The sequence below is a fragment of the Rufibacter sp. XAAS-G3-1 genome, assembly GCF_013623775.1.
In the GTDB taxonomy this organism is placed as follows: domain Bacteria; phylum Bacteroidota; class Bacteroidia; order Cytophagales; family Hymenobacteraceae; genus Nibribacter.
On sequence record NZ_JABFAM010000011.1, the window covers coordinates 1 to 57,671 of the forward strand.

The window sequence follows — 57,671 nt, forward strand, 5'->3', positions numbered from 1 at the left end:
CCCCAGAAGGGTTCCTGCTCAAGATAGTCCTGTTCCTTTTTGCCTACACAATCAACAAATGTATTTAATCGCAACTTGAGTTACTTAATCTATGGCAGTGGTATCACCTGAGAAGCCAGCGGTGTCAATGGGAGCAGCCGTGGTTTCAGCAATATCAGTGGCGGTAGTAGCATTTTCCATGGTTTCAGAAGAGGGAGTAGAAGTCTCCTGTGCTTGTTTTGATTCGCACGCAGTGAAAGTAAGCAAAACCGCCGCTGCTAATGATAGAACTATCCTCATAAAGGGTAAAAAGCTAAATAGGGTTTAGTAGGTAAGTCGCAGAAGAAAGAAATAAGCGTTGGCCGCTTACTTCTTTCTGAACACTAAGTTAATGGGCACGCCCGCAAAACCAAAATGCTCGCGCATACGGTTCTCCAGGAAGCGCGTGTATGATTCTTTGATGTACTGCGGCAGGTTGCAGAAAAACGCAAACGTAGGCGTGTTGGTAGGCAACTGCGTCACATACTTTATCTTCACAAACTTGCCTTTGATGGACGGCGGCGGATAGCGCTCAATCTCCTTCAGCATGGCATCGTTCAGTTTAGACGTCGGGATTTTCATACTCCGGTTCTCGTGCACCTGAATGGCCGTTTCAATGGCCTTGTGTACCCGTTGCTTGTTCAGCACCGAGATGAAAACGATAGGCGGATAGGCGATAGGCGCAATCTTCTCCAGAATGGCGTTCTCCATGTCACGCATGGTGTTGGTCTCTTTCTCCACCAAGTCCCACTTGTTCACCAAAATCACCAAACCTTTCCGGTTTTTGTCGGCCAGTCCGATGATGTTCATGTCCTGGGCTTCAATGCCACGGGTGGCGTCTAGCATGACAATCACAATATCGCTTTCCTCCAGCGCGCGCACCGACCGAAGTACCGAGTAAAACTCGATGTCTTCGTGTACTTTGCTTTTCTTCCGAAGCCCGGCCGTATCTACAATGATGAATTCTTTCCCGAACGCGTTGTAGTGCGAGTGGATAGAGTCACGGGTGGTACCGGCCACGTCCGTCACGATGTTACGCTCCTCGCCCAGCAGCAAATTCACGAACGAAGACTTGCCTACGTTGGGTCTGCCCACCACGGCAATGCGCGGAATACCGGCCTCGGGGTTTTCAATTCCTTCCTCGGGGAAGTGCTTGATTACCTCATCCAGCAGTTCGCCCGTTCCAGAGCCGTTCTGGCTGGAAACCGGGTAAATCTCGCCTTCAAACCCTAAAGCGTAAAACTCACCGGCCAAGTGACCGCGCGCGTGCGTATCGGCTTTGTTGGCCACAATGTACACGGGCTTGTCTGTGCGGCGCAGTACATCGGCAAACTCTTGGTCTAATCCCGTTAAACCCGCGTCCACGTCTACCATGAACAGAATCACATCGGCCTCTTTGATGGCCAGTTCTACCTGCTTTCTGATTTCCTCTTCAAAGATGTCATCTGACCCGCGCACGTAGCCGCCGGTGTCAATGACGGTGAAGTATTTGCCTGTCCAGTTTCCGTGGCCGTAGTGGCGGTCACGCGTCACGCCGCTCTCATTGTCCATGATGGCTTTGCGGTGCCCTACTAACCGGTTGAACAGGGTTGATTTGCCCACGTTGGGGCGTCCTACAATGGCGATTGTATTTTGTGCCATATCTACTTAAATGTGCGTTTTGAGGCTCCTTTTAAAGAATCACTCCCAAAACGCGGGTGAATCCCCGCGGTATCGCCTTCGTGGCGCCGCCTAGGGCACTATTTTTAGTTGTCAGTTATTAGTTATCAGTTGTTAGTGAAAAGTCAAAAGCAAAAGGGTGTACTTCTGACGGCTATTAACTTACAACTAATAACTGACAACTGACAACTACAAACTATTATACCCGAACCGATCCAGCAGGCGTTTATCGGCGCGCCAGTTTTCGTTCACGCGCACGTACAGGTCCAGGAACACTTTTTTGCCGAAGAACTCTTCCATGTCCAGGCGGGCCTGGGTGCCTACTTTCTTCAGGGCCGCGCCTTTGTCACCGATCACAATGCCTTTCTGGCTTTTGCGCTCCACACTAATTTCGGCGCGCATTCTGATGATGGTTTCGTCTTCCTTGAACTCTTCCACCACTACTTCGCAGCTGTAGGGAATCTCTTTTTTGTAGTTCAGGAAAATCTTCTCCCGTATCATCTCGGCCGCAAAGAAACGCTCAGGCTTGTCGGTTAGTTCATCTTTGGGATAATACGCCGGGTGCTCGGGGAGTAAGTCCAGAATCTTCTGGAAAACGCCGGGCGTGCCTTGGCTGTGCAACGCCGAGATGGCCAGGTATTCCTGCGCGGGTAATTGCTCTTTCCAGTACTCCACCTTGGCAACTACCTCTTCCTGCGTGGCCTGGTCAATCTTGTTGATGAGCAGCAGAATAGGGGCTTTGGCTTTGCGAAGGCGCTCCACCACTTCGCTTTCGTCGTGCTTTTCGTAGATATCGGTCACAAACAAAATGACATCGGCGTCTTCCAGCGAGGCGTGCACGAAACGCATCATGGACTCATGCAGCTCATACTGGGGCTGAATGATGCCGGGCGTGTCTGAGTACACAATCTGAAAATCCTCAGAGTTCAGGATTCCCATGATGCGGTGGCGGGTGGTTTGGGCTTTTGAGGTGATAATGGAGAGTTTCTCGCCTACCATCACGTTCATCAACGTGGACTTGCCTACGTTCGGCTTGCCGATGATGCTTACAAACCCTGCTTTGTGCGGCTTCTCTTCCATTTTTATCACCTCCATTTTGAAATAGTTTGCAAAGGTACGGCTTTTTAATGAGTTCTGACTCAGGAGTTCAGAGGCTACCCTTGTACTTACGAGGCCCTTGCTGTTACGTTTCTGGCCCATTTTCAAGAAAACAGCCTAAAACAGGAACATGAGCCCAACGCTGGCGCGAACTGAGGGGAACGGAATATTCTCTGATCTCCATAGATATTCAAAACAATTATAGGCCAATCCTGCTTACTTCTGTTTCAGGCTTATTTTAAAGAAAATAACCTTAAAACCGGAGTAGCCGTCTCTATAGCTCATTGAGACTATCTATTGGAAAATGATGCATATCACCCATCTGGCTCATGCCAACTGCTACTCAAATCCGTATCTTTGCCCCTCAATTGAAAGCGTATGAAAAGTGGAGCCCCTGGCAAAACAGGAGTATTATTAGTGAACCTCGGCACGCCGGACTCTCCCAGCGTACCGCACGTGCGCAAATACCTGCGCGAATTTTTGTTGGATAAACGGGTGCTGGACATCGCCGCGCCTTCCAGATACATGTTGGTCAACGGCGTGATTGCGCCGTTCCGGGCCCCAAAATCGGCGAAGATCTATGCGCAGCTATGGACGGAACGCGGCTCGCCGTTGCTGTTCCACGGACTGGATTTGCAGCGGCTGGTGCAGGAGAAACTAGGCAAGAATTACCACGTGGCCTTTGGTATGCGGTACCAGAGCCCAAGTATTGAGAACGCCTTGAAGGAACTGCAGGAGAAAGTGGTAGACCGTATTGTGGTGCTGCCGCTGTTTCCGCAGTATGCCTCGGCCAGCACGGGTTCTGTGCAGGAGAAAGTGATGGAGATTGTGAGCAGGTGGGAAATCATTCCAGACATCAAGTTCATCAGTACGTTCTGCAACCACCCCGGCTTTATTGGCACCTTCGCCGAGATCGCCCGTGCCCACATGGCCCAACGCGACTACGACCACTTTGTCTTCAGTTACCACGGCTTGCCCGAGCGCCAGATCCTGAAAGGCAGCACCAAGGGCTATTGCCAGTTGGGCGTCTGTTGCAACACGTACCACAGCCGCAACCGCTACTGCTACCGTGCGCAGTGCTTCGAGACCTCGCGGCAATTGGCCAAAGCCCTGAACATTCCGGAGGATAAGTACACCGTCTCGTTTCAGTCCAGATTAGGCAAAGACCCCTGGCTGAAACCGTACTCTGATTTTGTTCTGAAAGATTTGGCCGCCGCCGGCGTGAAAAGTGTCTTGGCTTTCAGCCCCGCGTTTGTCGCCGACTGCCTGGAAACCACCATTGAAGTAGGCAAGGAATTCAAAGAAGAATTTGAAGCCGCCGGGGGCGAACACTGGCAACTGGTGGAAAGCCTGAACACACATCCAAGTTGGGTAAATGCCGTGACGCAAATGGTGCAGGAAGCTTGAGTTAGTAGTTAGTGGCACGTATCATGTAGCAGGATTTGGATTCAAAAGGAGAAGCCCAGGCAAATGCCTGGGCTTCTCCTTTTGTGTGGGTATCTTGTTTTCAGCCTGTTTCTTGGCAAACGTGCCCCAAACGCTATCCGCCCCTCTTACTGGCGCGAGTATCCAGCCTCGCCGGGAACCGAGGGCGGAGAAGCTCTTAGCATAGACGCCCGCAGGTCTAAAAACGCTACGAGGTCTTTGGAGCAAGCGGTATTGCGACGGTGACCAGCAACTCCCCTCCTAACTTAGGAAAGGTGCCCGGAGGGCGGGGCGGTAAAAAAGTACTAGCCTGAGCTATAGGAGTTATTTATCTACTATCCCGCTTTCGCTGCTAACGCTAGAGGCTGGTCAGAGACTACCCGCTATAGTTAGACACGAGTTACAAACTCGCGCCAGCGTATTCTTTGTTGTCAGGAAACCAGAGCAACTATCTCTTCCTTAAATCCGCTTGAAGTCTACCCATTTCTCGGTGATGACCGGTGAGTGGTTTTGAAGCAGGTTTAGCAGTTCTTCTCCTTGGTTGGCAATGATCAAATTGTGGCGTTGCTCGGCTTTCAGGAACCCTTCGGTCACGGCTTGGTCTAGCATCTGCAGAAAAGGAGTGAAGTAGCCATTTACATTGTACAGAGCAGCTGGTTTCTGAATGATCTTGAGTTGGTTCCAGGTCACAATCTCGCAGAACTCGTCAAACGTCCCGAAGCCGCCGGGCATGGCCACAAAGGCATCTGACTCGGCGGCCATGAGGGCTTTGCGCTCGTGCATGGTTTGCACCACGTGCAGTTTGGTGAGGCCCGTATGCGCAACTTCCATGTCTAGCAGGCTCTGCGGAATCACACCTACCACTTCACCGCCTCCGGCCAGCACGGCATCGGCTACCACGCCCATCAACCCCACTTTTCCACCACCGTACACCAACCTGATCCCTTTTTGGGCGAACAGCGTTCCCAAGGCCTGGGCTGCCTCACGATAGACTGGATTGTGGCCGCTGCTGGCCCCGCAAAAAATAGCGATGCTTTTCATCTCTGTATTGTTTTATGGATGGAAAACAAAGGTAGCGATTCCCGCAGTTTCTGTTTTAGGCCTCTTTTCAGAAAAACAGGCTTAAACTAAACTCCCTTACCCATTCCGCAAGTTGAAAACCTGAAGCAGAAGGTGCGAGGCTACTTTAGGGCCGTTTTTCTAAAAACAGCCCTAAGAGCATGTTTAAATTTCATCTTTGCGCTACAAACGACCATAAAAAGAACCTGCGTTCACCTTTTTCTGGCCGTTTTCGCCAGCAAACCTCAAATTTAAACAAGCTCTAAAGCAGAAACGGGAGCCACTAACGCAGCTCCCGTTTTTATCTAACATCAGGAGACATTTTCAAATCTCCTCATTTCCACATCTTCAAATTAATACGCTCGCGCAAAGTACACGCGTCTGTTGGACGGTTTACCAGTCACCATGTCCACGCCTTCTTCCTCAGGAGTATCCAGGGCAATGCAGCGGATGGTGGCTTTGGTTTCTTCTTTGATGCGTTCCTCGGTTTCCGGGGTGCCGTCCCAGTGGGCCAGGATGAAGCCGGGCTTCTCGTCCAGCAGGCGCTTGAACTCTTCGTAGGAGTCCACCTTGGTAGTATTCGCTTCCCTGAAGTCTAAGGCTCTTTGGAAGATACTGGTTTGCATCTCGTCCAGCAACGCTGGAATCAGGTTCACCAGATCGTCAAACTGCTGCGAGCTTTTCTCTTTGGTGTCACGGCGGGCTACTTCGGCGGTGCCGTTCTCCAGGTCGCGGCCACCAATGGCGATGCGTACGGGTACACCCTTCAGCTCCCACTCGGCAAACTTGAAGCCGGGGCGCTCGGTGTCACGGTCGTCAAACTTCACAGAGATGCCTTTGGCCTCCAGTTGTTTTTTTAAGCCTAAAACCTTTTCAGAGATTTGCACCAGTTGCTCCTCCCCTTTGTAAATAGGCACAATCACTACCTGGATAGGCGCCAGTTTTGGAGGTAGCACTAGTCCTTCGTCATCTGAGTGGGCCATGACCAGAGCGCCCATCAGACGGGTACTTACGCCCCAGGAAGTTCCCCATACGTGCTCCAACCCGCCTTCTTTGGTCGCGAACTTCACGTCAAACGCTTGCGCGAAGTTCTGGCCCAGAAAGTGGGAGGTGCCGGCCTGCAGGGCTTTCCCGTCTTGCATCAAGCCTTCAATGCAGTAGGTATCCAAAGCTCCGGCGAAGCGTTCGTTGGGTGTTTTCTTACCTCGTACTACTGGCAAAGCCAGGAAGTTCTCGGCGAAATCGGCGTAGACGTGCAGCATGCGCTCGGTTTCTTCCACGGCTTCCTGGGCGGTGGCGTGGGCGGTGTGCCCTTCCTGCCACAGGAACTCGGCGGTCCGCAGGAACAGGCGCGTGCGCATTTCCCAGCGTACTACGTTGGCCCATTGGTTGATGAGCAGCGGCAGGTCGCGGTAGCTTTGGATCCAACCTTTGTAAGTGCTCCAGATAATGGCCTCTGAGGTAGGGCGCACAATGAGTTCTTCCTCCAGTTTGGCGTTGGGGTCTACGCGCAGTTTGCCGGGCTTGTCGGGATCGGTTTGCAGGCGGTAGTGCGTGACCACGGCACATTCTTTGGCGAAGCCTTCGGCGTTCTGTTCTTCGGCCTCAAACAAACTTTTGGGCACAAATAGGGGAAAATACGCGTTGGAATGTCCTGTTGCTTTAAACATGTCATCCAGCACGCGCTGCATCTTTTCCCAGATGGCGTACCCGTACGGTTTGATGACCATGCAGCCGCGTACGGCCGAATTCTCGGCCAGTCCGGCCCGTTTTACTAACTCATTATACCACAGCGAATAATCTTCACTGCGTTTAGGCAACCCTTTGCTCATTTTTTGTATCTTTGATAAAGAAGAAATATATAGCGAATCCTGAATAACCCGGCATAGAATTTGCTTCTTTTTTGAAGAATTCTATACCTTTTCGGTTCAAAAATACGTTAATAAATCTGAATAGAAACGTTGGCGAACCGGATACTCGTGTGACTAGGCTTCGTGAATTGATCTGCATCCATTACCAACTACTATACTCCCATGAAATATACTACAAATAAACTGCTGATACTTCCGCTCCTGGGTTTTCTGGCGGCTGGGTGTACCACGTCTTCTAACTTACAAACCAGTGAGGTAGATGATGTGTACTTTTCCTCCCAAGACAAGGTTACCTACGTGGAACCGGCCTTGGACATGACGGTAGAAGGGGCTTTCTCCTCTGAAACCAATGACGCCTCAGAGGGAGGGGACATAACAGAGCGCGTGAGCGACCCTGGGTCTTATGCCCAAACCAACCGCAGAAACAATACCCCTTACCAGTACTCTTACTATGATGCGCCGTTCGGGAATCCTTTTTATGCGTATGCCTCGCCTTTTTACTCGCCGGGCCGCTATTACTCCAGAGCGATCATGATGGATCCCTGGATGGATCCTTTTTATGATCCGTTCTACGGCCCAAGCATGGCCAGTATGGCTATGTATGATCCTTTCTGGCCGCGTCCGGGCTTGTCTATTGGCATAGGCCTTGGCTTTGGCCGGTATTACAATCCGTGGGGCTACGGCTACGGTTATGGCAATCCTTACAGATACGGTGGCTTGTATGGCGGTGGGTACTATGACAACTATTATGGTACTGGCGGAAGGGTAATTGCCAACAGAGTGTCTTATGGCCGCCGCGATGACAGAAGCTCTAATGTGGCAGGCCGCAATCCTAACATCTCGCGGGACAACCGCGGAAGTGTTGCCGCCCCGGCCACGAACAGGTCTGGCAACGCCCTTATCCAACCGGGCAGCAGAACCAGCAATGCCACCATTGAACCTGGCAGCAGCAGAACCCGTTCTTCTTCCAGAGCTGGGGTCACCAATGCAGACGGCACAGTACAGCCGCGCCGCAGACAGATCTCTACTCCGGCAGGAAGCCAGACCCAGGAAATAAATGCTCCGGCCCAAAGAAGGTCACGTGTCAGCACCGGCTCAGAAGTTAGCCAGCCTACCAGACGCCAGCGGACGGAGTACACGCCAGCTCCAAGGCCAACCGAGACCCGTACCCGCTCTTATGAACCAGCCCGTTCGTATGAGCCGTCCCGCTCCTCCTCCTATGAGCCATCGCGTTCATCGTCTTCCGGCACCAGCGGTGGCGGCGGAAGCAGCTCAGGTGGTGGTGGAAGCCGCAGAGGCAGAAATTAATCCTTTTCTCTCAAAAACTACATGAAACGATATAGCTTTCTTTTGGCCTGCCTGGCGTTGCTAGGCAGTGCCGGGAAGAGCTTTGCCCAGAATGAGGTAGATGCTCTCCGTTACTCCCGCACAGATATTGGCGGTACAGCCCGCACCATGGGCCTTGGCGGCGCCAACGTAGCCTTAGGTGGCGATGCCGGAAACCTTTCCAGCAACCCCGCCGGCCTAGGCCTTTTCAGACGCTCAGAGATCACGGTGTCTGCCGGTGTCAACGTAAACGAAGTGAACAGTGCGGTCTATGGTTCTGCCAGCACCAACAGCCGCAACAACCTTAACATCCCAGGTTTCTCAGCGGTGTTCTCTACCCGCAAAGCAGATGATGAGGAAGGTGACTGGCGTTCCAGCTCTTTTGGCTTAGGCTATACCCGGCTGAATAACTTCAACCAACGCTCCTTTTACCGGGCCACCGGCGGCGAAGAGAACCTGAAGTTTGGCGAATATGCCGCCCAACGGGCCAACGCTTTCGGCTTGCCGGTAAATTCAATCCAGGAACTGGCCTATGAGACCTATTTGATTGATGAAGACAATGAAGGTTTCTTTTCTCCGTATTGGGTAGAATCCAACGTGTTTCAGGAGAATATTGAGTCTACCGGTTCTCAGAACCAATGGGACTTTGCCTACGGAGCCAGCTTCCGCGACAAGTTTTTCATAGGCGCCTCTTTAGGCTTGACTACCGTGCGCTTTAAGCAAACCAGAATCTACTCTGAAGAAGGCCCCGCCTCTAATATCACCGACTTGACTCTTAGAGACGAGCTGACCACCGAAGGGAACGGGATAAGTTTACGGGTGGGTGCCATCTACAGACCAAGTGATGCCTTACGCCTTGGGTTCTCAGTACAGTCGCCTACCTGGTACAGGTTGATTGACCAATTCAATACGACTCTGGCAGTTAACTACAATCAAGCTCCAGAGGAAGGAGCCTCTTTGAACCAGTTCTTTCCTTCTGAGCTGGGCGAGTATGAGTACAAACTTTCAACCCCTTTCAAAGCTAATGCCGGGGCGGCCTTCTTCCTGGGTAAAAACGGCTTCATCACCGCCGATGTGGAATATGTAGATTACAGCAGCGCTCGCTTAGATGCTGATGATTCTTTCCAAACCGAGAACCAGAATATCCAGAACGTGTATGACAAAGCCTTGAACTTCCGCCTGGGCGCTGAAGCCCGGCTGAACATCTTTAGACTAAGAGCTGGTTATGCCCTGCACGGCGACCCTTTCAAAGACAGTGAGGTAAACCAGGCTAAGTCTTTCTACACCGCTGGTTTTGGGATCAGGCAAAACAATTTCTTCATTGACGGAGCCTTGGTGTACAGCAAGTATAACAGTGTGTACTCACCTTATGTCAACTATGAAGTGAACAACCAGAATTCTGAGTTCTACAACCTGTTGGTGCCAACTGTGACAAACAAGCATGCTAACACCAACTTTGTAGCCACCGTTGGCTGGAACTTCTGATCCGTTTCCAGGCTGATTTTCCTAGAACAGCCTGGAAACAAACTAAAAGCAGAGGGCTCTCCTGAAGTATTAGGAGAGCCCTCTGCTTTTATGGTAACACAGAGCTTTAAACGAGATTTGCTCTGTTCTAGGTAACGACCAAATAGGTCTCCTTTTTGAGGCTGTTTTCCTAAAACAGACCCTAAACGCTTTAAAACAGAGAGGCCACTCCTTTTCCGGAAGTGGCCTCTCTGTTGAAATATAAGGTATGCTTAAATATGAATGGCTCTGTTCTCTGTGGCAGCTAAACAGGCTTCTTTCATGGCCTCGGTATAGGTTGGGTGCGCGTGGCTCATGCGGGCAATGTCCTCGGCAGAAGCCCGGAACTCCATGGCTACTACTGCCTCGGCAATCATGTCTGCGGCGCGGGGCCCGATCATGTGCACGCCCAGGATTTCATCCGTCTTTGCATCGGCTAACACCTTCACGAAACCATCTGTGTCCATAGATGCTTTGGCACGGCCCGATGCTTTGAACGGGAAAGAACCGGCTTTAAACGCCACGCCTTGTGCTTTCAACTGCTCCTCGGTAAATCCTACGCCTGCTACCTCTGGCCAGGTGTACACCACGCCTGGGATCAGGTTGTAGTTGATGTGTGGTTTTTGACCGGCCATTATTTCGGCTACCAATACCCCTTCTTCCTCGGCTTTGTGGGCCAACATGGCTCCACGAACCACATCCCCAATGGCGTAGATGCCGGGTACATTGGTTTGTAGGTGATCGTCTACGGCAATCATGCCGCGTTCGCCCAGCTGCACGCCTGCGTTTTCCAGGCCTAAACCTTCGGTGTACGGCTTGCGGCCCACAGACACCAGGCAGTAGTCGCCGTCAAAGGTAACAGTTTCGCCTTTAGGGGTTTCTGCGGTTACTTTCACCGTCTCGCCTTCCACTTGTGCACCAGTTACTTTATGCCCGAAGAAGAATTGGAAGCCCAATGTTTTCTTCAGTACGCGCTGTAGTTCTTTTCCTAACGCCCTATCCATGGTAGGAATGATGGCATCGGTGTATTCCACCACGCTTACTTTCGCGCCTAAGCGGGCGTACACAGAACCTAGTTCTAAACCAATCACGCCGCCGCCAATCACAATCAGGTGCTTTGGTACCTCTTTCAAGGTCAACGCCTCAGTAGACGTGATGATGCGGTTTTTATCAACCGGCAGGAACGGCAAATTCACCGGCTTAGAGCCCGTGGCAATGATCGTCTTGTCGGTCTCAATCTGCTGCGCAGTACCGTCTTGGCCCGTAATTTTGATGGTGTTCTTGCTCAGGAAAGAACCAAGGCCGTTGTACACGTCTACCTTGTTCTTCTTCATGAGGTAGGCAATGCCGTCATTGTTTGACTTGATTACCTCTCCCTTGCGTTTAATCATCTGCTCTAGGTTCACCTGCAGGTTATCCAGCTCAATGCCGTGCGTCTTGAACGTGTGCGCCGCGTTATGGAAATGCTCAGATGAATCTAAAAGCGCTTTAGACGGAATACAGCCTACGTTCAGGCAGGTACCGCCCAAGACGGAGTATTTTTCAATAATGGCAGTTTTCAGGCCCAGCTGCGCACAACGAACCGCTGCTACGTAGCCCCCGGGGCCAGAACCGATTACCGTTACATCGTATTTCATGATCTTTCTTTTTATGTGAGAAAAGGCTCCGTACCCACTCTTACAAAGCAGCACGGAGCCTTTCGTTTTTAACTTATTTTCTAGAAAACACGCCTAAAACGCGTGTTAGATTCCGAGTAATAAACGCATTGGATCTTCCAGCAACTCTTTCACGCGCACCAGGAAGCTCACAGACTCACGACCGTCAATGATGCGGTGGTCATACGAAAGCGCCAGGTACATCATTGGGCGGATTTCCACTTGGTTGTTGATAGCCACCGGACGGTTCACAATGTTGTGCATACCCAGGATGGCCGATTGCGGCGCGTTGATGATGGGTGTTGACATCATGGAACCGAACACCCCACCGTTGGTGATGGTGAAGGTACCGCCCGTCATTTCGTCAATACCAAGTTTGTTTTCGCGGGCACGCTTGGCCAGGCGTACCACTTCTTTCTCAATACCGTCTAAGCTCAAACCTTCGGCGTTGCGGATTACCGGCACTACCAGACCTTTAGGGGCAGACACCGCGATAGAGATGTCGCAGAAATCATTGAAGACCATTTCGGCCCCGTCAATTTGGGCGTTCACGGCTGGCCACTCTTGCAAGGCAACCGTACACGCCTTCACGAAGAACGACATAAAGCCTAAGCCTACTTCGTGCTTCTCTTTGAACTTGTCTTTGTATTTGGCTCTAATGTCCATGATCGGCTTCATGTCTACCTCGTTGAAGGTGGTCAACATAGCCGTTTCATTTTTCACCGAAACTAAACGACGCGCTACGGTTTTACGCAAGCTGCTCATCTTCTCACGACGGCTGTTACGGACACCAGGAGCGGCCGGAGCAGCGGCAGATTCTTTTGCAGCTGGGGCAGCAGAAGCGGCGGCAGGCTGCGGAGCCGGAGCAGCCGGACGAGCCTGTGCGTTTTGGGCATCTTCTTTGGTGATGCGTCCGTCACGACCGGTACCATTCACGTCAGAAGCGCTAATGCCTTTCTCAGAAAGGATTTTACCTGCGGCCGGTGATGGCGTACCGCTCGCGTAGGTGGTAGAACCACCGTACCCAGAAGACGCCGCTTGCGCTGGTTGAGCAGCCGGAGCACTTAACTGCGGAGCAGGAGACGTAGAAACACCAGAACCAGCCCCTACCTCAATACGGCAGATAGTAGCACCAATCTCAACAGTATCACCTTCCTGGGCAACGATTCTCAGAACGCCCGCAGCTTCGGCCGGAAGTTCAAACGTAGCTTTGTCAGACTCCAGTTCGCACAACACTTCGTCCATGGCTACCTGGTCGCCATCGGCTTTCAGCCACTTAGAAATAGTCACTTCAGAGATGGACTCTCCTACCGTTGGGATTTTCACATCTAAGGTCTGACCAGTTCCGGCGCCGCCACCTTGCGGTTGGTTAGGAATACCTTGGCTTGGCGTGTTCTCAGCGGCCACTGTGCTCTGCGGATCCGTTACTGATTTAGATTCAGTAAGGCTGTGCTGAGAAGAGACAGTAGTAGGCTGCGGCGTAGAAGCACCTTGCCCGGCTCCCTCAATGCTACAGATTACTTCGCCAATGGCGATAGTGTCGCCTTCCTGGGCTTTTATTCTTAGAATACCGGCAGCCTCGGCGGGCAGCTCAAAGGTAGCTTTGTCTGATTCCAGTTCGCAGATTACCTCGTCCATGGCCACTTGGTCGCCATCTTGTTTGAGCCACTTGGCAATGGTTACCTCCGTGATGGATTCGCCAACTACCGGCACTTTTACGTCTAATGCCATAATCTCTTTTTAGATTAAGTTATGTTGTGGAAAATCCGCTTAGGGCCCGTTTTCACAAAAACAGGTCCTAAGCGGACGTATATTTTACTTAAATGCTGAATGCTTTTTCTACCACTGCACGCTGCTCTTTCTGGTGAATTTTGTTGTAACCAGTAGCAGGCGATGAGCTTGGCTTACGGGAAACCACGTCATCTATGCCTTTGCGCATCACGCTCAGAATATACGTCCAGGCACCCATGTTGTACGGTTCTTCCTGTACCCAGAAGATTTGTGCGTTCGGGTATTTGCTTAACTCACGGTCTAACTGAACCTGCGGGAACGGATGCAGCTGCTCCATACGAATGATGGCTACGTCTTTGCGGTTGGTTTTCTGTTGTTCATCCAGTAAGTCATAGTACACTTTACCGGTACACAGCAACACTTTGGTCACGGCTTTCGCCTCGGCGTACGTATCTCCAATCACTTCCTGGAAAGAACCTTGGGTAAAGTCCTCAACAGGAGACATCACGTTCTGGTGACGCAGCATGGACTTAGGTGACATATGGATGCATGGCTTGCGGTACGGCGTAGCCAACTGACGACGCAGCATGTGGAAGAAGTTGGCCGGTGTGGTACACTGGGTCACGTACATGTTGTATTCAGCCGCCAATTGCAGAAAACGCTCAGGACGGGCGTTGGAGTGCTCTGGCCCTTGGCCTTCGTAACCGTGCGGTAACAACATCACCAGACCGTTCATGCGCTGCCACTTAGACTCTGTAGAGGAAATGAACTGGTCAATCATCACCTGAGAACCGTTGGCAAAGTCACCGAACTGCGCTTCCCAGATCACCAGCGCATTAGGGTTCGCCATGGCGTAGCCGAACTCAAACCCAAGAACGCCATACTCAGACAATAGAGAGTTATATATCTGCAGTTGCTGCTGGTTTTCCTGAATGTGGTTCAGGTTAGTGTACGCGGCATTGGTATTGGCATCACGCAACACCGCATGACGGTGCGAGAAAGTACCTCTGCGCACGTCTTGGCCGCTCATGCGCACCACCTTGTTCTCTAACAGAATGGAACCGTACGCCAACAGCTCCGCCGATGCCCAGTTCAGAGAACGGCTCTCAAAGAACATGTCTTGGCGCTCTTTGATGAGTTTCTCTATCTGCTTCAGGGGCTTGAAGTTCTCTGGCAGGCTGGCCAAGGCTTTACCAACTTTCTCAAGGGCCTCGGCAGCAATGCCGGTCTCTGGCGATTGATGGAAGTCTTCTGGTTTAGATCGGCGCAACTCTTGCCACTCTTTCTCCAGTACCTGGTAGTTGTAAGGCAATGGCTCTTGTTTTACCATGTCCAGACGCTCTTGCAGCATCTGCCGGAACTCCTTGTCCATCTCCTCGGCCACCTTTGCGTCTAACTCGCCCCGGCTTACCAATGACTTGTTGTATATCTCGCGTGGATTCGCATGCTTGGAGATGAGGTTGTACAACTGTGGCTGGGTGAATTTAGGCTCATCTGCCTCATTGTGTCCATGGCGGCGATAGCACACCATGTCAATGAAGATATCATTGTGGAACCGCTGGCGGTATTCGGTCGCCAGACGCACCGCAAACACTACCGCCTCTGGGTCATCGCCGTTTACGTGCAGTACCGGAGCGTCAATGATTTTGGCTAAGTCAGTGCTGTAGATAGACGAACGGGCGTCTTCAAAGTCGGTGGTGAAACCAACCTGGTTGTTGATCACGAAGTGGATGGTACCGCCGGTGCCGTAACCTTCCAGTTTCGCCATTTGGGTTACCTCGTAGCCAATGCCCTGACCAGCTACGGCAGCATCTCCGTGGATGAGAATGGGAAGGATCTTATTTGTGTCACGGCCATACATGGAGTCCAGTTTGGCGCGTACAAAACCTTCTACCACCGGGTTCACGGCCTCTAAGTGCGAGGGATTTGGCGCCAGTTTCAGGTTAACGCAGTTTCCGCTAGAGGTAAAGACTTCGCTGGAGAAGCCCATGTGGTATTTCACGTCCCCGTCGCCCATGGTCAGGTCTGGCACGGCCGTTCCCTCAAATTCAGAGAAAATCTGCTCATAGGTTTTGCCCATGATGTTGGCCAGCACGTTCAACCTACCGCGGTGCGCCATGCCAATCACTACTTCCTGCACGCCAAGCTCAGCACCTTTTTCTATGATGGCATCCAGCGCCGGAATAGTGGTTTCGCCACCTTCCAGAGAGAAACGTTTCTGCCCCAAGAATTTGGTGTGCAGGAAGTTCTCAAACACTACCGCCTCGTTCAGCTTAGACAGAATGCGCTTTTTGTATTCAATGGACGGATTGAAGGTAACTGACTCTTCCTCGGCTTTTTGCTTGAACCACTCCAATACCTCCGGATCCCGGATGTACATGTACTCAAACCCGATGGTTCTTTCGTACACTTTCTTGAGGGTGTCCAGGATATTGCGCAGGGTGGCAGTACCTAAGCCAAGCTCTGAACCGCTCTGGAATTTAGTATCCAGATCAGCCTCAGAAAGCCCGAAATCTTTCAGGTCTAACAAGGCCTTCCGGTCTTTGCGCGGACGAACCGGGTTGGTGTTTGAGCGCAAGTGGCCGCGGGAACGGTAGGCGTAAATCAGATTACGCACCTGGATCTCTTTCTCTACCTCCCCTACAGAAGCTCCGCTGGTGGCAGCCCCGGCCGTTGGCTTAGCACTGGTGCCCGCCTCCCCGTTGCCGTTCGGATACGTCTGGGAGAAATCAAATCCTTCAAAGAATTTTTGCCAACCGAACTCAACAGACGCAGGGTCTTGCTGATACTGCTTGTACAGTTCATCAATATAGGCTCCGTGCGCGTTGGCGATATATGAGTATTTATCCATAAAAATTACTAGTACTTACCTAATGATCTGCAAATTACAAAACCATCTCCAATACACATACCCTAAAATTCGCATAAACAAATATTCTTATTTGATTATCAAATTATTATTGCCTCTCTGGAATAACTGCCTTGCTCATCAAAGTCATGTATGGAATACGATAAAAATTTAGCTTTTGGCGAAATTATAGATAAATAGATAAGGGACAAACCCTTAAGCAAACTAGCCCTTTTATTCCTGCATTTTCTTTGTTCCCTGCCAATATTCTATTTCCAGCGGCTATTTACCTTTGTTAGCGATAAGCCTTGGGCCATGTAATTGTAGGGAATGCCAAACTTACGCCCATTCTCCTGTAAGAATGCGGCCCTAATAATTGACCTTACGCAGCCCTGCCAGTGGTTTCCGGCGAGTCTGGAGACTCGCTTCATCCCAAGTCACAAGACTGGAGTCTCGCGCCAGTACTTTCTAAACCTGTGAGGTCTTGGAGACCTCACAGGTTTTTGCGTTTAGGGCCTGCTTCCACAATGCCGCCTGGTTCAAAGACCTCGCGTAGCGCGCGCAGCTCCTACGAGTGTCTGCCCCTGCCGTTTCCGGCCTGTTTCCCGTAAAACAGCCTCAAAACGCATCAGCGGGCCCCCTAATTCCCTTGGAGCGAACCTGGCAAGGAAAGGAATTGCAGGCCGAGTCGCTTTTCTTCCGTCCTGTAGGGGCAGGCCGAGGAAGCGGGAATGGAAAGATAGTGTGGCAAAGCAAAGAAGTTACCCTGCTTTTTCCCTTGAAGCTGTGTAGAGTTTTTTGGCCTGTTTTCATAAAAACAGGCCAAAAACGACGGCACAGGCGAACGCTTGCGCCAGAGAAATGGCTTTAGGGCATGTTTAAATTTCATTTTTGCGCTGCAAACCTCAAATTTAAACATGCCCTTAAATGCCGGTTGATGAAAAACTCTAAATGGGTTCCTTAGGAATAAACAAAGCAAGCAGTCCCAAGGAAAACTTTCTAAGCCAAGCATTCTTGCTTTTGACTTGTTTTCAGAAAAATGAGCCAAAAACGTGAACCCTATTCCCGTACCCTCACGCGCACAAAGGAGGGCACGTCAGTAGCAGAGTTAGAAAGTTTTGCCTCAGTGCTGGGGCCTGCCTGCAACTGTACGCCCTGGGTTTCATCTACCACCACGGTTTTTTTACGCCAGCCTTCCACACTTGATTTATCGGTTACCTGGTCTGTTCCCGCTCCGCCGTAAATGCAGATGTAGCTCCCTTTGTTGGTGGTGCCCTTGACATCAAAAATATCATCTCCGCTGAGGCCGTAAAGATTGATTTGCTCGGTTTCTCCGGCAAAGAACGTGCGGCTGTACACTTTGGCGGTATTTCTATGGCCTTTGCCTAAGCGGTACACTTCTACCACAGTTCGGCCTTGCGGGAGGCGCTGCACCACAAACCGTTCCGGCTCATCGGCGCCCACCACGGCTACTTCCCTGGCTACAATTTTATAGTATTCCACGGCGGTCTGCACCAGCAGTTGCCGGCGGCTCTTCAGTTTCTGGAAGGTTTCTTCGCCTACCAACTTGTACACCGGTGGCGGCAGGCGTTTTGCGGCGGCCCGCAGGACTGAGTCTGATAAAGCAACCTGCATTTCACGGGCAATTCTTCTGAAATCAACCAAAGAGACCTCAGACAATGCCCGGGCATCCAGAAAAGCGGCGTTGATGGTTAGCCCGAAAACGTCTTTGAACCTGGGGTGGAAAGACTCAAACTTACGGGCCGCGAATTTGCGGGTAGCCAGCCACGGAATCACGCCGTCGTCATACAGGCAGAGCGCCTGGTCGCGGTCTTTGGGAATGGGTTTGTACCAGAACTCGCCCTCTTGGGCATACACGGCCCAATCCCATTGCCCTTCGTGGCGATCCCAGTCGCTGAGCAGGAGATCCAGGAGACGGGCGCGGGCATAAGCCCATTGATCTATGCGGTGTTGGCCAGACTGGTAGCGGCGTCTCAGCATCTCCTCCGTATCTACCAGATCAATCGCCGCCCCAAATTCTTTGGCCAGAGACGCCTTGGAAGAGAATTTTTCCTCCATCAGAAAAAGCTTGTTCCCAAACAGGTTGGAATACTGCTTGAAATTCTGATCTGAGGGAAGCACATATACCAGCCGCGGAGTAGCATGGAACACGTTGACGGCCTCGGCCAGAGGTGCCACCACCAAGGCGGCATACGGATTGGTGGCCGATACCTGGTCGCGCACGAAGGAGCCAACCAACGTTTTGCGCCAGAAAGGAGAAAGTACTTGAATAGGGTCTTTATCCAGTGACCGCAGGGCAAAGCGCCTGCCGGCGGAGTCTGTTAGGGTAAGGCTGGTGGTTTGCATGCCGCCGCCTAACTTCTCAATGGAAAGGCCCCCCTCGGCCTCATTCATGTTAAAAACCCTTGCCTTCACGGGCACGGCCCACACCGGGCGGTAGTGCTTGCCCAGGAAAAACGCACCTACTTTGCTTATCTGGTAATGGGGACTGGCGCTTACCATCACGCTGTCCTGCAGATACCCCAAAGAACCGGAATTTTTGGTAGTCCCAGGGGCCGTGTTTCTGTTTTCAGGAGTTGGGTTGGCAAAGAAAAAGCTCACCAGTGCGTACAGGAGCAGCACTCCCCCCAATACCAGTAAAATCCTTCTCTTCATGTAAGCATGTTCATTTAGAGTTCAGCTTTACCTCAATTAGGCGCGAAAGGTTCAGGAGGCGGGCGAAAGCCAACTGCTTCTTTTTACGGAAAACTGCCAGAAAACATATATCTTTAACCTTTATTGCAGAGATTAACCTTGCGGTTGGCTCCTGCGTTTAACTTATTCTACCTACAACTCTAACTCTACCTTTATGGCAAACAGTGCTACCTACACGGGCATTACTCCAGACACATACAACAAATTAAAAGGCCAATTAAGCGCCGCCGGTATTGACCTGGCCGGTACCAACGGGCGCGTTTCTAAACAAGGCGTTGTTGCAGACTATGCGTATGAAGAAAACTCCCAAACGCTGCAGATCAACAATGTACAGGTAAGTTTTCCGGCTAGCATGATGTTCAGCCCAGACAAAATCATTCAGAAAATAGACGAAGCTGTGCGCAGTGCGGGTGGCCGAGTAGGATAACTTATAAAAAGATTGACCTAAGCATGTTCTTTTGCGTATAAAAATCCCGGTCTGCCCCGTAGCGCAGGCCGGGACTTTTTATTTATCAACAGAACATACCCAGAGACCCAAACTACTATGGAACAAACACAGAATACTTCAACCCAGCTTGTACAGCCAAAAGACTTCGCCAGAACGGTTGAGTCTGTTGTGAGCGTATACCAAGGAAACCATGATGTGCTGCCTGAGCTTCTTTCTGACGCTGGCAGAATGTTACTGACCGTTAGGCAGAAGATGACCCCCGTGCAAATGATCCTGTCTGTGGCCGCAGTAGCCATTGGCGCTATCGTACTGGTAACTTACGGCAACAGCCACCAGCAGTATCAGGATGCCGAGGAAGTACGCCCGTAACTCCTGTCCTTCTTCTATTTGAAAGAGCCCCGCTTATATAGACAAGCGGGGCTCTTCGTTTTAGAATACGCCAATAAGATGGGTTTTTACCTGAATAGTTATATACTTGTGTCTCTAGAGCCGCTTAGCTAGAAGGCACATGAAAAAGGCTAAAAAATTACCCTGTTAGGCGTTGCGGGACTGCTGGCAGTAGTGCTGCCTGCCTTGGCGTATGTAAAAATGGCTCTGCCGAACGTAGGGAATGCGCCAGACCTTAAGATTGCCGGCACTCGGGCCCAGGTGGCCCGGGGAAAATACTTAGCGCACCACGTCATGGCCTGGGTTTACTACATCAACTCGCAGCAGGGGAACTACTCGGCCGAGGGCAGAAGGAACTACCACCGCAACTCCTTGCTCAAGTCGGCGGCCCTGTTCAAGGGCTGGGTGATCGACTTCTTCCAGGAGCGTTTCCGAGGGCCGTGGATCGACCAGTACGGCAAGCCGCGCGAAGGCTACGTGACGGGTATCTTCAACATGCTCTGGAATATCAGAGAGGTTGTGGCCGACTACAAGCGCACGGGCAAGCTGACGAAAATCCAGATGGAGCACATCATCAAGCTGGCCATGGACGTGGCAATCCTCTCGGTGCTGCAGTTGCTCAAGGCACCGTGGGACGACGAGGAGCCGGGCGAGAAATACTGGAGAGAGAAAGTCGGCAAGCTGCAGGCGGAGGTGTACTTCTGGATGGACGTGAAGGGCTGGGTAGAGATGGCCAAGAACCCGCTGGCCATCCTGGGCCGTTGGAGCAGCTGCTGGGCGCGATGATTTCGCTCGCCACGCTGGACCTGGAGAAAGCCGGCAAGCATGGCTTCGCGCTCCTTCCGGGCCACGGCATCGTGAAAGACGTGTACACGCTGAGCACGGCCATGGGCAAGGAAGCGGAAAAGGCCGCCGACTCGGTGGAGAAGGCGGCCTCCGGGGAAGCTGAGGAAGAAGAGGAGGAGGAAGATTAGTCTTTCTCCCCGTCCCACAACAGGTCCGGTTTCTCGGGTTCCCGGGAACAGAGAAAGCTCATCGCTATGGAATTGGGCCGGACGGTATTGGGGAACTCAAAGTAGTTCTTGCTTTCGTCCGGCCCTTTCTTGGTGAGCTGCGGGGTGAGTTCGTTCTTGATGTAATTGAAAAGGGTGGCGGCCTGCCCCTGGTTCTCGCAGAGGATGGAGACGGTGGTGGGCACATAGCCTTCCTGCCAATCCTGCATGAGCTGGAGTAGCTGGGCCAGGCCTTTCTCTTCGGTGATTTCCTTGGTGTACAAAAGCCAGGCTATTTTCTCCAGCTCTATGTGGCGGGAGATGATGGGTTGGGAGAATTCTTCGGATGCATCCATTTTAGTTTTAGTTGAGGGGTTGAAAGCGGAAATTACCGATTCAGCCCAAATATAAAAAGCCACCCGTCTGGGGTGGCTTTTCGCTTAGTGGAACCTTCCGGGCGTCAGCGCCTGGATGATTCCGTAGATTGCCTTGAGGATTCTTTGTCTCATGGTCGCAGAAAGGGCGCTTTCTGGTTGAGGTAGTTCGTCCAGATGTCCCAGTGCAGGGGCAGCAGGTTCTCCTTCAGGTATTGGGCGAAGTACTCCTTCGAGCCGTGGGGGTAAAGCGCCTGAAAGGATTTCTGTAGCGTCATGACGTAGAAGCCGGTGGTGAAGATATGGCTCTGCTCCACGCCCCACTCGGTGCTTTGCTCCTGAACCCATTCGAGTACCTGTTTGGCGGCCGCATCCGGGCTGGTGGCACTCACGATGAGGCTTTCCAGAAAGTCAATCTGTTGTTGCTGGTCTTTTTTCATATATTATTTATGAATTATTCTTCGTCGTCCCAGCCGCCGGCCAGGTTCCACGCCACCAGGTGCGGCTCGCAGAGCTTTTCCCCGTCTGCGTTGTAGCTGACGGCTTTCTGGCGGCATCCCTGGCGGTCGCAGTCGCCAAGGTCGGCGTAGGTTTTGTACGTGGCAACCGCTTTGGCGGTCTCAATCCTGAGTATGCGGTGTCTGGGCATCGTTCACAAGTTTTTTAACCATGCTAATTGCTGCTTCAGGGGAGCATTCGCCGCCGGTGGAGGCAAGGCAAATCTGATTGATGCGCTCCTTCAGGAACCGGTTGTTTGGGTTCTCTCTGATTTCGCCACCTGGTTCCAGTACTCCGCGTTCCTCCAGTTGCTTTACAAGGTGCTGCGCCCCATTGAAGGCTTTCTGCTTGTGGGCCTCGGTGGAGCCGTCTGTGGTGAAGGTGAAGCCACCTTCCTCGTCGTAGGTGATGAGAATGACTTCATCCTTGAGGTATTCATGGATTGCCACTCAGAACGCGATTGGACTAGATTTTCAGCCCCTGTCAAGGAAGGTACTTGGGGCAAGGGCGGCGGAGTTTTCTCACAGAAGATGGGATTACCCGGCACCTTTTACGTAGCCAACATCACGCCAGCCGGTATTGGCGATTGGACTGATGGCGAGATTTTCAGGGCGATTACCACCGGCGTAAGCAAAGAAGGCCAGGCCCTGTTCTCCATCATGCCCCACCCGTATTACGGCCAGGTAGCCCAGGAAGACATTGAAGCCGTAATCACTTATCTGCGCACCCTTCCGGCCATTGAAAATAAGGTACCCGCTTCTGAGGTCGATTTCCCCATGAACTTTATCCTCAACACCATTCCCCAGAAAGCCCACCTACAGCCGGTACCTTCCAAAACAGACCCAGTGTTGTATGGCAAATACCTGATCACCGCCGCCTGCGCAGATTGCCACACCATGAAAGAAAATGGGCAGAACATTCTGGCAATGGAGTTTGCCGGGGGCATGGAATTCCCAATACCCACCGGCGGCCGTGTGCAATCTGCCAACCTTACCCCAGACAAAACGGGCTTAGGCAACTGAACCAAAGAAACGTTTGTAAACCAATTCAAACAGTACGCAGACTCTGCTTACCGTCCGCACCCGGTGGGCAAAGGGGAATTCAATACCATTATGCCCTGGACAATGTTTGCAGGCATGGAACGCGATGACCTGGAAGCCATTTATGTATATCTACAGAGCCTTCCGGCTATCAACCACAAAATCACCCGTTTCAGCGCAAAGTAACAAAGGCAGTTTTTAGCGTTACTTCCTTTCCTCCAGAGCCGTTTTAAGGCCGTTTTCCCAGAAACAGGCGTGAAACGGCTCCTTCTTTTTGCGGCTCCTTGGGCAAGCTGGTGCCTTTTTTCAGGAAAAGAAACCTCCACAACGGCACTCTACCGGCCAGCTTTGTGTTTTATTTGCAGACACAATCCCGCATGCCCAAGAAAAAGAAATATTCCCCCGCAGACGTTCCCCCGCTCACCGCCCAGGAGCGCATTAGCCGGTACATGCGCGGGAACAAAGCCAAACACACCCAACCAGAACTTTTGCTGCGCCGAATGCTTTGGCACAACGGATTGCGCGGTTACCGCCTGCATTGGAAACCCCTGCCGGGCAAGCCCGATGTTTGTTATCCCGGCCGTAAACTGGCTATTTTTATACACGGTTGTTTCTGGCACCGCTGTCCACATTGCCTTCCGGCTATGCCGAAGACCAATCTCCCGTTCTGGACAGAGAAATTCACCCGTAATCAGGAAAGAGACAGACAGCACCGGGCAAAGCTGAAAGCCGACGGTTGGCAGGTATTGGTTATCTGGGCCTGTCAGTTACAGGAAGACCTGGAAGGCTGCCTCTTTGCCATTAGAAGTTTGCATCAGGGAGCACCAGAAAGTTACTGGCTGGAGGCGGCGTAAAGCACTTTCCTAAAAATCACCCACCTGCGTTTTAGGCCTGAATTTCAGAAAACAGCCTTTAAACCAGCCGCTCATCTAACCTGCGGGCAGAACCGCCTCCTTTCCTCTTGCTTATTTCCACCGCACCGGCACCCCCAATTTCCTGGCCGAGTACCCTGCTGCGGAGGCGTGCAGTTTGGGAAGCACTTCATTCACCGCATGGGCAAACTCTACGTGCAGGTCTTCATGGAGCTTGTCTAGTTTCTGCAGCATCTCTTCGGTGCGTTTTGCCAAAAACAGGCCCAAAGCCTCCGTTCCGCCGGTAAGTACCTGCAACAGTTCCTGTTGATGAAACAACACCTCCTGCAAGAGCAATAAAAGCAGGTTTATCTCACCATACACATCACCGGTTACTTTTACATGGTGGCTAAAGGGGGAGCACAATTGCCGAAGACAAGACAGCAACTCAGAGGCATTGTAGTAGAAGCCTTTGGTCACGGTCTGCACCTGGGCGGCTAGAGCTTCTCTTCTCAGTTCCAGCCCCTGGGGGCCTTCCAGCAACTCAAACTTAAGCTGCTCCTGCAATACGGGTTGGGAAGCCAGCATTTGAACCAGTAATTTATCTTTTCTAGCGGCGGGCAGAGCCAGAATGGCTTTCCGAAGGTTTTTTTCTAAAGTGGGCATAAAACGATTCTCTGTCTGGTAGAACAAGCGAAAGGCCTTCGGTATTCAATTTCGGCTTAAAATCTTTCCGGTTTCTCCGGTTCAACCACTTTCTATATAGGAAAAGAACGATTGATTTAATCTAAAGTAAGCCAAACTGCGTAAACAGCGGCAAACGTGCCTAAACACCCACAACATTCACAAGAGCTCCCTGTTTTAGCCTTATTTCCAGAAAAAGAAGCTTAAAACGTAAGAGCTGCCAGCATCTAACAAAATGAACATGAGAGAATATTTACCCAGCAGGGTAATCCTAATTTGCGCTTGGCTATTCTGCCCACTTATGGCCTGGGCCCAATTGCCTGCCCTTCCGTCTGCGTCTCCTTCTTACACTGTGCTGCTGGCGGGCAGATGGTCGCCGGGGCAAACGACCGCCGCTCCGTTGCCGCTGCTGCAAGAACAACTTAAAAGTGCCGGGAAGAACAGCGCCATGGTGTTCATCGGCAATCCCTTTCAGCCGGCGGCCCTACCCGGCGTCTCAGCGGCTAACCGCAAAGAGCTGGAAGCCCAACTGCAGAAACAGCTCTCCTATTTACAAGGTTACCCCGGAAAACTTATCCTGATGCCGGGGGAGCACGATGCCAAAGGCAAACTGGTGCCCGAAGTGAGAAACCAGGAACGGTTTATTTCTGAGTACCTTCAGAACAAAGACCTCATTCAGCCGGAAAACTATTGTCCCGGCCCTACCGAGGTGGCTTTGACCGATGATGTGCACCTGCTCCTCCTGGACACCCAGTGGCTCATACCCAACCGCCGCATGGACGAGGAAGACGAGCAGCGCGGTTGTCCCACTACCGGCGGTACCGCCACGCTAGCCGCCTTTGATGACGTATTGCGGGCCAACGAAGACAAAAACCTGCTGGTGGCCATGAGCGTCTCCCCAGAGATGTCAAAGCTGGAGTACCGCATCATGCAGCGCCAACTAACCCAAATGTACGCGCCGCACAAAGGGTTGGTACACGTAGCGGGAAACTCAGAAGCTTTGTCACACAGCACCCTGGACAGCATCCATTTTGTGGGCACGGGCTTGGGCCTGGAGAAAGTAAAGGCTCCAAAAGAAGCCGCTCCGCTTTTCAGCCAAGCCACGGCGGGGTTCGCCAAGCTGCTGTACTTCCCCAACGGGGAAACCTGGCTGGAGATCTGGACGGCCGCAGACGCGCAAAGCTCACAAGGCCAGGTGGCCCACCGGGTACTTCTCTCCCGCAAACCCACCCAAAAACAGCTAGAAGAACAGACCAGCAAACTGAACCTGAACTTTGCGGGCCAAAAAAGCACGTTACCCGCCAGCCAGGTCTATAGAGCCAGTGGTTTCAGAGAATGGCTCTTAGGCGAAAACTACCGACCAGAATGGCAAACGCCCGTTTCTTTGCCGGTTTTTGACATTGGTACCCAAAAGGGCGGCCTGAAAGTGGTGCAACGCGGCGGCGGTTTCCAGACGGTTTCATTACGACTGGAAGACAGCACCGGCCGCCAATACGTGCTGCGCTCCGTAGAAAAGTACCCAGATGCGGCCCTACCCCGCATTCTGCGGGAGACCCTGGCCGCTGATGTGGTAAAAGACCAGATATCGGCCTCGCACCCGTACGGCGCGTTGGTGGTTCCCAAATTAGCCAATGCCGTGGGTGTGTACCATACCAACCCCCAATACTTCATCATTCCAGATGACCCGCGCTTTGGCCGGTATCTAAAAGGTTTCGCCAACACCATTGGCATGTTTGAAGAGCGCCCCGACGAGGATATGTCTGACATGGCCAGCTTCGGGAACTCTGAAAACGTGGTAGGCACCGACAAAGTACTGGAGAATACCTTAGAAGACCAGAACGACCAGGTAGACCAACTAAGCCTCCTGCGCTCCCGCCTGCTGGACTTCTTCATTGCCGACTGGGACCGCCACGACGACCAATGGCGCTGGGCCGAGTTCAAGAAAGAAGGCAAAGGCAAACTCTACAAAGCCGTCCCGCGTGACCGCGACCAGGCTTTCTTCGTGAACCAGGGGTTGATTCCTAACATCGCCAGTAGGCGCTGGCTTATGCCTAAAGTGCAGGGGTTTGACGAGAGCCTGCGCGACATCAAGGGCTTCAACTTCAACAACCGCTACTTTGACCGCGACTTCCTCACCGGCCTGGAACGCTCCCACTGGATTGCCATGGCAGATTCTGTGCGGGCAGGCCTCACCGATGAAGCCATTGAGGAAGCCGTTCGCGCTTTACCGCCCGAGATCCAGAAAATCTCTGGTGAACGCCTGGCCAACACCTTGAAAGCCCGCCGCGCCTACATCAGACGTGACGCCGAGGATTATTATGAGTTCCTGGCCCAGAAAGTAGATATCAAGGGCACTGATCTGGATGAACGGTTTGAAGTGCAGCGCGAAGCCGGTGGCGCTACTTTGGTGACCATTTACAAAAAAGAGGCTACAAACCCTGAAGGCCAACTCTACAGACGTCGCTTCCTGCCAGATGAAACCCGTGAAATCAGGTTGTACGGCTTAGGCGGCGCCGATGAATTCAACGTGCAGGGCGAAGCCGAAGACGGCATTAGAGTGCGTATTATTGGCGGTGACGGCCAAGACAAAATCACGGACAGTTCCAGCGTGGCGGGGCTTCGTCGCCTTACGTACGTGTATGACCAACCCAACGGCGCCCAGCTTCAGCTAGGCCCAGAGGCCCGCAACCTCACCCGCCTGCGCAACACGCCGGTATATGACCGCAGAAGCTTCGTCTACAACTACCTGGGCCCACTGGCTTCTGTGGAGTACAACCGCGATGACGGTTTGCTGCTGGGGGGTGGCGTATTGCTCAAAACACAGGGCTTCAATAAACAGCCGTATGGCATGATGCAGCGCCTGGTAGGCAGCTACGCTTTTAACACCCAGTCGTTTCTGGTAGATTATGCGGCGCATTTCCCACGCCTGAGAATGGGTCTGGACTTGAAACTGAACGTAAACTGGAAAAGCCCCGGCTACGCCGAGAACTTCTTTGGGTTAGGCAATGAAACGCTTTATGACCCAGACATTGACACTGACATAGACAGCTTCCGGTTTCAGTCCTCGCAGTTTTACGCCAATATGTTGGTGGGCCGCAAGATTGGCACCTATGAGACCATTTTTGTGGGGCCTGCCTACCAAAGCGTAAACGTAGACCATAACCCGGCCCGTTTGCTGCCGCAGCAACTGGAAGGTAGAGAGCAAGCAGTGGGGTATTACGTTCCCAAATCTTACGCCGGGGCCAGGCTGGAGTACATCTTAGATTCGCGGGACTCTCCCGCCCTGCCCGCCAAAGGTGTGTACTGGCAGGTAGCCGCAGATTTATTGAAAGGCGTAAACCGGCAATCGGCAGACGTGGCGATGGTGCATTCCCAGTTCGCCCTTTATAAAACGCTGCGCATTCCGTTGAAACTCACCTTAGCTACCCGCTTCGGGGGCGGGCACACCTTTGGTGATGACTTTGAGTTTTTCCAGGCACAGTTCCTGGATGGCCCCAGCATGTTGCGCGGCTACCGCCGAAACCGGTTTGCCGGGCAGAGCAGCCTATACAACAACACTGAGGCTCGCCTGCGCCTGTTCAGTTTCACCACGTACCTGTTCCCCGCCTCATTGGGCGTGTTCGGGTTCCATGACGTTGGCCGGGTATGGATGGAGAACGAAGGCTCAGACAAGTGGCACAGAGGCTACGGCGGCGGCGTGTGGCTTGCTCCGCTAAACCAGGTGGTCATCTCAGTAGGGTACGCCACTTCACCGGAGCAAAATCAGTTTCTGATTAAGGCCGGGTTCCTGTTCTAAGACTCAAGCTCCCGTTAAAAACAGAAAGGGCTGGCCCAATGGGCCAGCCCTTTCTGTTTTAGGGCTCTTTTCTGCAAAAGAGCCTTGAAACGGTTAGTTCAAGAAGATGGAGAACAGCTCAAATCTGTTGGAAGAGAAGCTCCAGTGGGACGGCGACGGATGAATCTCTTCCCCTTCTTCGTCAATAATGGTCACCGCCATGCCTTCCTCTTGGTTTAGCGGCTCTGTGAAATGTTTTACGGTGTATACGTGCCCTTCCTGCACCCAATCTTCGGGCTCAAAACTAGGAAGGGTGGCGTCAATGCATTTCGCGTATACCGCCATATAGCTAGGTGGATAGATCAAGTTTACCATGTCTTAGTAACTATAAACAGGTGAGAAAAATTCCGGCGGCTGATGCGTCTCTGCATAAGAGTTTCGCCACCTTAACCGCCCAGATAACACATACCTACGGTGTTTTGTTATGACTAGTTTACGCATCAATTCTCACTTTTCCAACTCTACCCATCAGAATTTACATTCAGAAAGACACCCTCTTTGGCATCTGCTCGTACAAACACATGCCGGTTTATCCGGCAGTAAACTGATTTTACATCCTAAACCATATTGCGTCATGGAAAACGACAATAAAGACAACAAATACAACGAGAAAGAAAAGTTACCGTCTGGAAAAGAAACTGCCGGAGACCTAAACCAAACTTCTGAGGAGCCAGGTGCCGGGGCCAACGACAAAGCCAGCTTTCAGCAAGGCGGCCAGCAACCGGGCAATAGCCAGGGCGGCCAGGGCGGCAGTACCGCCGACGGAGAAAAGAACTCGCGGCACGATGCGGGAGATGAAATGAGTGTGTTCGGACGGATGGATAGCTAGTCGCACTCGCCCGGATAGACCTATGCAAGCTCAGTTCAATAACTTTCTTCAGCAGAAGCAGCATTCCTGCTTTACGGTGGCACCAGGGATCATGGGCATGGAAATTGTCTTCGTGAACCTGTACTACGTAGAGAACCCAGACAAATCTTGGGTACTGATAGACGCCGGTTTGTACGGCTCCGCCGATAGGATCAGAAAAGCCGCCGAGGACAAGTTTGGCAAAGGCAATCCGCCCAAAGCCATCCTGCTCACGCACGGCCACTTTGACCACGTAGGCGCCCTGCAAACCCTAGCCGATATCTGGCAGGTGCCGGTGTACGCGCACCCTTTGGAGTTGCCGTACCTTACGGGGCTGTCCAGCTACCCGCCCCCAGACTCTAGCGTGGGCGGCGGCGGCATGGCGTACCTGTCGTTCATGTACCCTAAGAAACCCATTACCTTCAAAGGTAGGCTGGAACTGCTTCCCTCAGACGGATCTGTTCCGTTCCTGCCGGAGTGGAAGTGGCTGGAAACACCGGGCCATTCGCCGGGGCACGTTTCTTTCTTCAGGGAGCATGACCGGGTACTGCTGGTAGGCGATGCCTTTGTGACCCGCAAACCAGAATCTGCCTTGGCGGTGCTTACCCAGAAGCAGGAAGTTTGTGGCCCACCCGCGTATTTCACGCCAGACTGGGAAGCCGCCCGCTCATCGGTAAAGAAACTGAATGACCTGCACCCAGCCATTGCGGCCAGCGGCCATGGGTTGCCCATGCGGGGCCCGGAACTGAAACAAGGCCTGGACGAACTGGCGCGGTTATTTGACCAACTGGCAATTCCGGCCAAAGGCCGCTACGTGCCCGAAGCGGCCATTACAGACCGCCACGGCGTGGTACAGCTTCCGCCCACGGTGAATAACACCGTCCCAAAAGTGTTAGCCACGGCCGGCTTAGTGGCTCTGGCCGGTTTGGCCACCTATGCGCTTACTAGGCAGCGGAAAAGCAATAGAACCAACGCGCGCATTAAAAGAACCTGGCCTGGTTACGCCAACCCGCATAGCCAGTATGCGCCTGAGGAAGACATGAGCTATCCTACCCACAGTGACCAGAACCCTGACCTTGCGCCTACCAATAATTATCCGTGATACTTGGGTTATAAAAAGAGAGGGCCTGTTGTCAACAGCAGGCCCTCTCTTTTTATATGATACTTATCTTTTACTTAAAAGCTTGTTTTGAGGCTGTTTTTAGAAAAACAGCCTCAAAACAAGCTTTTACAGTCCAATCGCTTTGCGTTTTAACGCGGTGAATTCTTCCTGGGTAATGGTGCCCTGCTCTAACATGGTGCGCAGCCGTTCAATGGTGGCAATGTCATCCTGCACCGGGCTGCCATCCATACCAGAATTTGAACCAAAGTTTTGGCTGGAGGTGGAGGTATGGAAATGGCTTTGGTCTTGAGGGATGGATTGAGACCGCTGGTGCCGGTTTCCATAGAAACGGTCTTCGTTGAACTGCTCGCGGCCGTAGAATTCTGAGGTAGGAGAAGCCTGGGAGGTGGTTGGCTGCTGAGAGTATGTTTCATTGGGGCTGGTCACGGCGTGCATTACCCGGTACTCATACTCTGAGTCAACCGCGCCGCCTCTGTAGAACGGAAAACGGGACAAAGACCGCAGATCCATGTTCACAAATACCTGGTCTCTGTCATCGTCCAGTTGGGCTGCGCCAATGGGCACCAGTATGTGCCGGGGGTCTGTGTCGGTGAGCACGTGATCCCGGTCAACGTCTACGTCCAGGTAGCGCACTTTCATCAGTTCGCGATCCACAATGAGGTCATCTACTTTGCCTATGCGTTTTCCGTCTGAGCCTATCACTTCCCAGCCGCGTACGTCCAGGTTGTGGTTGGCTACTTTAAAATCTTTCAGATCATGTAAAGGGGCCAGTCTTGCCAGCCCGTCGTTTGCGTTGTATGCCATTGTTTCTTGCTTTTAGGGTACCTAATCAATATGACAGAAAAACGGGGGCCATGGGCATGATCATGCCAGAAGTAGGAGCCCCGCTGGTTTCTGGGCTCCCGCCCTGGGCCTCAAAGAAATATTTGTACAAAAGATAGCCTACCACCAGCAAGATCAGCAGTACTATGATCCAGGCCCAGCTAGAGCGCTTTTTAGGTTCAATGTTTATTTCAGCCATAGTTTTAGTTTGTTAAGATCAGTACGGCAATACCGTATAATGGCGTACGAAGCTTTTCAAGAGATGTTTATTATCAACGGATTACAAGCCCGCGGCTATAAGCTAGAGCCACGGCACGAAAGGGAGAAGCAAAAAAACGCAGTAAATTAGATTATCTGCCAATGGATTGGTTGGCAAAGAAATAATGTAGAGAAAGCACCATTAACAATTCCTGTTTTTGTAAAAACCGTACCAGAAGAATGAAATTTGACAGATACCCTGACTCCTGGATTTATGCTACTGGCAGCAACATCATTCGCACGCGTCTTTACCGGATGGGAATCACAAACAACTTTTTAGAGATTCAAAGAGACTTTGACGTATACGGACTGAAGGAAAACTAATGGAAAGAGTTTCAAAAAGGAATTACTTACGATGCTTTTCTCGTTAAACGTAAAAAGAGATAGATTTACTGCCATGGATATACATGAACTAAATAGAACCAAGCTTCCAATAGTAACCATTGACAAAGCACTTGAAAAATACAAACCCAAAGTGCTGTTCAAGGAAAAGCTGGATAAGGCAAATGAGGTTCTGAAAACGGTTGGACTGCCTAAGAAATAATTAAACGCTAAACAGAATTGCAGGTCAATCCTCTTCCAATAGCATAGAAACCTAAAAGCCGTTCTGCCGTTTTTCACCTGTTTAGCTAAAAACAGGTGAAAAACGGCAGAACGGCTTTTATAAGTACGAGAGTACAGAAGACTGATGTGCGGTTATACCTGCCCCGGAATCTGCGGAAAGGCAATAAATTCGCCTTCGGGGCTGAAGAGCATGCTCATGGGCTCCTCCTGCGGATCACGTAAGATATCTTCCTGGGAGATTCCCCATTTGGCCCACATGGTGGCCAGTAGTTTGGCGTAGGAACTGTGCTGCCAGGGGTTAAAAATGACGTTGGTGACATCATCAATGAGCGTGTCCATGACCAGATGATCGTCTTGCGGTTTTGTGGCGCGCACCAGGTAGTCTGGAATCACGTTTAGCAGATACCCGGCGTAGAAAATGCGGGCACTCAGTTCGGCGGCCTGAATGGGCTGCAACTGCTTGAACTCAATTTCCTGCCAAACCCGCTTCATGGCATCTTTGATCATGCCGTTGTCTAGCAGACAGGAGACAATGAGCACATTGTCCAGCCGTAGGCTGAACATCATGGTAGACAATTCATCTCTGAACTCAAACCTGGTGGGCTCTGCCGAGGCATCTACGTCTATCACAAACAAAGAACCCGGAAGGAAATCGGCAAAGGCCATGGGCACCCGCAGGGATTGGAGCACCCTGAAAAACGCCTGGAACTTCATCAGCATTTTGGGCTGCTCGCTCACGGCGTACTCGGGTTGTACCAGCGGGTTTTGCTCTTTGATGAGTTCGGTGATCAAGGTGCCGTAGAACATTTTGCCCATCCACTGGAAAAGCAGTTTCGGGTCTAGCGCCCTGATTCCGGTCACGCCTTGGGCCAGCGCTTTCTGTACCTTTTCCTCTAAGGGTTGCAGGTGCTGGGTCTGGCACTGGTGGCAGCAAGGGATTTTCAGGTCTTGATACGTCACTACGCTTTGATCCAGCAGGCGGAGCGGCTCATGGGCAAAACCGTACTCTTCCATCAGCCAGGCGGGGAAAACCGGCGTCTGTTGGTCTGCGCTGATGGTGGTGCCACACAGAAAGCAGATATGGTTCCCGAAACGCATTCCCTCAAACGGATCAAAAATGGACAGGTGCTGCGGCATAGTGGTAAGGGAAAGTAAAAGGCGTGTTATCAACTTTGTGTTTGCTGTTTTTAGAGCATGTGTACATTTCATCTTTGCGCTACAAACGGCCATAAAAAGAACCTGCGTTCGCCTTTCTCTGGCCGTTTTCGCCTGCAAACCTCAAATGTAAACAAGCCCTTAGCTCAATTTGCCAAGATCATAGCAAGAACAGACGGCAAAGATACACACCAGATCGGCTTTAAAACACCCTCTTGCCTTGGTGGCGCACGTTAAACCAGTATCTCCGTAGAAACCCGGCACGGAACTTGCAAATCCATTCCTATCTATACCTTTAAAACTATGAAAACTGCCTTACCCTTCGTTCTTGCCTTTGCGCTCTCTTTTCTTTTCAGTTCTGCCCATGCCCGGCAAAGTCCGTTGCCGCCTTTGGTGAGCACCTCTGGCCTGGGCGAGGTGAAAGTACAGCCCGACCAACTCACTTTTAGGGTGGGCGTGGAAATACGGGAGAAGACGCTGGAAGAAACCCGCAAAGCCGCTGACCAACGCACGGCCGCCCTGCTCAGCTTTCTAAAGAAAGCCGGAATAGATGCGAAAGATGTGCAGACCGAGAACCTGTCTGTTTACCCCATTTATTCTGGGCAGGAATACGGCCAAACCGCTCCGCAATCTTTCCAGGCCAGCAGAACCATCTCGGTTACCCTTAAAAAGCTGGATCGGTTTGATGAGTTGATGGGCGGTCTATACAAAGCGGGCGCTAACCGCGTGGATGGCATCACCTATGAAACCACCCAACTGAAAAAACACCAGGAGGAAGCCCGCCGGAAAGCCGTGCAAGACGCCCGGCAGAAAGCGGTGTTATTGGCCTCTGAGCTGGGGTCTAAAGTAGGACGCCCTTACCAGATCAATGAAGGTGGCAACAGCGGCCCCCGGCCCGTTATGTACGGGAAAGCTGTTCTGCGGGAACAATCTGTCATGGATGCTGGCGGGCCTACCTTAGCCTTGGGTGAAATCACGGTAACCGCCGCTGTAGAGGTGAGTTTCCTGCTGGAATAGCCCATCGGTTTTTCTCCTCCTTTTCCAAAAGTGTGGCGTACACAGAAAGAATGGCCAAAGCGGCGGTTTTCTCTGTGTACGCCACACTTTTTCTATTCTTTCGCGGTTACCTTATCAACAGAAGCGTTTTTGTTCGGTTTTTGCGAAAACAAGTTAAAATCGGCAACGCCAAACAACCGTTCTCCGTCAAGCAACTATCCTGTTTTTTGGGTACATTTGGAAGATTATGAAGGAACCTGCATTTACTCTGGAGGGGAAGCCTGTTCATGTGGTGCAAACCGATGAGGCCTTGCAAGAGGCTGTGTCCCATTTACGCCAGAGGCCAGAGCTTGCCTTAGACCTGGAATTTGACCAACACCATTATACCTATGGTTTCACGCTATGCCTGATCCAGATCTCTGACGGGCATACCTGCTTTGTCATTGATCCTATTCCGTTAAGTGACCTGCAGCCGCTGTGGGATGTGCTGGAGAACCCGTCTATTGTGAAGATTTTCCACCACGCCAACAATGACCTCATGCTCCTGAGCATGCTGGGCTGCCAGGTACGCACGCTGGTAGACACCGCCGTAGCCGCCAAAATCCTGAATTACGCCAAAGCGGCCCTGGGCACACTACTGGAAGAGGAATTAGGGCTGCAGCTGGATAAATCACAGCAGATGAGCAATTGGAACCAGCGCCCCCTGTCTAAGCGGCAATTGGAGTACGCGGCCCAGGACGTTCTGTACCTGCACGCCCTTAAAGACGCAATGGTGGCCAAAATACAGGAACTGGGCCGTATGGCCTGGCTGGAGGAAGAAGACAAGCTGCTGGAGTCTATCACCTACACCGAGCAGGAAGACCCGCACCTCAAGATCAAGTTCCCGCAGCGGCTTACCCTGCTGCAACAGTTCATCCTGAAACCCATCTATGACTTCCGGGATCAGTTGGCGCAGAAATGGAACCTCCCGGCCGGGCAAATCATCAACACCAACGCGCTCATGCAACTACTCAGCAACCCTGAGCAAAGCATCAATGACTGGCTGTACCATACCAAGGGCATTCACGGGCGGGTGCAGCAAGACCGGTATGAGGAGCAGCTGCAACGCATTCTGAATGGAGCCCTGCAAGAGGCGAGTAAACGGAAAATCCCCAACCGCATGCCGCCTAACGCTTTTCCGCCCCGGCTCAAGACCCCTGAGACCGAGGCCCGAAGAGAGTTGCTGTGCACGGTGCAGCGCGCCTTGATTGAACGCTACGGAGCCTATGCTACGCCCATGCTCCTGGATCAAAGCATTATCACCCATTACAGCCAGACGGGTGAACTGGTTATTTCAAAAAATTATGCGAGAGAGATAGTACAGGCCATGGCCCAGGAACTGCAGATTTCCTTATAAAGAGCAGCAGTTGGTACAGAAACAGCAGGAATTATGCCTAAGAAAAGTCTTGAGTTCGGCTTATACAACTGGTTCCCGGGGTATGGTTACGCCCCTATCCATCCGGCAAACCGCCGGGAGTTTGAGTCGCTAGAACCCCACAACAAAGTGTTTGAAAAGATTGGCGAGGTAAACGGGTGGCTGCTTTTGCGCTACTCAGACGAGGAGTTCAAGGTGCGCCCAGACCTTTTCACTTCCATTCAGTGGCTGCCGTTCACCTTCGGGGAATGGGTAAGGCCCGCCAACCAGCCCACCGGCCCCGTTGCCGAGATCACCGATATTTACTGGAGCGTCTCTGACGATGCTCCGTTCTTTGCCCTCAAGCAGGGCAAGAGGAGTTTAGAGGGTTTGTACCGCCAAGAGCAGCTTCGCCCGGCATAAAAAAAGCCTTCCTTCAATTTTGAAGGAAGGCTTTTTTACTTGGTTTCTTTCACTTACCTGCTGTGACGCAGCAAGAGACCTCACCTACGGAGAGGGGAACCCCGCTCATGCGTTTTGGGCCTGTTTTTCGCAAAACAGCCTCAAAACGCGGAATCCTGTGAGATCTTGAAAGTCTCACAGATTCAGAATGAACTGGCGCGAGACTCCTCTCTCGAGACTTGGAATGAAGCAAGTCTCCAGACCCGCCGGGAACCACGAACTTCTTTTTAGCTGTGCGTAGAGCGCTTACGCTAACTTTACGCACCCTTGGACAGCCAATCTCCTGATTGGTGAGCTATGGGCACAGACGCTCGCAGGTCTAAAGACGCTACAAGGTCTTTTGAAGCAGGCGGTATGGCACGGTGAACCTATAAAAAAACTGGCGCGAGACTGCAGTCTCGCGCCAGTTTACTTTAAACCTGTGAGGTCTTGGAGACCTCACAGGTTTAAGCGTTTTGGGCCTGTTTTCCGTAAAACAGCTCTTAAACGCCTCAGCTCCTGACCCCTACTATCCAGTGGAGAGGGGCCAGGGGCCGAGGCGTTCTGCGGAAGGTCAGTTAAAGGGCGCCTTTGATTTTATCCATCAATCCTCCGCCCGCAGCGCCGGTCATTTGCTCTACCTGCGCGTGGCCTTCAGGTGCTGGCGGCGGCAAGATTGGAATATCGCCCATGGGTTCACCCGGCACCATTTGGAAGGTTCCCTTGCCGTCAATTGACGGGCCTTCAGACCAGCGACCAAACGCTTCCTGGTCTTTGAAGATATTGGTCGTCACGAAAGCGTAGTCGAAGCCTTGCACCTCCTCGCTTTGCGGGAAGCTGTTCGGGATTGGGAACTGCTGCCTGAACCCGCCCAGCTCTTCAATCACGGCCAGCCATTGGTTTTGGTGCATGGCGTCACGGGCAATCAAAAAGGCCAGCATGTCTTTCATGCCCGGGTCATCTGTGGCTTCCCATAAACGGGTGGCCAAAACTCGTCCGCTTGCCTCAGCGTGTACGTTGGCCATCATGTCTGAAGCAATGTTCCCCGTAGCGGTTACCCAAGAACCGTTGAACGGCACTCCGTTCGCATCGGCGGCCATAGCGCCCAAACCAGCGGAAAGAAAGTGCCTAGGATCCATTCCGCCCATGACCGCCCCTACCAGGGGGTTTGAGCCCACAATCTCATCTTTCAAGGAGCTGGTGGCACCTTCCAGGTTAAGGGCAACCGCGGTGGCGAGCATTTCAATGTGACTTATTTCCTCGGTGCCCGTTTCCAGGAGCATGTTCTTGTATTTCACAGGGCCTCTGTTACTCCAGGCCTGGAAAAGATACTGTAAACATACCCTGATTTCTCCTTCAATTCCGCCAATGGCCTGCTGCAACATTTTAGCGAATGCCGGATTGGGTTTATCTACCCTTACTTTGTACTGCAATCTTCGATCATGATAGAACATGGGCTTTCCTTATTTAAATGAATTAAAAAATTATTCTTACCACATTCTAAACGATCATTATTGTTTTATGGACAAGTATTTTTTCAACTATTACTGAATTAAATGCAACAAAATTGCAATATATATCTTAAAATATATAACTTTAAATCAGGCAATTGTATAAAAATAAGCACCATATCACCTAGCTGATATAATGCAATTCCTCCTAAAAAACAGTATTTATACGCATATATTTCCTGTCCATTTGCAAACAGGGAGATGGAGCAGCAAGTCACCTATTGGGGCCTCATCCTTCTCTTTTGTTTTCACTCTATTTACCCTGAAACAAGATCAAATCAGCTGGTCAGAACGGGGGTTGAATCTAGATCCTGCCAGGCACCTGGAGGCTTAAAAATTAAAATAGTGCTACGCATCACAGTTAAATGATAGAACAGCCTCCCATTTACCTAAATAGCGTCTTATGTTATTTACTCCTAGTGTTTTAATCTTAAGTCTGTATTTACCGTATACAGGCTTCAACGAAACCAACGTACCAACACTATGAAAAAAACACCAAAAATATTGGCAGCGGCCTTGATGGCAACGGCCTTCGGATTTGCCTCTTGTGAATCAAAAACGGCTCAAAATGTAGAAAACACCGCTGAATCGGCCGCAGAAGATATAGCCGCCGAAACAGATTCTCTTCTTTCCCCGGCAGATACAGATACTATTAAGGTACAAGATGAGCCTGTAGATGACGGCGTAGCCGATAAAATGGAGAACCAGTAGAAGGCCATTCGGTCATTCAATCAAAGACTTTGCCTCCGTTGGCGGGAACGAATGTTCTTACCAACGGAGGTATTTTTGTGTAGGACTGTCTGAAATTATTCAATTTTTTTGTGGCATAATGATATAAACCAGAAAGAAGGTACTATATTTGCCTTCCCTCCAAGAATCAAGAAGAATAAAGCCGTTTGTTGTGAATTTTACCAGTCAGAGATCACCGTATACGAACGTGTATGTAGACGCCAGTCTCAATGCCGCCCATGTGGAGTGTGAGCGGTTTATACCTAGTGCCACTTTCAGGCAAAACCTGCTGTCCATCATAGAACTCATCAAAGCCAAGAAGTTGTTCGCCTGTATCTATGACATACGTAAACTGAAGAGCCTGCCGCCCCAAGACCAGGATTGGTTTATTGACGTGGCCTTCCCGCTGCTCATAAAAACGTCTCTGCGTAAGATAGCGGTACTGGAATCTGCCACCAGTGCCGGCTTACTGGACTTAAACCAACTGGTGTACACCCACTATCCTTCCATTCCCTTTGAGTTGCAGTATTTTGAAGACGTGGCCTCTTCTTTGGAATGGATCTCCAACCCACTGCCCACCGTAAACGAATCTTCCTTTGCTACCCGTAAAGAAATGGCGCCGGCTTTTTAAGGAACAGAACACGTACTAACGCCTGCTTTGCGTAGAATAGGCGTACTCTTCCAGATACCCGTATTTCCCGCACAGCTTACCGTTCTTGGCGATAGTCGCATTCTTTAAAACGCCCTCTTTGTCGCCGTTAAACAAATGCGGCAGAATCTTGTCAATTATCTGCCGGCCAAAATCGCGCGACGCGTTTCTGGGCAACTCACAGGGCAGATTGTCTACCGCCATCACCGTAATGTTCTTCTCAGAGCTGTAGGCCTCCTCCAAATCATTTGTCCAGGGATTGTAGTCAAATGCCGGATCTGCGATGGTGGCCGCCCGCTTGGTGCACGGGATGGAACCGTCTACGTCACAGGTGATGTCGGCAATGGTGTTGATCCTGAAATCTGGGCGCTGCATGTCTTCCTGGGTGAACAGCACGGGGGCCGCCGGGTTCCAGTACGCACACGCCATGAGCAGGTCGGTTACCTTAGCGAACTTCTGGAACGAAGATGTATACAGGTGTGGGCTCTGGTAGAAATCCTGAGAGTCCCATACCTCTACATCGGGCCGCACGTGGTAGTCTGAGGAGCGCAGCTGCACAAACACCGGCTCAGAGAACTCTTTGTAGAGGTAATCAAAGACGCTTACTTTTTTGATGCCCATGCGCTCCAGCACCTCAATGGCCCCCTTCGCCACCCTGCCGCCGCCGGTCACCGCAATCTTGATGCTGGGCAGCGTTTTCACCTTGAAGAACTCCTCCAGCATGTCTTCCATGTCTTGGCACTGGTGCGCGGGCTTCAGGTGGTAGAGGTTCCATTTACGGCCGTAGGTGAGCAGGCCGTTGTACGCGCCCACAATCCCGGCCCATCGGCCGAAGGCCACTTCCCGCTCGCCTTGCGCGTTGGTGATGGTCTCGTAATCAATGAGGGTGATCTTCTTCTCCAGAATGGCTTGCAGCAGCTTCTGATTATGGGCTTGTTTCTTGATGGTGTGCGAAAAGAAGAAATAGGTTTTATTTGGAAGCAACTGGTCTACGGGCACTTCTTTCACCCCGAACAGGACATCGCAGGAACTCAGGTCTTCTTTCAGCGGAATGCCCAGGTTGGCGTACTCTTCGTCTGAGAAACACCGGATGGGGCTGGGCTGCACCACCAGTTGCACCTGCGGGAAAGTTTGCAGCACCTCCAGGCATTTTTTGGGCGTGAGGGGCACGCGCTTGTCCGTGGGCACCTTTCCTTCGCGTAGTACACCAATCTTTATTTTTTCCATAGGGCAATGATCCAAGGGCAGGCTGAACCTGACGTTATGCAATTCTGCTGGTGGCTCCTCCCGGCGAGGCCGGAGACTCGTTTCATCCCGTAGCACGCGGCTTGAGCCCCGCGCCAGTACTTTCTTAACCTGTGAGGTCTTGGAGACCTCACAGGTTTTGGGGCTGTTTTCCGCAAAACAGCCCCAAAACGCATCAGCGGGATGCCTCCTCTTTACGGGCAAGGAGGCTCTCTCTTGCCAACGGGCAGAGGGAGCGTTTTAAGGCTGTTTCTTTGAAAATAGGGCAAAAACCCTTTTTCCCCTCCTAGCCGGTGCCGCAATTTAAGGGCTCTCTCTGTAAATAGTGAATTTTAACCCGTACTTTTGTAAAATCATTTGCACCAAACATTTGTTACAGAGCAAAAGAACTTATCTACCTAAATTCCAGCGATAAATGATCTTTAAAACCAAGCCTGCCGATATCTTTAAAGAACGCCACAATGGCCCTGTAAAAGAGCAGATGCAGGAAATGCTGCAAACCATTGGGGCCGCGTCTTTAGACCAACTGATAGATGAAACGGTGCCGCCGGCTATTCGCCTGAAGAAACCGTTGAACCTGCCTGCTCCGTTGACCGAGCGCGATTTCCTGCGGAAGTTCGCCAAGATCGCGAAGCAGAACAAACTGTACAAATCCTACATCGGGTTGGGGTACCATGACACCATCCTGCCGCCGGTGATCCAGCGGAACATCTTTGAGAACCCGGGTTGGTACACTGCTTATACGCCTTACCAGGCCGAGATTGCCCAAGGCCGCTTAGAGGCCCTGATCAACTACCAGACCCTGATCATTGACCTGACCGGCATGGCCATCGCCAACGCGTCTTTGCTGGATGAGGCTACCGCCGCCGCTGAGGCCATGAACCTGCAATACTCCCTGCGCAAAGGCAACCGCAAAAACGCGAACCGCTACTTTGTGTCTGACCAGGTATTGCCGCAAACCCTGGACGTATTGGTTTCCCGCGCCACGCCGCTGGGCATTGAACTGGTGATGGGTGATCACCGCAAGCTGAACGTACAGGACGACACCTTGTTTGGTGCTTTGGTGCAATACCCGGCCGCCGACGGGGAGGTGTTCGATTACACCAGCTTCATTTCCCAGGCCCACGAGGCGGGCGTACCGGTAGCCGTGGCCGCTGATCTGTTGAGCTTGACCTTGCTGAAATCACCGGGTGAGATGGGGGCTGATGTAGTCATCGGTTCTTCGCAGCGCTTCGGAATTCCCATGGGCTATGGCGGGCCGCACGCCGGTTTCTTCGCGACCAAAGACGAGTACAAGCGGTCTATCCCGGGCCGTATCATTGGTTTGTCTCAGGATGCGTTCGGGCAGAAAGCCTACCGCATGGCCTTGCAGACCCGTGAGCAGCACATCCGGAGAGAGAAAGCGACTTCTAACATCTGTACCGCCCAGGTTTTATTGGCGGTAATGGCCGGCATGTACGCGGTGTACCACGGCCCGCGCCGCCTGAAATACATCGGTCTGAACATCCACAGCCTGACTCAAATCTTGGCGAAAGGTCTGGAGCGTTTAGGCTTTGAGCAACTGAACGAAAACTACTTTGACACCCTGAACCTCCGCATAGAGAGCGCGGAGTTGCAACAAGCCATCCGCCGGGAAGCCGAAGCGGCGCAGATCAACTTCCGCTATTTCGGGGACAACAACATCGGGATTTCCATCAACCAGAACACAGATCTGGACGAGGTGAAGGAGATTCTGGCCGTTTTCGCGAAAGTAGCCGGTAAACCGGATGCCACGCTGGAATTGGACGCCATTCCGGAGGAAACCGAGATTACCTGGCCAGAAGCCTTGATCCGGACTTCTCCTTACCTGCAGCACGAGGTTTTCAACAAGTACCACTCTGAGAGCGAAATCCTGCGTTACATGAAGTACCTGGAGAACAAAGACTTTTCTTTGACGCACGGTATGATTCCGCTGGGTTCCTGCACCATGAAACTGAACGCCACCGCCGAGATGATTCCAGTGACCTGGCCAGAGATCGGGCAGATGCACCCCTTCGCCCCGGCCGACCAAGCCCAAGGCTACGCGCAAATCTTCCAAGACCTGGAAGCGTGGTTATGCGAGATAACCGGCTTTGCGGCCATGAGCTTACAACCCAACTCCGGTGCCCAGGGCGAATACGCCGGTCTGATGGTGATCAGAGCCTACCACGAAGCCCGCGGCGACCATCACCGCAACATCTCCTTGATTCCATCCTCGGCGCACGGCACCAACCCTGCCTCCGCAGTGATGGCCGGCATGAAAGTGGTGATTGTGAAGTGCGATGAGAAAGGCAACATTGACGTAGCAGACCTGAGAGCGAAAGCCGAGGAGCATAAAGATGACCTGTCTTGCTTGATGGTAACCTACCCGTCTACCCACGGCGTGTACGAGGAAAGCATTATTGAGATCTGCGAACTCATTCACCAGAACGGGGGCCGCGTGTACATGGACGGGGCCAACATGAACGCCCAGGTAGGCTTGACCTCTCCGGCGAACATCGGTGCTGACGTGTGTCACCTGAACCTGCACAAAACCTTCTGTATTCCGCACGGCGGGGGCGGCCCAGGCGTAGGCCCAATTGGTGTAGTAGCAGATCTGGCTCCTTTCCTGCCCGGCCACGCGGTTGTAGACCTGGAACGCCCGGAAGCGATCAACGCAGTATCGGCGGCCCCTTGGGGTAGCGCCAGCATTCTGCCCATCTCTTACGCCTACATCAACATGATGGGCGGCGAAGGGTTGACCGAGGCCACCAAAATGGCGATCCTGAACGCGAACTACATCAAGGCGCGCTTAGAGGAGCACTACCCGGTATTGTACGTTGGCTCCAACGGCCGTTGCGCCCACGAGATGATCTTAGACTGCCGCTCTTTCAAGAAGGCCGGGGTTGAAGTGGAAGACATTGCGAAGCGTCTGATGGACTACGGTTTCCATGCGCCCACTGTATCGTTCCCAGTGGCCGGTACCTTGATGGTGGAGCCTACGGAGAGCGAGAGCAAAGAAGAGCTGGACCGTTTCTGCGCCGCCATGATCTCCATCCGGGAGGAAATCCGGGAGATTGAGGAAGGTGCCGCTGATCAGAAAAACAACCTGCTCAAAAACGCGCCGCACCCGGCCCACGTGGCCCTGGCCGAGCACTGGTCTTTCCCGTACACCCGCGAGCGCGCCGTTTACCCAGTGCCTTACACCCGTACCGCTAAGTTCTGGCCAACCGTGAGCCGCATTGACAGCGCGTATGGCGACCGTAACCTGGTGTGTAGCTGCGCTCCTATTGAGGCCTACAACGAGCAAGGCGAAGAGATGAAAGCCATTTAAGTTCAATAGGAATATCAGTTCAGAAAACGCCTGCGGAGCTTCCGCAGGCGTTTTTGTTTTAAGCCTATTTTACAGAAAACAGCCTGGAAACGGCCCTTCAGACAAGTTAAAAATGCCCGCAAAAAAATAAACCGTTCGGTATAATATGGGCATAGTTTTTGTGTATAATCACAACGGACAGACATTTCCCGAAACACTTTCCTCAGTTCAGATATTATCCTTCAAAGCAGGGGAAGCGGTTCTCAAGTGATGTTCTTTCTATTCTTTAAACACTAAAACGGTATACATCCTATGAAACCATTCAGTAAGATAGCAAAGTGGGTAATGGGGGTAATGATGGGACTACTGGTGGTAGGTTTCACCGGCTGTGCCACCACGTACAACGTTGCCACTGACTTTGACAAAGGCACTAATTTTCAGGCGTACAAAACCTGGCGTTGGTACCAGGATCAACCCGTTGCGAAGGATTCTACCAATCGCAGCTACACCACGTTTTTAGACAAACGGGTGAAAAACGCGGTAGAAACTGAGATGCAGCGTAGAGGCTTCCAGAAAGCTTCTGCTTCTGACAAACCAGACATGTTGCTGGCCTATGACTTCACCATTGAGAACCAGCAACGTTTGCGTCCTGACTTTATGAGCATCCCGTCTATTGGCTACGGCTATTGGTACGGCTACCGTTATGCCTACACCTACAACCGTCTGTATAACACCACCACGGTACAGGACTATCAGGAAGGCACCTTGATTCTGGACGTGGTAGATGCCAAAAGCAATGAACTGATCTGGCGCGGAAGCAGCGCTACTGCCGCTACTGAGCGTTCCTTAACCGATGAGAAGGTGCAGGCGATTGTTTCCAGCATCTTGGCAAAATTCCCGCCTCAGGCTGAGGAAAGGGCCACTGCCCGCCGGTAATTAACTGCCGTTTTCTTGAAAATAGCCTAGAAACCCCTCCCTGTGGCGAGGGGTTTCTTTTTTTGTAGAGGCTTTATTTACGCTCATCCCCTTCTCCCCTTTGTCATCTGGAAGGATCTTGTAGGCGAACGGTAATCATGCCTGTTCCCTACTGATGATACTTTCTCCTTGTTTTACAAAAGAAAACGCCTTCCATAGAATAGAGGCCTTTCTAGTTCGCCCACAAGATCCTTTCAGGATGACAGAGAAGGGAGAGTGAGAGAGGGAAAAAAGGTAGAAGCGAGAGAGAAGAAGGGTAGAAGCAGAATGAGATTAAGCCAGAAAGCAGAACAGCGGTGACACAAAGTGTCAAAAAAGTAGTCAGCCAGAATATTTTTGAGGTGTTTTCTGAAAAATAGGCTTAGAGCTTGTTTAAATTTCATCTTTGCGCTACAAACGACCATAAAAAGAACCTGCGTTCACCTTTTTCTCGCACCGTAGCGCTGCTACGCTGCTCAAAAAACGCTTCCGCAGAACCTTTCTCTGGCCGTTTTCGCCAGCAAACCTCAAATTTAAACAAGCTCTTAAAACAGAACTAGGTCTACTCCCATTCTCCTGTATGCATACGATCCCTAAACATTAACCTGACCTCCCGCAAAACTGCTCATGGTTCCCGGCAATTCTGGAGACTCGCTTCATCCGGTGGCACGAGACTAGAGTCGCGCGCCAGTACTTTCTACCTGTTTGCTTCCGTAATGCCGCCTGCTCCAAAGACCTCGTAGCGGGCGCAGCTCCTTCAAGTGTCTGCGCCAATACCGTTTATAGCCCGTTTTCCGCAAAACAGGCCTATAACGTGGAAGCCTTTAAGGTCTCCAAGGCCTCACAGATTTAAGTCAACTCAGTAGGGTGAGGCCCAAAACGTACTTCCCAGAAATGCTGCCAAACAAAAGAGCCACCTTTCTAGGTGGCTCTTTTGTTTCACTTCTTGAGAAGGTTTATCTAGTCTTACTTGATCTTGAATTCGGTTCTTCTGTTCATCTGGTGCTCGTCTTCGGTACATTCTACCCCGTCTGCACAGCGGTTTTTCAGCTTGGTTTCTCCGTAGCCTTTCCAGGTGAGCCGGTTGCGGGCTATGCCTTGGCTTACTAGATATTCCACTGCTGACTGGGCCCGGCGCTCAGAGAGAATCTGGTTGTAGCCGTGGCCTTCGCGGCTATCAGTGTGTGAACCTAGTTCAATCTTTATGCTGGGGTTATCCTTCAGCATGCGTACCAGTTTGTCCAGTTCCAAAGCGGCATCTGGGCGGATATTCCATTTATCCAGATCATAGTAGATGTTCTCCACGGCAATGGTCTGCTCCCGCTGGCTTTTGTCAAAGATGAGCGTGACGCGGGTGGTATCTGCCAGGTTTACCGTATCAATGGCTACTAGGGCAGATTGAGTCAAGAAGCCGAATTTCTCGCCTTTCAGATCATACGTAGAGCCTTTCATCACGCCAAACTTGTATTCGCCGTTGCGGTCTGAGAAGGCCACGGTAGAGTCTGCAGTGTTCTGCGGAGTCAATTTCAGGCGGACATCGGCCAGCGGCTGATTGATGCTGTTCTTGCCTTTCACCTGCACCCGTTCTAAGGTAGTTACCAGCAGAACAGCGTTGCTCAACAGCTTAAAGGAGTAGATGTCATCTGTGCCGTTGTTGCTGTCGCGGTTAGAAGACAGGTAACCCGCCAGGCTATTTCCGGCTCCCCGCATGAACACCATCCCGAAATCATCTTTAGGAGAGTTAATAGGTGTGCGCAGATTTTCCGGCGTAGTCCAGGTGGTACGGCTGCCCTTCGCTTTGAACACATCCAAGCCTCCCAGCCCGGGGTGCATGTCTGAGGAGAAATACAGGTTACCGGCTTGGTCAAAGCCCGGGAACATTTCTTTGCCGCTGGTATTGATGGTGTTACCGGCATTTACCGGCTGACTCCAGCTTCCGTCAGACTGAAATTCTGAGAAGTAAATGTCCGTTTCGCCGTAGCCACCGGGCTGGTCAGACACAAAGTACAGCACTTGCCCGTTGGGCGAAATGGCCGGATGGCCTACGCTATATTCGTCTACCTTGTTGTATTTGAAGGGTTTTACTCCTGCCCAGGCAGAACCGTTCCGCCGCGCCGAATAAATCTCCAGCCGGTTCACGTACTCGTTCTCAATCGGTTCCACTACCCAACTGGTAGGATCCATGTTGGCATTCTCCGGCACTTTCTTCACCATTTTGGTGCGGGTAAAGTACAGCGTAGTATTACCGGAGTCTAGCACCGCGGGGCCGTCATGGTACACCGAGTTTAAGGTGGCACTGGCTAGGGTTGGCGGTTGCCAGGTACTGTCTTGGTTGCGTTGGGCATAGAACATTTGCAGATACGGACGACCCGTCCAGCCATAAGCGCCGGCATCTATGGCTTTGGCGTTGCCCATGCTACCACCCCGGTCTGAGGTGAACAAGATGCCGTCTTCATAAACCGTTGGGCTGAAGTCTGAATTTCCGGAGTTGATCTGGGTTTCATTGACGACAATGGCGGTGGGTGGCTCCTCCAGCAATTTCAAGGCTGCATCAGTTGCCTGGGCCTTCGCGTGGGCTTTGGCGGCTTCGGCGGGTACTTTAATGGCGTACTCCTGGTATTGGGTTTTGGCCTCAAAGTACTTCCCGTTGCTTCTCAGCGCCTCAGCGTAGTAATAGGTATTGATAGGATCAGCTTCGGGCATGGCCACCACTTTAGCGTACCACTGCTCTGCCTGCACGGTACGGCCGGTGAGGCGGTAAGAATCTGCCAGCCGCTGGGCACCTTGCAAATCTGGGGTCTTTTTGGCAAAAACCTCCTGAAACTCCTCTATGGCGAGGGCATAATCATAGTTCTCATACAGCCTGTCGGCTTTACGAGTGGTTTGGCAACCGCTCAAGGCTACACTACCGGCAATGAAGGAAAGTAAAAGAGATTTGTATAATTTATACATAGATGCGTCTGGTTAGAATTAGAAATACCGGGGGGTCACCATTTTGGTCTCTTCCTTTTTCAGGAAACTGTATCCAACAGATATTTCATGGGTGCTCAAATCATTGAGGTTGCTGTGCAGCGTAAAGTCATAGGCGTAGCCTAAGCGTAGCCGTTTGGTCACATACAATTCTGCTATGGCTACCAGGGCATCTTTGGAGCTTAGGCCTTTGCCTTCAAAATCATTCTTGAAGATGTTCATGGCCGTACGGTAACTGCCTCCCAGCCAAATGCGCTCCCCAAACAGGAAAAAAGCGTTAAAATCTACGTTGGTAGGGCCATCAAAATTCTCTTTGAGCATGATGCTGGGTTTCACCTTGATATTCCGGCTGATGTTTGCCACATACCCCACGTTCAGGAAGTAATGGCGCTCCGGGTCATAGTTGATGTCCTTGTCAATGCCCAATAGATCAGTCACCGACACACCGGCGTAGAACCGCTCTGTATGGAAGAAGATACCGGCTTTCAGGCTAGGGCTCCAAGTAGTTTCTTTCTGGGCATTTACCACGGCAGGGTCGTCCTGGTCGTTCCCGGTAACCAGCTTGGTGCCGTCCACCGCAAAGTGCGACACCCCGGCGGCCAACCCGAAGGAAAGCACACCGGTTTCACTTACCGGCACTTTCACGGCGGCGTCCACCTCTATGTTCTTGCGGTTTTGAGCGAAGATTTCATCTCTGGTGGCATGAAAACCCAGCCCTATCCGGCTGTTGTTGGTGAGCCCGTCTATGCTGAAGGACTGGGTATTGGGCGACCCTTGCAGGCCCACCCACTGGGTACGGTGGAAGGCATTGATCGTGAGTGTTTCCTTACTCCCGGCGTACGCCGGATTGATCACCAGTTGGTTAAAAATGTACTGCGAAAATTGAGCCCTGTGCTGCGCCCAACTGCTCACCGCGCCTAGCATGGCTATACTTATGATTAAAAGTCTTTTCATTTCTGCTTGAAATTTATTTTTGGAATGTCTCTGCTTAGCGAACTACCTGTACCGGGCCTCTGAACACCTGGTCTTTGCCATCACAGCCTCTCACGCGCAGCACATAGAAATAAGTGGCTTCTTCCAGGCCGCTGGCCATCCAGTTATTCTTATAGCCTTTGGTTTTGTAGATCTCATTGCCCCAACGGTTGTAAATGGTCAGGTCATTGTCTGGGAAGTTCAGCAGGTTCCGGATTACCAGCGCATCGTTGATGCCGTCGCTGTTAGGGCTGAATACCGTGGGAACCACAATCTCAGTACCCGCATCAGAAGCTCTTACTTCGGCCGAGGCCAAGCCACTAGAGCAGGTGCTGGCATTGCTGGCGCTCACGGCAAGGGTGCCCACCGCATTCAAGTCAGAGGATTTAAGCGTCACAGAGGTGCCCGTAGCGGTGGTGCTGTTGTCTGCAAACGTGAAGCCAGCAGGCGCTGTCCAGGTATACACCAACCCGGCAACAGGGTTAGAGATAGAGTAAGCCAGACCTGTACACGGGCCACTGTTATTGATAATGACCGGGGTAATAGGGGCCGGATTTGGGACAACATCTTGCGTAGAAGCCGTAGCGGTACCGCAGGCGTTCGTTGCCACTACCGTTACTCTACCAGGGCCTGTTCCGGCTTTTACCTGTACCTGCGTACCAGTAGCGGCACTTGTTCTTTCCCAGCCGGTTCCGGTCACGCTCCAAGTGTACACCACGCCTTCTTCCGGTTGCGCTATGCTGTACTGGTACGTAAGCGCAGAACATAGTCCGGTTACCTGTGGAGTGGTAATGACCGGAGTAGCAGGTGCCGCTCTCACAATCAATTCTACCGGGAAAGCCACACTGTTCTGGCAATTACCCAAAGCCACCGCCACTACCGTAATAGAATACGTTCCAGGCAAAGTGGTAGCGCCTGCTTTGATTGTAAAGGCAGAAAGTGATTGAGATTCTATGACCAGGCCGCTGGTAGGCGGCACTACTATGGCCAGGCTGGTGACCCCAAAAGAGACGTTGCTCACCGCGTAGGTTACAGAACCGTTGGTACATACTTCGCGGGCTCCTACCACATTGGGCAGTTCTGGCCGCACACAGATGGTAGCGTCATCAGACTCATCGCCGCCGCCAATAACGGCGGTGTTCGTGATCAGACCCAGCACCGTGGTTTTGGCGGTAATGCGTAAGGTGGCCGTTTGGTTAGCGTTTAGCGAGCCGATGGCCCAAACTCCCGTGGTGGCGTTGTAGGTTCCCTGGCTTGCTTCTGTGGGAGGCAATAATGATAGCCCAGCCGGCAATTTATCTTCTACGGTTACATTGGTGGCGTCTCCCGGCCCGGTGTTGGTGACCTGTATGGTATACATCACGTTCTCCCCAATAATGAAGTTGGTGCCATTGGCTGACTTCGAGATTCTTAAAGTAGCATTGACCGGAGGATTATTTCCGGGAGTACCATCATCTCCATCACCACCGTCGTCATTGCCGTCTCCGTCATCATCCCCCTCATCGCCGCCATTGTTGTCACCGGTACCTGTCGTAACTGGCTCTGGCAGAGAGATGTTGTTATTGTTAAGTGCTATGTCTCCCGCAGCCGAAAGAACCCGGCCTACCAGACTGGTACCCAGGCTAAGCAGCGCATTGTTCTGCACCACGAAGTTCCCGCTTAGATTGGAAGGTGCTCCCACCACTCCGCCTGTGCCAACGGTTATGTTTCCGGTTACCCGAAAGAAGATGTTGTTGACGCTGGCATTGAAAACATTGATGGCAGAGCCTGGATCAATGACCAGATCGCCATTTACCTGAATGATGAAAATGGAGTTGGGGTTGTTCTGCCCATCAAACTTAAGGCGGCCGCTAATGCGGGCATTGCCATTGTAGTTGTAGACACCCCGGTTAAGCGTGGTGCCCCTCACCGCCGCATCAGAGGCAGTGAATCCGCCGCCCAGCGTTTGGCCGGTTAAATCCTGGGTAGAAGTGAATTGGCCCAGTTCATTGTACACCCGTACCACGTCTGTTTTGGCTTTCGCCGCCGCCGTAGTACCGCGCTCAATATCACCTACTACAATACCCGTGGTAAAACCGGTAACCAGATTACCGGGCGAAGTACCTAGATCACCATACACCACACTACTACCGGTACTATTCACAGCAGTAGTGCCTAACACCGCGAAACCACGCGCCTCTCCAAGGGAAGGAGGGTTTAGGGTTTGGGCACTTATGGAAAGAGAGACAGCAAACAATGCTGCAATGAGATGTAAAATTTTCTTCATGTAAACTTTAAAAGAATTGACAGAAACAGGAAAGACAAATAAATTATATTTAAAATACCATATATTTTATAGTTTTAATTAAAATGAATAATTCAAGAAATCCAGCAAAAGACAAAAGTTACTTGTAATCAGCAACTTGAAGCCATTGTCTCAAATGAGAAAAACTGGGTTATTTGAATAAAACAAGTGTTAAACAAACATTACTTAAAGCAGAATATTTATTTTTCTGGCAAGTTAAGTATAAATACGCAGGTTGTTAGTTTTATTTAAAGGCAAATATGATCTATTTCTTAAAAAAAACACAAACATACATAACTATTCAAACATCTTTCTACCTAATATTTCATAACCTCTATTTTTAATCTCTGTATCAACCTACTCTGATTAATGCAAACAGCCCTTAAAACAAGAAGCTCCGCCAATTGGCGGAGCTTCTTGTTTTAAGGGCTGTTTTGTAAAAAGAGCATCTAAACGCTACACGTGCACATGGCGCTCAGCGTGGTAGGAAGATCTCACCAGAGGGCCAGATTCTACGTACTTCAAACCCCGGCGCAAGCCTTCTTCTTTGTAATGCGCAAACAAATCTGGGTGAATGAATTCGGCTACTTCCAGGTGCATTTTGGTAGGCTGCAGGTATTGGCCTAAGGTAAGAATGTCTAACCCGTTGGCGGCTAAATCATCCATGGCTTCATAGACTTGCTCCTGTGTTTCGCCCAGGCCTAGCATAATGCCGGTTTTGGTGCGCTTGCCGTATTCCTTGATGCGCCTGATCTGCTCCAGGCTACGGTCATATTTGGCCTGCGGACGCACCTGACGATAAAGGGCTTTCACGGTTTCCACGTTGTGGGAAACTACTTCCTGCCCGGCAGAGATCATTACTTCCAGGGCTTCCCAGTTCGCTTTCACGTCTGGGATAAGCGTCTCTATGGTGGTTTCGGGAGAAAGCTTCTTGATCTGCACAATGGTTTCATGCCAGACGCTGGCGCCACGGTCTTTCAGTTCATCGCGGTTCACCGAGGTGATCACGGCATGCTTCACGCCCATGAGTTGGATGGCTTCGGCCACGCGGCGGGGCTCATCTAAATCATATTCGTTCGGTCGGCCCGTGGCCACGGCGCAGAAAGAGCAGGAGCGGGTACATACGTTGCCCAGAATCATGAAAGTGGCCGTGCCGGCCCCCCAGCACTCTCCCATGTTCGGGCAGTTTCCGCTTTCGCAGATGGTATGTAGCTTATAGGTGTCTACCAGTTGTCTGACTTTGGCGTATTCTTTGCCCACGGGCAGTTTCACGCGCAGCCAGTCTGGCTTACGGGTTTTAGTTTGAGCTTCTGCTGGTTGGATAACCGGCAACGCAATCAATTGATCCATGGCACAAAGGTACTAAGTAAGGAGCGGATAGGCAAAAAACAGCCAGGGGGAAAGGATCGTTCAACGGCGACGCCCGTAATACAAGGTAAGGTAAACAGACATGAATACGTTGCGGGTAGGGGCATCCGGAATAATGGTGATATCTCCGGCCAGGGCTTCCAGCAGCATACCCACTTCAATACCGGTCACGCTCTCCATGTAACGGCCGTACTCAAAGGATACACCCGCCTTCACGTTGGCGCCTACTCTGAAACTTGGCTCACTTAAGCCTTTGAAAACACCCGGAGCCCCCACAATCAACCCTTCATTGGTATGGATATTGGGGTCATACTGCTCTGTACTGATGAGTACGGGGCCCGACAGATAATATTGCTGCGTTCTGGGATCTAACACATAGTTGCTGCGGTCATACTCAATAAAGTAGGGGGCCATGATGCCCAAAGACGGGCCAGCCGCCACTATCCCGTTCACCTGTACGCCAGATTCAGCCGCTTTCCTGAAAAAAGTGTATTCCCGGCCGTACTGCGGTCTCAGGACAAACAGATAATTGTTTTTGCCATTGATGAAGGAGGCTCCGTTCTGCAGGTTTTGCAGGCGGGTTTCTTTGGGGTGTTTGACCTCTACGCCTTCCAGGGCCCAGAACTGGTACCATTTTCCACCCATATGGTACACCTGTTTGATCATGGCTCCGCCCAGAAGCCCACCGTTGGAGTTAAAGTTGAGCCCGTAGGTGAACTCCCTGGAATAGCCTTCCTCTTCTTCAGCGGTTTGGGCAAACGCCAACCCAACAGGAAGAAAGCATATGGTCACAAGCACCAATAGAAATCTGCGCACAGAGCAAAAGGCTAAGTTTTGTTTAAAAGTAAGTAACTTTACAAGCACCTGCAAATCTTAAATAGTAAGAAAATGAGTTCAATGACACTAACCTATTCTGGTCAACTCCGCACCCAGGGAACCCATCTTGCCTCTGGCAACACCCTGGTCACAGATGCCCCCGTTGACAACAACGGCCGTGGTGAAGCGTACTCGCCCACTGATCTGGCTTGTAGTGCACTAGGCAGCTGCATGATGACCATCATGGGCATAGTGGCCGAACGCAACGCCATTGATTTAACCGGCATGACCATGGCCATCACTAAAAAGATGGCGGCCGACCCACGCCGTATCTCTGAGGTTGTGCTGGAAGTACAAATGCCCGCCAGAACGTTTACAGACAAAGAGAAGGCGATGCTTGAAAACGCGGCCCGCACCTGTCCGGTCGCCCTTAGCCTGCACCCAGACATCACCCAGTCGGTTTCGTTCCACTATGCTTAGCGCTGATATAGAACGAAATACCTTACGTATTTAATATAGGAGCTTGTTTAAACTTTGTCTTTTATGCTGCACCGGCCATAGAGAGAACCTGCGTTCGCGCTTTCATCGCCTTCGTAGCGCGGCTACGAGGCTTTGAAACCAATCTGCAGAACCTTTCTCTTGTCAGTTGAGCTTACGAAGCCAAAATCCAAACAAGCCCTAAAAAGAATCCCGCAGGAAGTAGTTTATCAATAACTACTTCCTGCGGGATCTGTTCTTCTGCTTAGGAGGCAAATCTCTTTACTTCCTGCAAACTGATGCCTAAATGGGAACCGTGGTAGTGGCACTGCCCGTCTTTGATAAGCAAGAGCTGCGGTGACTCATGCTTTACCGCAAAAGACTGCGCAATCTCCGCCGACACCGGCCGGTGGCTCAACAAGTCCAGATAATAGGGTTTCACATTCTCCAGGCCTGCATCTGCCCACTGCCGCTCCAATCTGCTTTTGGCGGTAGCACTGATGGAGCACGTGGTACTGTGCTTGAAGATGACCACGGGTTGTTCTCTTGACTCCTCTTTGATCTGCTCTATCTGCTCAATACTGTTAATAGGATTCCACTGCATGGTTTTGATCTGTAAAAGACTTAAAACAGAACGCCTTACTTTCTTTTGGCTTTTGCTAGGGCGCTCTTTTTAGAAAATAATTTAGGTTTCATGACCGCTGTGCCGTCTTCCTTGATAGGCATCAGGTCTTTCCTCTTCTTTAGTTTCCGGCCATTCTCCCCTCTTCGGTGGTTGTACGCATCCACGTTCAGATGTGATGCATTATAATCTGTTTCTATGCGCTTTGCTTCCTTGAGGCTGCTGCGGAGTTCCCGCTTTTGCTTACCGGCCGTGGTATACGCGGTCTGGGCAGCCACGGGCGGCAAAGTTGCCAGCACCAGACTCAAGACAAGAACTGCGAGGAACGTGTGTTTCATTTCAACCCTACTTTCTGGAAAAGGCTTTGCTTCCGTTTGGGAACCGGTATTCTGGTTTTCTTCTTTTTGAGCAAGCCCGCTTTGTCATAGTCCATGTCTCGCCCGCCGTAATCACGGCCTTCATCGGCTTGGTCTGCCTGGGTGATTTCCTTCTTCTTGAACAAGGAGAATTTCTTCTTTCCCGAGACATCGGGGCAAGCAATCCTGTTGGAGTTACAACCTCCCAAAATCAATCCCATGGACAGCAGCACCACTCCTGCCGCAAAGCGCGTCTTTTTCATACCTTGTTCAACCTAATTATATACGTATGGCTACTTGCGTTGGCTGTCCTGCTTTTTGTTTTAAGCCTGATTTCACAAAAACAGCCTTAAAACAGAAAGCTTTGTCTTTTAGAAACTTAGCAGCGCCTCTACTTTCTCTCTTAATCGTTTCACGGGCAAGAACTCCTGCTCCAGCGGCGGGGCAAACGGAATAGCGGTATCCAGACCACCCACGCGTATCACCGGCCCGTCTAACTGCGTGAAGCAGTTCTCAGAAATCCAGGCGGCAATCTCGGCCCCTATGCCACCCGTCAAGGTGTCTTCGTGCAGCACAATCACGCGGCCGGTTTTGGTGACGGTCTGCTGAACGGCTTCTTTGTCCCAGGGCAGCAGCGAACGCAAGTCCAGGATATCGGCAGACACGTCTGGCATGGTGCCCAGCAGTTGCTTGGCCCAGTGCACGCCCATGCCGTAGGTGATGATGGAAAAGTCGCTTCCTTCCTGCGCCAGGCGGGCCCGCCCTATTTCCACGGTGTAGTAATCGTCTGGAATGGCTTCTGACAGCGCGCGGTACAGCAGTTTGTGCTCAAAGAACATAACCGGGTTAGGATCTTCAATGGCCGCGTTCAACAGACCTTTGGCGTCATAGGGGGTAGACGGATACACAATCTTGAGGCCCGGCGTGTGGAAAAACCAGGACTCATTGCTCTGCGAGTGGAACGGCCCGGCGGCCGCGCCCGCGCCCGTGGGCATGCGCACCACCACATCGGCGTTCTGGCCCCAGCGGTAGTGGCTTTTGGCCAGATTATTCACAATCTGGTTAAAACCAGCGGTCACAAAGTCAGCGAACTGCATCTCCACCACGGCTTTTTTCTTCCGGATGGACATACCCAGCCCGATTCCCAGAATAGCCGACTCGCACAAAGGCGTGTTGCGGATGCGCTCTTTCCCGAATTTCTCTACAAAACCTTCGGTCACCTTGAACACGCCGCCGTACTCGGCTATGTCCTGGCCCATGATCACCAACTCCGGATATTTCTCCAGACTTTGCCGAAGCCCGTCAGACACGGCATCCACAAAGCGGCGCTCTGACCGGGTGCTGTCTTTGGGCTTCATCACCGTCTGGATGAAGGGCGCGTACATATCGGCTAATTCTTCCTTCACGTCTGGGACAGGCATGGGCGTGTTGTGCGCCACTTCCAAGCCGCGTTCAATCTCTTCCTTGAACTCCTCTCTGATGGCCGCCAGCAGTTTAGGCGTGAGCACTTTTTCATCCAGCAGGTACTTCTCAAAGTTCTCTACCGGGTCTTTCTTGCTCCAGCGCTCAAACAGTTCCTGCGGCACGTATTTGGTGCCCGATGCTTCCTCGTGCCCGCGCATTCTAAAGGTCATGGCCTCAATGAGCATAGGGCGCGGGTTCTTCCTGATGCTGTAGGCGGCCTGCCTTACCGTGTCATACACTTCCAGCACATTGTTTCCGTCAATCTGCAACGCATCCATGCCGTAGGCCGGGCCTTTGTCAATGAAGTACTGGCACTTGAACTGCTCATTGCTGGGCGTAGACAAGCCGTAGCCGTTGTTCTCAATGATAAAAATAACCGGCAGGCTCCACACGGCGGCCACATTCAGCGCCTCGTGGAAATCGCCTTCGCTGGCACCGCCGTCACCGCTGTACACCAGGGTCACTTTCTCGCGTTTGTCCAGCATCTCGGCCAGGGCAATGCCATCGGCCACGGCCAACTGGGGGCCCAGGTGCGAGATCATGCCCACAATGTGGTGCTCATTGCTCCCGAAATGGAAAGAGCGGTCGCGGCCTTTGGTAAAGCCGGTTTTCTTGCCCTGGAACTGCGCAAACAGGCGGTCTAACGGAATGTCGCGGCAGGTGAAAACGCCCAGGTTACGGTGCAGGGGCAGAATATACTCGTCCGGATCCAGCGCCAGGGTAGAACCCACCGAGATGGCCTCTTGCCCGATACCCGAGAACCATTTGCTCACTTTGCCCTGGCGCAGCAGAATCAGCATTTTCTCCTCAATCATGCGGGGTTTGAGAATACCCCGGTATAAGTGCAGCAGATCGTCGTCTGTGTAGTCTTTTCTGTTGAATTTCATGGTTTTCGCGGTTTCTGCGAGACGTAAATTTACGGAGTTCAATGAAGGGGCGAAATTCTAGCCCAGTTATTTTTACTTTTGTGGTTTAGGGCCTGTTTTTCAGAAATCAGGCCCTAAACGGAAACCCCGGCAGGGCATTGCAACACCGCAAGGCTCTCCGCGTTACTAGAATATCCTTTTGAAGGAGCATCTTTAGCCCTTTGTATATGATTCAATTCAAAGAATTCACCTTAGATAACGGCTTGCGCTGCCTTGTACACGAAGACACCACCACGCCCCTGGCGCTGCTGAACGTGCTCTACAACGTAGGCTCCCGCGATGAAGACGAACAACACACCGGCTTCGCCCACCTGTTTGAACACCTGATGTTCAGCGGATCGGTGAACGTGCCTAGTTATGACGAGCCCTTGCAGCAGGCGGGCGGTGAGAATAACGCCTTCACCTCAGCGGATATTACCAATTATTACCTCACCGTACCGGCCCAGAACATTGAAACGGGTTTCTGGCTGGAATCTGACCGCATGCTGGATCTGGCTTTCAACGAGAACGGCCTGGAAGTGCAGCGCAAAGTGGTGGTAGAGGAATTCAAGCAGAACTACCTGAACAAACCCTACGGCGATGTCTGGCTCAAACTTCGGCCGCTGGCGTACCAGCAGCACCCGTACCAGTGGGCCACCATTGGCAAGGAAGTAAGCCACATTGAAAACGCCGTGATGGATGATGTGCGGGCCTTTTTCAAGAAACACTACTCGCCTGCCAACGCCATTCTGGTCATCGCCGGCAACATCACCTTTGAGCGCGCAAAGGAACTCACCCAGAAATGGTTTGGGCCTATCCCGGGCGGCGAAAGGTACGAGCGCAATTTACCCGTGGAGCCCCGCCAGACCGAAGCCCGCTACCTGGAAGTTGAGGCCGAGGTGCCGCTGACCGCCCTCTACAAAGCCTACCACATGCCCGCCCGCACCAGCCCAGACTATTACGCCGCCGATTTGCTGGGCGATGTCTTGGGCCGCGGCGACTCATCCCGGCTGTACAATGAATTGGTGAAAGAGCAAAAGCTGTTCAATTCCATCTCGGCGTCGCCTACCGGTTCCATGGACCCCGGCCTGCTCATTATTCAGGGCAAACTGAACGTGGGCGTAGACCCACAGGAAGCCAATGCCGCCGTGGAAGCCATTCTGGAGAAAATCAAGGCCGAGCACATCAGTGAGGAAGAACTGCAGAAGGTAAAAAACCAGGCCGAGACTTCCATTGTCTTCTCAGAGATTGAACTGCTGAACCGCGCCCTGAACCTGGCCGTGGGCAAACTGATGGACAATCCCAACCTGGTCAATGAAGAAGGCGCTTTAATCCAGGCGGTCACCTCCGAAGACATTTTCCGGCAAGCCCAGGAAATTCTGCGTCCCGAGAACTGCTCCACGCTGCTCTACAAAGCCGCTCC

Annotated in this window: 52 protein-coding genes (1 of these 52 running past the window's edge); 23 read left to right on the plus strand and 29 right to left on the minus strand. The window is 51.9% G+C overall.

All coding sequences use genetic code 11. From position 1 onward, the window contains the following. Nucleotides 1–345 precede the first annotated feature (345 nt). Together der and era are read right to left on the minus strand one after the other, a co-directional pair. Entirely contained in the window at nt 346–1,659 is a 1,314-nt protein-coding gene (gene der, locus HHO50_RS13665; protein WP_181306626.1) for a ribosome biogenesis GTPase Der, read from the minus strand. A gap of 207 nt (nt 1,660–1,866) precedes the next feature. Next, the gene (era, locus tag HHO50_RS13670; protein ID WP_181306763.1) at nt 1,867–2,757 is read right to left on the minus strand and encodes a GTPase Era; all 891 of its coding nucleotides are present in this window, start codon (nt 2,755–2,757) and stop codon (nt 1,867–1,869) included. 396 nt (nt 2,758–3,153) lie between these two features. Here era and hemH point away from each other — a divergent pair, with 396 nt between their 5' ends. Continuing rightward, nucleotides 3,154–4,182, plus strand: coding sequence for a ferrochelatase (hemH, locus tag HHO50_RS13675; RefSeq protein WP_181306627.1), 1,029 nt, complete (start codon nt 3,154–3,156; stop codon nt 4,180–4,182). A 477-nt stretch (nt 4,183–4,659) separates the two neighbouring features. Here the strand turns inward: hemH and HHO50_RS13680 are convergent, their stop codons facing one another. Beyond that, complete coding sequence (locus HHO50_RS13680; RefSeq protein WP_181306628.1) at nt 4,660–5,241, minus strand: TIGR00730 family Rossman fold protein; 582 nt, start codon at nt 5,239–5,241, stop codon at nt 4,660–4,662. A 371-nt stretch (nt 5,242–5,612) separates the two neighbouring features. Beyond that, the gene (proS, locus tag HHO50_RS13685) at nt 5,613–7,091 is read right to left on the minus strand and encodes a proline--tRNA ligase (RefSeq protein ID WP_181306629.1); all 1,479 of its coding nucleotides are present in this window, start codon (nt 7,089–7,091) and stop codon (nt 5,613–5,615) included. A gap of 201 nt (nt 7,092–7,292) precedes the next feature. Here proS and HHO50_RS21440 point away from each other — a divergent pair, with 201 nt between their 5' ends. Together HHO50_RS21440 and HHO50_RS13695 are read left to right on the plus strand one after the other, a co-directional pair. Beyond that, a complete protein-coding gene (locus tag HHO50_RS21440; RefSeq protein ID WP_181306630.1) occupies nt 7,293–8,438 on the plus strand; it encodes a hypothetical protein in 1,146 nt (381 codons plus the stop codon). Between the two features lie 21 nt (nt 8,439–8,459). Then, nucleotides 8,460–9,941: an OmpP1/FadL family transporter gene (locus HHO50_RS13695; protein WP_181306631.1), complete on the plus strand. Its 1,482-nt coding sequence runs from the start codon at nt 8,460–8,462 to the stop codon at nt 9,939–9,941. 251 nt (nt 9,942–10,192) lie between these two features. Here HHO50_RS13695 and lpdA read toward each other — a convergent pair whose 3' ends face one another. From lpdA to HHO50_RS13720, 5 genes are all read right to left on the minus strand, one after another. Further along, on the minus strand, nt 10,193–11,596 hold the full coding sequence (lpdA, locus tag HHO50_RS13700) for a dihydrolipoyl dehydrogenase (RefSeq protein WP_181306632.1): 1,404 nt from the start codon (nt 11,594–11,596) through the stop codon (nt 10,193–10,195). A gap of 105 nt (nt 11,597–11,701) precedes the next feature. Beyond that, complete coding sequence (odhB, locus tag HHO50_RS13705; RefSeq protein ID WP_181306633.1) at nt 11,702–13,345, minus strand: 2-oxoglutarate dehydrogenase complex dihydrolipoyllysine-residue succinyltransferase; 1,644 nt, start codon at nt 13,343–13,345, stop codon at nt 11,702–11,704. An 88-nt stretch (nt 13,346–13,433) separates the two neighbouring features. Next, complete coding sequence (locus tag HHO50_RS13710; protein WP_181306634.1) at nt 13,434–16,196, minus strand: 2-oxoglutarate dehydrogenase E1 component; 2,763 nt, start codon at nt 16,194–16,196, stop codon at nt 13,434–13,436. Nucleotides 16,197–16,833: 637 nt separating this feature from the next. Next, entirely contained in the window at nt 16,834–17,241 is a 408-nt protein-coding gene (locus tag HHO50_RS13715; protein WP_181306635.1) for a hypothetical protein, read from the minus strand. Between the two features lie 11 nt (nt 17,242–17,252). Beyond that, nucleotides 17,253–18,869: a hypothetical protein gene (locus tag HHO50_RS13720; RefSeq protein WP_181306636.1), complete on the minus strand. Its 1,617-nt coding sequence runs from the start codon at nt 18,867–18,869 to the stop codon at nt 17,253–17,255. Between the two features lie 193 nt (nt 18,870–19,062). Here HHO50_RS13720 and HHO50_RS13725 point away from each other — a divergent pair, with 193 nt between their 5' ends. The 4 genes from HHO50_RS13725 (at nt 19,063) to HHO50_RS13740 (ending at nt 20,717) form a co-directional block, all read left to right on the plus strand. Continuing rightward, the gene (locus HHO50_RS13725; RefSeq protein ID WP_181306637.1) at nt 19,063–19,335 is read left to right on the plus strand and encodes a hypothetical protein; all 273 of its coding nucleotides are present in this window, start codon (nt 19,063–19,065) and stop codon (nt 19,333–19,335) included. A 117-nt stretch (nt 19,336–19,452) separates the two neighbouring features. Next, nucleotides 19,453–19,725, plus strand: a complete 273-nt coding sequence (locus tag HHO50_RS13730; RefSeq protein ID WP_181306638.1) for a hypothetical protein — start codon at nt 19,453–19,455, stop codon at nt 19,723–19,725. A 219-nt stretch (nt 19,726–19,944) separates the two neighbouring features. Next, nucleotides 19,945–20,529: a hypothetical protein gene (locus tag HHO50_RS13735; protein WP_181306639.1), complete on the plus strand. Its 585-nt coding sequence runs from the start codon at nt 19,945–19,947 to the stop codon at nt 20,527–20,529. Next, nucleotides 20,526–20,717 carry a hypothetical protein gene (locus HHO50_RS13740; protein WP_181306640.1) on the plus strand — a complete coding sequence of 64 codons (192 nt, stop codon included), beginning with the start codon at nt 20,526–20,528 and terminating at the stop codon, nt 20,715–20,717. The genes HHO50_RS13735 and HHO50_RS13740 overlap by 4 nt, the downstream gene beginning before the upstream one ends. Here HHO50_RS13740 and HHO50_RS13745 read toward each other — a convergent pair. The 4 genes from HHO50_RS13745 to HHO50_RS13760 all read right to left on the minus strand — a co-directional run bounded on the left by HHO50_RS13745 (nt 20,714) and on the right by HHO50_RS13760 (nt 22,056). Continuing rightward, nucleotides 20,714–21,091, minus strand: coding sequence for a hypothetical protein (locus HHO50_RS13745; RefSeq protein ID WP_181306641.1), 378 nt, complete (start codon nt 21,089–21,091; stop codon nt 20,714–20,716). The two genes, HHO50_RS13740 and HHO50_RS13745, sit on opposite strands and share 4 nt — an antisense overlap. A 149-nt stretch (nt 21,092–21,240) precedes the next feature. Beyond that, nucleotides 21,241–21,549, minus strand: a complete 309-nt coding sequence (locus tag HHO50_RS13750) for a hypothetical protein (RefSeq protein WP_181306642.1) — start codon at nt 21,547–21,549, stop codon at nt 21,241–21,243. A gap of 14 nt (nt 21,550–21,563) precedes the next feature. Continuing rightward, complete coding sequence (locus HHO50_RS13755; RefSeq protein ID WP_181306643.1) at nt 21,564–21,758, minus strand: hypothetical protein; 195 nt, start codon at nt 21,756–21,758, stop codon at nt 21,564–21,566. Beyond that, nucleotides 21,730–22,056 carry a hypothetical protein gene (locus tag HHO50_RS13760; RefSeq protein ID WP_181306644.1) on the minus strand — a complete coding sequence of 109 codons (327 nt, stop codon included), beginning with the start codon at nt 22,054–22,056 and terminating at the stop codon, nt 21,730–21,732. The genes HHO50_RS13755 and HHO50_RS13760 overlap by 29 nt, the downstream gene beginning before the upstream one ends. An 81-nt stretch (nt 22,057–22,137) precedes the next feature. Here HHO50_RS13760 and HHO50_RS13765 point away from each other — a divergent pair, with 81 nt between their 5' ends. Beyond that, entirely contained in the window at nt 22,138–22,629 is a 492-nt protein-coding gene (locus HHO50_RS13765; protein WP_181306645.1) for a hypothetical protein, read from the plus strand. Nucleotides 22,630–23,024: 395 nt separating this feature from the next. Continuing rightward, nucleotides 23,025–23,501, plus strand: a complete 477-nt coding sequence (locus HHO50_RS13770; protein WP_181306646.1) for a very short patch repair endonuclease — start codon at nt 23,025–23,027, stop codon at nt 23,499–23,501. 111 nt (nt 23,502–23,612) lie between these two features. Here HHO50_RS13770 and HHO50_RS13775 read toward each other — a convergent pair whose 3' ends face one another. Further along, nucleotides 23,613–24,164, minus strand: a complete 552-nt coding sequence (locus HHO50_RS13775; RefSeq protein WP_181306647.1) for a hypothetical protein — start codon at nt 24,162–24,164, stop codon at nt 23,613–23,615. 319 nt (nt 24,165–24,483) lie between these two features. Between HHO50_RS13775 and HHO50_RS13780 the strand changes: the two genes are divergently transcribed. Continuing rightward, nucleotides 24,484–27,978: a BamA/TamA family outer membrane protein gene (locus HHO50_RS13780; protein ID WP_181306648.1), complete on the plus strand. Its 3,495-nt coding sequence runs from the start codon at nt 24,484–24,486 to the stop codon at nt 27,976–27,978. A gap of 93 nt (nt 27,979–28,071) precedes the next feature. Here HHO50_RS13780 and HHO50_RS13785 read toward each other — a convergent pair whose 3' ends face one another. Beyond that, nucleotides 28,072–28,302 (minus strand): hypothetical protein, encoded by a 231-nt coding sequence (locus tag HHO50_RS13785; RefSeq protein WP_255478740.1) that lies wholly within the window; start codon nt 28,300–28,302, stop codon nt 28,072–28,074. Between the two features lie 289 nt (nt 28,303–28,591). Here HHO50_RS13785 and HHO50_RS13790 point away from each other — a divergent pair, with 289 nt between their 5' ends. Both HHO50_RS13790 and HHO50_RS13795 read left to right on the plus strand, forming a co-directional pair. Continuing rightward, nucleotides 28,592–28,846, plus strand: a complete 255-nt coding sequence (locus HHO50_RS13790; protein ID WP_181306650.1) for a hypothetical protein — start codon at nt 28,592–28,594, stop codon at nt 28,844–28,846. A gap of 22 nt (nt 28,847–28,868) precedes the next feature. Continuing rightward, a complete protein-coding gene (locus HHO50_RS13795) occupies nt 28,869–29,966 on the plus strand; it encodes an MBL fold metallo-hydrolase (RefSeq protein WP_255478741.1) in 1,098 nt (365 codons plus the stop codon). A 126-nt stretch (nt 29,967–30,092) separates the two neighbouring features. Here the strand turns inward: HHO50_RS13795 and HHO50_RS13800 are convergent, their stop codons facing one another. Both HHO50_RS13800 and HHO50_RS13805 read right to left on the minus strand, forming a co-directional pair. Next, entirely contained in the window at nt 30,093–30,791 is a 699-nt protein-coding gene (locus HHO50_RS13800; RefSeq protein ID WP_181306651.1) for a PRC-barrel domain-containing protein, read from the minus strand. A 25-nt stretch (nt 30,792–30,816) separates the two neighbouring features. Beyond that, nucleotides 30,817–31,008 carry a hypothetical protein gene (locus HHO50_RS13805; RefSeq protein WP_181306652.1) on the minus strand — a complete coding sequence of 64 codons (192 nt, stop codon included), beginning with the start codon at nt 31,006–31,008 and terminating at the stop codon, nt 30,817–30,819. Nucleotides 31,009–31,247: 239 nt separating this feature from the next. Here HHO50_RS13805 and HHO50_RS13810 point away from each other — a divergent pair, with 239 nt between their 5' ends. Then, entirely contained in the window at nt 31,248–31,391 is a 144-nt protein-coding gene (locus HHO50_RS13810) for a hypothetical protein (RefSeq protein WP_181306653.1), read from the plus strand. A gap of 73 nt (nt 31,392–31,464) precedes the next feature. After that, the gene (locus HHO50_RS13815; protein ID WP_181306654.1) at nt 31,465–31,611 is read left to right on the plus strand and encodes a hypothetical protein; all 147 of its coding nucleotides are present in this window, start codon (nt 31,465–31,467) and stop codon (nt 31,609–31,611) included. Nucleotides 31,612–31,763: 152 nt separating this feature from the next. Here HHO50_RS13815 and HHO50_RS13820 read toward each other — a convergent pair whose 3' ends face one another. Continuing rightward, nucleotides 31,764–32,768, minus strand: coding sequence for a hypothetical protein (locus HHO50_RS13820; protein WP_181306655.1), 1,005 nt, complete (start codon nt 32,766–32,768; stop codon nt 31,764–31,766). Nucleotides 32,769–33,089: 321 nt separating this feature from the next. Here HHO50_RS13820 and HHO50_RS13825 point away from each other — a divergent pair, with 321 nt between their 5' ends. The 3 genes from HHO50_RS13825 to HHO50_RS13835 all read left to right on the plus strand — a co-directional run bounded on the left by HHO50_RS13825 (nt 33,090) and on the right by HHO50_RS13835 (nt 35,598). Beyond that, nucleotides 33,090–33,803, plus strand: coding sequence for an SIMPL domain-containing protein (locus HHO50_RS13825; protein ID WP_181306656.1), 714 nt, complete (start codon nt 33,090–33,092; stop codon nt 33,801–33,803). A gap of 226 nt (nt 33,804–34,029) precedes the next feature. Further along, entirely contained in the window at nt 34,030–35,178 is a 1,149-nt protein-coding gene (locus HHO50_RS13830; protein ID WP_181306657.1) for a ribonuclease D, read from the plus strand. 33 nt (nt 35,179–35,211) lie between these two features. Next, on the plus strand, nt 35,212–35,598 hold the full coding sequence (locus HHO50_RS13835; RefSeq protein WP_181306658.1) for a hypothetical protein: 387 nt from the start codon (nt 35,212–35,214) through the stop codon (nt 35,596–35,598). Nucleotides 35,599–36,194: 596 nt separating this feature from the next. Here the strand turns inward: HHO50_RS13835 and HHO50_RS13840 are convergent. Then, on the minus strand, nt 36,195–37,070 hold the full coding sequence (locus HHO50_RS13840; protein WP_181306659.1) for a manganese catalase family protein: 876 nt from the start codon (nt 37,068–37,070) through the stop codon (nt 36,195–36,197). A 540-nt stretch (nt 37,071–37,610) separates the two neighbouring features. Between HHO50_RS13840 and HHO50_RS13845 the strand changes: the two genes are divergently transcribed. Continuing rightward, complete coding sequence (locus HHO50_RS13845; protein WP_181306660.1) at nt 37,611–37,838, plus strand: hypothetical protein; 228 nt, start codon at nt 37,611–37,613, stop codon at nt 37,836–37,838. Between the two features lie 190 nt (nt 37,839–38,028). Then, nucleotides 38,029–38,487, plus strand: coding sequence for a hypothetical protein (locus tag HHO50_RS13850; protein ID WP_181306661.1), 459 nt, complete (start codon nt 38,029–38,031; stop codon nt 38,485–38,487). A 15-nt stretch (nt 38,488–38,502) separates the two neighbouring features. Here the strand turns inward: HHO50_RS13850 and HHO50_RS13855 are convergent, their stop codons facing one another. After that, nucleotides 38,503–39,732 (minus strand): NAD(P)-dependent oxidoreductase, encoded by a 1,230-nt coding sequence (locus tag HHO50_RS13855; protein ID WP_181306662.1) that lies wholly within the window; start codon nt 39,730–39,732, stop codon nt 38,503–38,505. 433 nt (nt 39,733–40,165) lie between these two features. Here HHO50_RS13855 and gcvP point away from each other — a divergent pair, with 433 nt between their 5' ends. After that, entirely contained in the window at nt 40,166–43,081 is a 2,916-nt protein-coding gene (gene gcvP, locus HHO50_RS13860) for an aminomethyl-transferring glycine dehydrogenase (protein WP_181306663.1), read from the plus strand. A gap of 291 nt (nt 43,082–43,372) precedes the next feature. Next, nucleotides 43,373–43,996 carry a DUF4136 domain-containing protein gene (locus HHO50_RS13865; protein ID WP_181306664.1) on the plus strand — a complete coding sequence of 208 codons (624 nt, stop codon included), beginning with the start codon at nt 43,373–43,375 and terminating at the stop codon, nt 43,994–43,996. Between the two features lie 984 nt (nt 43,997–44,980). Here HHO50_RS13865 and HHO50_RS13870 read toward each other — a convergent pair. The 5 genes from HHO50_RS13870 to HHO50_RS13890 form a co-directional block, all read right to left on the minus strand. After that, complete coding sequence (locus tag HHO50_RS13870; protein WP_181306665.1) at nt 44,981–46,966, minus strand: OmpA family protein; 1,986 nt, start codon at nt 46,964–46,966, stop codon at nt 44,981–44,983. Between the two features lie 18 nt (nt 46,967–46,984). Continuing rightward, a complete protein-coding gene (locus tag HHO50_RS13875) occupies nt 46,985–47,938 on the minus strand; it encodes a type IX secretion system membrane protein PorP/SprF (RefSeq protein ID WP_181306666.1) in 954 nt (317 codons plus the stop codon). A 34-nt stretch (nt 47,939–47,972) separates the two neighbouring features. Continuing rightward, nucleotides 47,973–50,222 (minus strand): ice-binding family protein, encoded by a 2,250-nt coding sequence (locus HHO50_RS13880; protein WP_181306667.1) that lies wholly within the window; start codon nt 50,220–50,222, stop codon nt 47,973–47,975. Nucleotides 50,223–50,696: 474 nt separating this feature from the next. Then, nucleotides 50,697–51,581 carry a lipoyl synthase gene (lipA, locus tag HHO50_RS13885; RefSeq protein WP_181306765.1) on the minus strand — a complete coding sequence of 295 codons (885 nt, stop codon included), beginning with the start codon at nt 51,579–51,581 and terminating at the stop codon, nt 50,697–50,699. Nucleotides 51,582–51,650: 69 nt separating this feature from the next. Continuing rightward, entirely contained in the window at nt 51,651–52,424 is a 774-nt protein-coding gene (locus HHO50_RS13890) for a hypothetical protein (protein WP_370457596.1), read from the minus strand. 72 nt (nt 52,425–52,496) lie between these two features. On the opposite strand from HHO50_RS13890, the gene HHO50_RS13895 reads away from it, so the two are divergent. Beyond that, entirely contained in the window at nt 52,497–52,904 is a 408-nt protein-coding gene (locus HHO50_RS13895) for an OsmC family protein (RefSeq protein WP_181306668.1), read from the plus strand. A 262-nt stretch (nt 52,905–53,166) separates the two neighbouring features. Here the strand turns inward: HHO50_RS13895 and ytxJ are convergent, their stop codons facing one another. From ytxJ to HHO50_RS13915, 4 genes are all read right to left on the minus strand, one after another. Beyond that, nucleotides 53,167–53,505, minus strand: a complete 339-nt coding sequence (gene ytxJ, locus HHO50_RS13900) for a bacillithiol system redox-active protein YtxJ (protein ID WP_181306669.1) — start codon at nt 53,503–53,505, stop codon at nt 53,167–53,169. A 35-nt stretch (nt 53,506–53,540) separates the two neighbouring features. Then, the gene (locus HHO50_RS13905) at nt 53,541–53,861 is read right to left on the minus strand and encodes a hypothetical protein (RefSeq protein WP_181306670.1); all 321 of its coding nucleotides are present in this window, start codon (nt 53,859–53,861) and stop codon (nt 53,541–53,543) included. Continuing rightward, nucleotides 53,858–54,142 (minus strand): hypothetical protein, encoded by a 285-nt coding sequence (locus HHO50_RS13910; protein WP_181306671.1) that lies wholly within the window; start codon nt 54,140–54,142, stop codon nt 53,858–53,860. The genes HHO50_RS13905 and HHO50_RS13910 overlap by 4 nt, the downstream gene beginning before the upstream one ends. A 108-nt stretch (nt 54,143–54,250) precedes the next feature. Then, nucleotides 54,251–56,230, minus strand: a complete 1,980-nt coding sequence (locus HHO50_RS13915; protein WP_181306672.1) for a thiamine pyrophosphate-dependent enzyme — start codon at nt 56,228–56,230, stop codon at nt 54,251–54,253. Nucleotides 56,231–56,436: 206 nt separating this feature from the next. Between HHO50_RS13915 and HHO50_RS13920 the strand changes: the two genes are divergently transcribed. After that, nucleotides 56,437–57,671, plus strand: partial view of a pitrilysin family protein gene (locus HHO50_RS13920; protein WP_181306673.1) — the 5' portion only. Its footprint extends 49 nt past the window's final position; 1,235 of the gene's 1,284 nt are visible here — the first part of the coding sequence; the start codon lies at nt 56,437–56,439; its stop codon lies off the right edge, out of view.

Excerpts from the sequence above, each read along its gene's own strand:
- HHO50_RS13785 (WP_255478740.1), bottom strand. The coding sequence starts at position 28,302 with ATGGCGGTATACGCGAAATGCATTGACGCCACCCTTCCTAGTTTTGAG.
- HHO50_RS13825 (WP_181306656.1), top strand. The coding sequence starts at position 33,090 with ATGAAAACTGCCTTACCCTTCGTTCTTGCCTTTGCGCTCTCTTTTCTT.
- HHO50_RS13735 (WP_181306639.1), top strand. The coding sequence starts at position 19,945 with ATGGCTCTGCCGAACGTAGGGAATGCGCCAGACCTTAAGATTGCCGGC.
- HHO50_RS13830 (WP_181306657.1), top strand. The coding sequence starts at position 34,030 with ATGAAGGAACCTGCATTTACTCTGGAGGGGAAGCCTGTTCATGTGGTG.
- HHO50_RS13805 (WP_181306652.1), bottom strand. The coding sequence starts at position 31,008 with ATGGCTGAAATAAACATTGAACCTAAAAAGCGCTCTAGCTGGGCCTGG.
- gcvP (WP_181306663.1), top strand. The coding sequence starts at position 40,166 with ATGATCTTTAAAACCAAGCCTGCCGATATCTTTAAAGAACGCCACAAT.
- HHO50_RS13775 (WP_181306647.1), bottom strand. The coding sequence starts at position 24,164 with ATGCCCACTTTAGAAAAAAACCTTCGGAAAGCCATTCTGGCTCTGCCC.
- lpdA (WP_181306632.1), bottom strand. The coding sequence starts at position 11,596 with ATGAAATACGATGTAACGGTAATCGGTTCTGGCCCCGGGGGCTACGTA.
- HHO50_RS13710 (WP_181306634.1), bottom strand. The coding sequence starts at position 16,196 with ATGGATAAATACTCATATATCGCCAACGCGCACGGAGCCTATATTGAT.
- HHO50_RS13765 (WP_181306645.1), top strand. The coding sequence starts at position 22,138 with ATGGGATTACCCGGCACCTTTTACGTAGCCAACATCACGCCAGCCGGT.
- HHO50_RS13880 (WP_181306667.1), bottom strand. The coding sequence starts at position 50,222 with ATGAAGAAAATTTTACATCTCATTGCAGCATTGTTTGCTGTCTCTCTT.
- HHO50_RS13895 (WP_181306668.1), top strand. The coding sequence starts at position 52,497 with ATGAGTTCAATGACACTAACCTATTCTGGTCAACTCCGCACCCAGGGA.
- HHO50_RS13810 (WP_181306653.1), top strand. The coding sequence starts at position 31,248 with ATGAAATTTGACAGATACCCTGACTCCTGGATTTATGCTACTGGCAGC.
- HHO50_RS13875 (WP_181306666.1), bottom strand. The coding sequence starts at position 47,938 with ATGAAAAGACTTTTAATCATAAGTATAGCCATGCTAGGCGCGGTGAGC.
- HHO50_RS13755 (WP_181306643.1), bottom strand. The coding sequence starts at position 21,758 with ATGCCCAGACACCGCATACTCAGGATTGAGACCGCCAAAGCGGTTGCC.
- HHO50_RS13840 (WP_181306659.1), bottom strand. The coding sequence starts at position 37,070 with ATGTTCTATCATGATCGAAGATTGCAGTACAAAGTAAGGGTAGATAAA.
- HHO50_RS13910 (WP_181306671.1), bottom strand. The coding sequence starts at position 54,142 with ATGAAAAAGACGCGCTTTGCGGCAGGAGTGGTGCTGCTGTCCATGGGA.
- HHO50_RS13680 (WP_181306628.1), bottom strand. The coding sequence starts at position 5,241 with ATGAAAAGCATCGCTATTTTTTGCGGGGCCAGCAGCGGCCACAATCCA.
- HHO50_RS13865 (WP_181306664.1), top strand. The coding sequence starts at position 43,373 with ATGAAACCATTCAGTAAGATAGCAAAGTGGGTAATGGGGGTAATGATG.
- era (WP_181306763.1), bottom strand. The coding sequence starts at position 2,757 with ATGGAAGAGAAGCCGCACAAAGCAGGGTTTGTAAGCATCATCGGCAAG.
- HHO50_RS13915 (WP_181306672.1), bottom strand. The coding sequence starts at position 56,230 with ATGAAATTCAACAGAAAAGACTACACAGACGACGATCTGCTGCACTTA.
- HHO50_RS13820 (WP_181306655.1), bottom strand. The coding sequence starts at position 32,768 with ATGCCGCAGCACCTGTCCATTTTTGATCCGTTTGAGGGAATGCGTTTC.
- HHO50_RS13770 (WP_181306646.1), top strand. The coding sequence starts at position 23,025 with ATGCCCAAGAAAAAGAAATATTCCCCCGCAGACGTTCCCCCGCTCACC.
- HHO50_RS13730 (WP_181306638.1), top strand. The coding sequence starts at position 19,453 with ATGGAACAAACACAGAATACTTCAACCCAGCTTGTACAGCCAAAAGAC.
- HHO50_RS21440 (WP_181306630.1), top strand. The coding sequence starts at position 7,293 with ATGAAATATACTACAAATAAACTGCTGATACTTCCGCTCCTGGGTTTT.
- der (WP_181306626.1), bottom strand. The coding sequence starts at position 1,659 with ATGGCACAAAATACAATCGCCATTGTAGGACGCCCCAACGTGGGCAAA.
- hemH (WP_181306627.1), top strand. The coding sequence starts at position 3,154 with ATGAAAAGTGGAGCCCCTGGCAAAACAGGAGTATTATTAGTGAACCTC.
- HHO50_RS13745 (WP_181306641.1), bottom strand. The coding sequence starts at position 21,091 with ATGGATGCATCCGAAGAATTCTCCCAACCCATCATCTCCCGCCACATA.
- HHO50_RS13795 (WP_255478741.1), top strand. The coding sequence starts at position 28,869 with ATGCAAGCTCAGTTCAATAACTTTCTTCAGCAGAAGCAGCATTCCTGC.
- HHO50_RS13750 (WP_181306642.1), bottom strand. The coding sequence starts at position 21,549 with ATGAAAAAAGACCAGCAACAACAGATTGACTTTCTGGAAAGCCTCATC.
- HHO50_RS13790 (WP_181306650.1), top strand. The coding sequence starts at position 28,592 with ATGGAAAACGACAATAAAGACAACAAATACAACGAGAAAGAAAAGTTA.
- HHO50_RS13780 (WP_181306648.1), top strand. The coding sequence starts at position 24,484 with ATGGCCTGGGCCCAATTGCCTGCCCTTCCGTCTGCGTCTCCTTCTTAC.
- HHO50_RS13720 (WP_181306636.1), bottom strand. The coding sequence starts at position 18,869 with ATGAAGAGAAGGATTTTACTGGTATTGGGGGGAGTGCTGCTCCTGTAC.
- HHO50_RS13740 (WP_181306640.1), top strand. The coding sequence starts at position 20,526 with ATGATTTCGCTCGCCACGCTGGACCTGGAGAAAGCCGGCAAGCATGGC.
- HHO50_RS13845 (WP_181306660.1), top strand. The coding sequence starts at position 37,611 with ATGAAAAAAACACCAAAAATATTGGCAGCGGCCTTGATGGCAACGGCC.
- HHO50_RS13870 (WP_181306665.1), bottom strand. The coding sequence starts at position 46,966 with ATGTATAAATTATACAAATCTCTTTTACTTTCCTTCATTGCCGGTAGT.
- proS (WP_181306629.1), bottom strand. The coding sequence starts at position 7,091 with ATGAGCAAAGGGTTGCCTAAACGCAGTGAAGATTATTCGCTGTGGTAT.
- HHO50_RS13725 (WP_181306637.1), top strand. The coding sequence starts at position 19,063 with ATGGCAAACAGTGCTACCTACACGGGCATTACTCCAGACACATACAAC.
- HHO50_RS13905 (WP_181306670.1), bottom strand. The coding sequence starts at position 53,861 with ATGAAACACACGTTCCTCGCAGTTCTTGTCTTGAGTCTGGTGCTGGCA.
- HHO50_RS13800 (WP_181306651.1), bottom strand. The coding sequence starts at position 30,791 with ATGGCATACAACGCAAACGACGGGCTGGCAAGACTGGCCCCTTTACAT.
- HHO50_RS13835 (WP_181306658.1), top strand. The coding sequence starts at position 35,212 with ATGCCTAAGAAAAGTCTTGAGTTCGGCTTATACAACTGGTTCCCGGGG.
- odhB (WP_181306633.1), bottom strand. The coding sequence starts at position 13,345 with ATGGCATTAGACGTAAAAGTGCCGGTAGTTGGCGAATCCATCACGGAG.
- HHO50_RS13815 (WP_181306654.1), top strand. The coding sequence starts at position 31,465 with ATGGATATACATGAACTAAATAGAACCAAGCTTCCAATAGTAACCATT.
- ytxJ (WP_181306669.1), bottom strand. The coding sequence starts at position 53,505 with ATGCAGTGGAATCCTATTAACAGTATTGAGCAGATAGAGCAGATCAAA.
- HHO50_RS13855 (WP_181306662.1), bottom strand. The coding sequence starts at position 39,732 with ATGGAAAAAATAAAGATTGGTGTACTACGCGAAGGAAAGGTGCCCACG.
- HHO50_RS13695 (WP_181306631.1), top strand. The coding sequence starts at position 8,460 with ATGAAACGATATAGCTTTCTTTTGGCCTGCCTGGCGTTGCTAGGCAGT.